Origin of the sequence: Peribacillus sp. V2I11 (assembly GCF_030817135.1) — a bacterium.
GTDB lineage: Bacteria > Bacillota > Bacilli > Bacillales > DSM-1321 > Peribacillus > Peribacillus simplex.
The window spans coordinates 851,554-909,224 of sequence record NZ_JAUSYW010000001.1 but is presented as its reverse complement, the minus strand read 5'-3'; the positions used below and the strand labels follow the sequence as shown (position 1 = coordinate 909,224).

Below are 57,671 nucleotides of genomic sequence, written 5' to 3'. Positions count from 1 at the left end.
ATCGAACGTGAAAACGGAGACGACGTATTCGTACATTTCTCAGCTATCCAAAGCGAAGGATTCAAATCTTTAGACGAAGGTCAAAAAGTAACTTTCGACGTTGAGCAAGGTGCTCGTGGAGCTCAAGCTGCTAACGTTCAAAAAGCTTAATTTTAATATTAAATCGTAACTTATATGAACAGACTTCCCAATGGGGAGTCTGTTTTTTATTATGCTAAAAAATAAAAAGCAAAAAAAAATCCCACTCTGAGCTGAGTAGGGTTTTAGGGACGTGTTATTAAGATTTTTTTAATTCTTCCTCAAAGAAAAAAGTAGTTGGATGTTCTTTTACAGTATAAGAATATCTTTTCATGTTTTTTACATATGCCCATTTATTAATGGTTACTAATTCATTAGTATCCTGAATAGTTACTGTTTCACCAGTATTATACTTATTGCTTTTCAATTTAGCCACCCTCTTTACTAATAGTATAACATATTTGGGAACGAAAGATGTGTCCAAGATTTACAAGGATATATTAGGTTTAAAAAATCAGGCTATGTATACGGCACTGAGCTGATATAAAGAGGAAGTTAAAGGGTGATGGTTTAGCGATTACAGATGGTGAAGGGCCGGAAGGTGGTTTTTTTAGCTGAACAAGGAATGGATATCACTGTTTGGAATTATGCGGAGTCAGGTTTCGGAAGTCTATTCCATTTATCAATTACCGTATGAAAGCGGAGGACCACGGATATGGAGTTTTTGTATTCCCCGGAAGACTTCTTAGTAAGTTTCTAGGGCTGGCGAATCATTCATTTCCTTATGGGGAGGTTGTCCGAAACGAGGGGGAGCTTCATAAAGGGGGATGCCATGTCATTCAGTTTGCTGGACAAAAGCTAAAAGCCTAATGATGATTGATTAACGGTGCATGAAAAAACAGCCACAATGTTCCCTAGTATACAGGAAACACGTGGCTATGAATTAAATGAAGTTTTTCAAGTGACGGACCTTCATGTCAGTTAATTAAAAAGCCCAATCCCCATTACGGAAGACAGGTTCTGAAGTGCCGTCCTGTTTGATGCCGTCGATGTTCATTTTATCTGATCCAATCATGAAATCGACATGTGTAAGGCTTTCATTCAGTCCATTTTCTGCAAGCTCTTCTGGACTCATGTTTTTTCCGCCTTCAATACAGAAAGCATACGAACTGCCGATAGCGAGATGGTTTGACGCGTTTTCATCGAATAATGTATTGAAGAATAAAACATTCGATTGGGAAATTGGTGAGTTGAATGGAACAAGTGCCACTTCACCTAGATAGTGTGAACCATCATCCGTTTCAACCAACTGTTTTAGGATTTCTTCCCCTTCTTCAGCTTTTACTTCAATGATCCGTCCTTCCTTAAAGGTCACGGTAAAATTATTAATGATGTTGCCGCCGTAACTAAGGGGTTTAGTACTGGAAACTGTACCGTTAACACCTGTTTTCAATGGGACCGTAAACACTTCTTCGGTCGGCATGTTAGCCATGAATTCATGACCCTGTACGTTAACGCTTCCTGCCCCGACCCAAAGATGTTTGTCAGGTAACTCAATTGTCAGGTCTGTTCCAGGAGCCGTGTAATGCAATTTTTGGTAATGCTTGTCATTTAAATAATCAACCTTTTCATGCAGGGTATCATCGTGTTTTTTCCAGGCCTCTACAGGATCCTTCACATCAACACGAACTGCTTTGAAAATGGCTTCCCATAGCATATCAACGCGTTTTCCTTCTGCCTCTTCAGGGAATACTTTATCGGCCCAGGCTTTTGAAGGGACGGCGACTATGGACCAGCTAACTTTATCGGATTGCATATACTGACGCCACTTTTTCAGTGCAGTCCCGGATGCTTTTTGGAAGTTGGCAATCCTTTCAGGCTTTACACCTTTCAATAAGTCTGGGCTGGAGGAGATGACGGATAGATAAGCAGCTCCGTTTTCCGCCAGTTCGATCGTTTCTTCTGCACGCCACTTTGGATACTCGTGGAACACCTCATCGGGAGCGAGTTCATATTTAGTGCGTGAAACGATATCGTCATTCCAATTAACAATGACATTGCGCGCACCGTTTTCATATGCTTTCTTTACAATGAGACGCACAAGGTCAGCACCCTCTAATGTTGTGTTTACGACCAGCGTTTGATCTTGTTGGATGTTTACGCCGACTTTTACGGCAAGTTCTGCATATTTTTCTAAATTCGTTTGAAAATCACTCATCATTTCAAAACTCCTTTTCCATTTTCTACATTTATAATTGTACTTATTGTCATATAAAAAAGAAACTTTTTACATCGTTTGTGAAAACTTATAGTTAATTAAACGAAGGAGTTCTTTATAACTGGCAAGGAGCCAATATCAATTCGGGTCAGTTTAGTTTCATTCACTTTAGTACCAACCCCGGCATTATCGTATGAGCATATAACCTCCCCAGCCAGCTCAAGCAGCAGCCGGTTTGCCTATCTTGCATTCTATCAACATTATAGAAGGAAAGACTATTGAAAAGGTTTGAATAGTTGCATAATTTAATTATTTGGCACAGTGAATCAATGGACTGAAAGAAAGAGGGCCTCTTTGAGACCCTCTTCTTGATAGTCAAAAACTCACTTGCCCAAATTAATCCAAACGCTTTTCACTTCAGAATAGTTGTCCAGTGCATAAGATCCCATTTCACGTCCGATTCCGGATTGTTTGTAACCGCCGAACGGGGAAGCTGCGTCGAACGCGTTATAACAGTTCACCCACACTGTACCGGCGCGGAGTTTTCCTGCAACATAATGGGCATTGGCTATATCGCTTGTCCATAAGCCGGCAGCCAACCCATATTCACTTGCATTTGCACGGTTAATGACTTCATCTAAATCCTCGAATGGCATTGCAGCTATGACTGGCCCGAAAATCTCTTCTTTAGCAATCGTCATATCCTCTTCAACCCCGGCGAATATAGTAGGAGAAACAAAGTAGCCTTGTTCACCGGGTTTATTTCCGCCGACAAGAACTTCCGCACCCTCGTTTTTCCCTTTTTCAATATAGCCCATTACCCGATTTTGCTGCTCCTGGGAAACAAGCGGTCCAATTTGAGTACTTGGATCTAATCCTGCCCCTTGTTTGATGTTTTTTGCATGGCTGGCCATATCGGCAACAACATTATCATAATGTTTCTTTTGAATATAAACCCTGGATCCGGCACAGCATACCTGTCCTTGGTTAAACATGACCCCATTCAAAGCTCCAGGGATGGCTTTTGAGAAATCCGCATCAGGCAGGATGATGTTTGGCGATTTCCCTCCTAGTTCCAATGTGACCCGTTTCAATGAATATGAAGCGGAACGCATGATCAATTTTCCAACTTCGGTCGAACCGGTAAATGCAATTTTATTTACTTGCGGATGGTCGACAAGTGCTTGTCCGGCGGTTTCACCAAAACCGGGAACGATATTGACGACTCCATCAGGAAAACCGGCTTCAGCCAATAAATCAGCCAGGTAAAGAGCGGAAAGCGGCGTTTGCTCAGCAGGCTTTAATATGACCGTACAACCTGTAGCAAGTGCCGCTCCCAGTTTCCACATCGCCATGAGAAGCGGAAAGTTCCATGGGATGATTTGGCCGACAACACCAACAGCCTCGTGTTTGGTGTAGTTAAAGTAATTTCCGCTTACCGGAATGGTCTGTCCAACAATCTTGGTGGACCAGCCAGCAAAATATCTCATATGTTCTATGGCTAAAGGAATGTCGGCATTAGTAGTTTCACTGATTGGTTTACCATTATCCAACGTTTCCAATTGAGCAAGTTCCGTTTTATTTTCTTCCATTAAATCGGCAAGTTTATACATAAGCCTACTGCGTGCAGCTGCGCTCATTCTTGACCAAGGCCCCTCATCGAATGCTTTGCGTGCAGCTTTGACGGCTAAGTCGATATCTTCTTTATCAGCTTCATAAACATCGGCAAGTTTTTGTCCTGTAGCAGGATTAGGAGTGGAGAAGGTTTTTTTTGAAGCACTTTCTACAAACTGACCATTAATATAGAGCTTTTTTGGTCCTGTTAAAAATTTTTGCAGCTTTCCACTTACTTCTAACGTTAGATTTGTCATAATTACCCTCCTGAATTAAATGATTATCTTGGGCAAAACATGATGACTTATTGTTAACGCTATGATTTATGCCAATTTTTATGATAAATGAAAAAAAGGGAATATTCAATCTATATCATTCGACAGAATAACCAAGATTTCTTCATCATTTTAAAAATGAGGTATTTTTTGTCATGACATGTGTAATTACTATAGCGAAAATGAAAGTTAATAGTTAAAATGAATAAGGATAAAATAACAAGAAGGTCTAAAGTTCTTCAGGAGGAATATATGGGAAAAAATGCGAAAATGATATCGCAGCGTAAGTTACTTGGTGTTGCGGGTCTTGGATGGATGTTCGATGCACTTGATGTCGGTATGCTTTCTTTCATCATTGTTGCATTAAAACAGGAATGGAACTTAACCAGTGAGCAGGTTGGCTGGATTGGGAGCATAAACTCAATAGGAATGGCTGTTGGAGCCGTTTTCTTTGGTGCGATGGCCGACAGGGTAGGACGAAAGAATGTCTTTATCATTACATTATTATTGTTTTCAATTGCAAGTGGCCTGTCTGCAGCAGTCAGTACACTCAGCTTGTTCTTGATACTGCGATTTTTGATTGGAATGGGACTTGGAGGAGAACTTCCGGTTGCATCGACATTGGTCTCTGAAAGTGTTGAAGCGAGTAAAAGGGGAAGGGTCGTCGTCCTTCTTGAAAGTTTTTGGGCGGTTGGCTGGATTTTGGCAGCACTCATATCCTATTTCATCATTCCGGCTTATGGATGGCGGGTTGCATTGTTATTGAGCGCAGTTCCAGCTTTATATGCGCTGTATCTGCGCTTGAAACTGCCGGATTCACCGAAGTATACGGAACTTGAAAAGAAGCAGAGACCATCTGTATTAAGCAATATGAAAAGTGTCTGGAAAAAGGAATACTCCCGTCAGACCCTTGTATTGTGGATTCTATGGTTTTGCGTGGTCTTTTCTTATTATGGGATGTTTTTATGGCTGCCAAGTGTGATGGTCCTAAAAGGCTTCAGCATGATTCAAAGCTTTGAATATGTTTTGATCATGACGCTTGCGCAGCTTCCGGGCTATTTTTCAGCTGCATGGCTGATAGAGAAGATGGGACGTAAATTCGTTTTGATCACATACTTAATTGGAACGGCCGTCAGTGCCTTTTTCTTTGGCTCGGCAGAGGGGTTAGCACTGCTGATAGTTTCCGGGATGTTCCTATCTTTCTTCAACCTAGGGGCATGGGGTGCACTTTATGCGTATACACCTGAGCAGTATCCAACTGCAGTCCGTGGTACAGGTGCTGGGTTAGCTGCAGGGATCGGGAGGATTGGCGGTGTCCTGGGACCGTTGCTTGTAGGGTATTTAGTTGCCGCAGACACCCCGATTTCATCGATTTTCACCCTATTTACAATTGCTATTCTAGTGGGGGCAGTTGCCGTAGCTTTTGGGAAGGAAACAAAGAATACCGTTTTGAAATAAACAAAAGGAAGGGGACTGTATTCAGTCCCCTTCCTTTTGTTTATTTAAAGTCTTTTATTATTTTTAAAAGGGATTCGGAGGCAGTCTTCGGACTATCTGCATTCATGATGGCCGATACGACTGCGGTACCGGATAGCCCGCTATTAGAAAGAGCGGAAATGTTATCGGCAGTGATACCCCCGATGGCTACGGCGGGAATTGATACGCTTCGGCAAATTTCCTCCAGATCCCCAATTGCCATATGAGTTGCATCTTGTTTGGTCTTGGTAGGGAAAACGGAACCGACTCCGATATAGTCTGCTCCATTTCGTTCGGCTTCAAGAGCTTCTTCAAGAGTGGAGACAGATACACCGATAATCATATCTTCAGGAACCATTTGTTTGACGACGGGCAGTGGAAGGTCATCTTGCCCAATATGAATTCCGTCCGCTGCAACCGCAAGTGCTATATCCACCCGGTCATTGATGATAAGGGGAATGGACAGCTCGTTCAATAACTGTTTTAATGCAGAAGCTTTTTTATAAAAGGAGAGTGAGGAATTATTTTTCTCTCTAAGTTGTACGATCGAGACTCCTCCTGAAACAGATTCTACAATGATTTTGGTCAATTTTTCCAATGCTATGGACTCTTCCGTAACTAAATACAGGCTTAAATCAATTTGGGACTTCTTCATTTATTTTCACCTCATGCATCCAGATTTCCTTATCCATTCTTGATATTGCATCGATTAATCGCACACGAAACGTTCCTGTTCCTTCATCTTTTTGAAGGTTTGCAGCAGCTAGTTCCCCTGAAATGCTCATGGTTGAGATACCGGCAATTGCCGCAGAATAGAAATCGTCAGTGACTCCGGAAAAAGTACCGATAAGAGCAGTGGACATGCAACCGGTACCTGTAACATTAGTTAATAGGTGGTTCCCATTGTCGATGATGGACGTATGTTTTCCATCGCTGACCGCATCCTTAGCTCCGCTGACCACGACGATACTATTCAATTTATTTGCCGCTCGTGCAGCCAGCTCTGCATTGCTAATCGCAGATTCCCCCGAATCCACCCCGCGTGTAACGGTATCCCCACCCATCAATGAAAGGATCTCACTCGCATTTCCGCGAATGATTTGGAAAGTAACCTTACTTAGGAGATCTTTGACCTGCTCTGTACGATAGGAGGTGGCACCAACTCCCACCGGGTCCAAAATGACCGGGATATCCAGGGCATTTGCCTTCTTACCGGCAATCTTCATTGCTTCCAAGGCTTTATCATCGATCGTACCGAAATTCAGTACCAATGCATCTGCTAATTTGACCATATCCGCCACTTCTCTTGGGCTCGATGTCATTACTGGTGAACCACCGATGGCAAGGGTGGCATTTGCACAGTCGTTGACTGTAACAAAGTTGGTGATTTGGTGAACGAGTGGTTTTCTTTCTTTTACTTTCACGAATAAATCGGCTGCAGAAACCTTCATTTTAAGTCACTCCGTTCTTTTTTTGAAAATGCATGAAAATGATGGACAGGTCCATGACCTTTACCAATTGAAAAGCTATTTCGTATCGCTTCAGAAATATAGGTCTTGGCCTGTTCGATCGATACCTGCAATGGCAGTCCATTTGCCAGGTTTGATGTAATGGCGGATGATAGGGTACAGCCCGTACCATGAGTGTTTTTTGTATGAATACGCTCTCCCTTGATCCATTGGAAGTCAGTCCCGTCATAAAAAAGATCATTTGGATTTCCTGTTGCATGGCCTCCTTTAAGTAAAACGGCTTTGGGACCCATTTCTTGTATCGAAATGCATGCCCTGTAGAAATCTTGTTCCGTCCGAATCGACAAGCCAGTAAGTACTTCCGCTTCCGGTACATTTGGGGTTACAAGTGTTGCTAGCGGAAGCAAATCCATTTTTAAGGCAGAGACAGCTTTTTCGTCGAGCAAATGGTGGCCGCTTTTGGAAATCATGACAGGGTCAAGGATAACGATGGCAGGCATGAAGGTTTTAAGGGACGCAGCGACAGTTTCCACTATTTCTTTTGATCCAAGCATGCCTATTTTTACTGCATCGACCGGAATATCTTCAAAGATAGCAGCAATTTGATCTGATATGATAGCTGTTTCAATTGGCTGTACTGAACGGACTTCCATTGTATTTTGTGCGGTTACGGCTGTGATGGCAGACATCCCAAAGACCCCATGTGCAGAAAATGTTTTTAAATCCGCTTGTATTCCAGCACCGCCCCCTGAATCAGAGCCTGCGATGGTTAATGCTGTTTTCATAAAAAAACCCCTTCATATAATTATTTTTTAGAAGTATTTTAAGTAATATGAAAGCTAAAATCGCACCTGCGAATGAACTGAGCATAAAAGCCGGTAAAAAACCAAAAAGAGCAGCTTTTTCTCCCAATAGGAGGATGGCAAGTGGATAACAGGCTAGGGAACCGAGAATGCCGGTCCCAATCACTTCCCCAAAACAAGCGAATTTTAAGCTTTGTGTTTTTCGATAAAGGATGGCAGCTAAAAGTGCCCCGATCATGCTGCCGGGAAAGGCGAAAATTGAACCGGTACCAGACATGTTTCTAATGATGGAAACTAAAAAAGCTTGTGTCACAGCATAAGCAGGCCCCAATAGGACGGCCGTCAGGACATTTGCCAAATGCTGAATAGGAAAGACCTTTGCAAATCCTGTTGGGATGAAAATAAATGAACTGGTCAGCGTCGTTATAGCCGTGATCATGGCAGTCAACGTCAGTTTCTTGATAGGATTCATCATCATGTCAACATCCTACAGCGGCCAATCCTGCTCATTTTGAACCATATCCCAGAATAAATATTCATATCGGGAAGTAACCAAAAAGTGCTTTTCTAATCTAAGAAGCTCCTTTTCTGGCATGCCTTCCGTCAACTCTTCCAACAAAGCGATCAGCCACTTGTGTGCTTCCCCGAATTCAGGAGATGAATAGGACCTTATCCAATCTGCATAGCGATTGTTTTCCAACGCTGCTCCATTTTGTTCTTTTAATAGCAAACCGATTTCATAATAATCCCAAGCGCAGGGCAGGAGACAGGCGATCAAATCTGCCAAGGTCCCATGCTGAGCTGCATTTAGCATGTAACCTGTATAGGCTAGAGTGGTTGGAGTGGGCTCTGTATCTTCCAATTCCTTGGAACTGATTCCGAATTCGGAAGCATAATGCCGATGAATATCCATTTCCACTTGAAGGGTTTCATTTAAAATACTTGCAAACTTTGCCATGGTTTCGATGTCATGAGCTTTGATGACACCTAAAGCAAAGAGCTTGGAATAATCCATGAGATAGATATAGTCCTGCTTCAGGTAATAGGCAAATTTCTCTTCAGGAAGCGTGCCGTTTCCAATTGCCTGGACAAAGGGATGAGAATGGTTCCTTTTCCAAATCTCTTTTGCCCGCGCATGTAGTCTATCACTGAATGTTTCTAATTTAATATTCTCCATTGTTCATCCTCCTTTAGAATGGATCCCCTTGTTAATAAAAAACCCCGTTCCTGAATACGGAACGGGGTAGATGGATATAGCCTGTAAATGGACGATATCATCCACTTCCCTCCGCCGGTATAAGCCGGTTCAGGTTCAAAGGGTCCGGAACTAATTCCATCTCAGTCTTAAAAAAAAACTCCCCTAGTGGTGTGAATTGTATGTAATTACTGACATCATATCAGAAAGACAAGAAAATGCAACCGGTAATTGAAAGAGAGATCACTTTGTGTCCAGGAAAAAAGGGAGAACCAGGTAATTGACTTTTGATGATTATTAAGATAAAATCATGTCTACATCATTTATATATCGAATTCTTATCCAGAGAGGTGGAGGGACTTGGCCCAAAGAAACCTCGGCAGCGGACCCGTTATGGGAACTGTGCTAAATCCAACAAGCATATGCTTGGGAGATAAGAAGAGCCGTACGGACACTGTCAGCCTCTTCTTGAATTAGAAGGGGCTTTTATTTTTGGGAAATAACGTTTAGTGACATAATAGAAAAGGTATATATAATTTGGTGAAAATCAAACAAGTTGATAAAGTTTAGCTAACTAGAAGCTGGCTCAAGGATGACTAGGAAAGGAGCCATTTACATGGCAGAATTATTTAAGAGGATTGAACAGAGGAAGGCAATGCTTATTGAAGAGTTATTGGCCAATGGAGTATACAAAACCTCTGATGAAAGGCACCTTTATGATGCCCCATTAAAAGTACTTGAAGATGAATATAAAATTGTTATAAATAGACATAATAACGAGTCACCTTCTGAATGGATGACATAGTAAGCGATGGACTATATTTTGGGTTCTTGTATTAGGGATATGATGTAAGCATTCGCAGTCTACACTAGTGGGTGCTTTTTTTGCGTTTAATAGAAAGTGACACAAAATATACATAATATAAGAATAAATAGGTGTTTTGTCACATTTACCCTATAAAATAACACATTTAATTTCTGGAAAATAGTTGATTTTAACTAGTAGTTTCATTATGATGAAAGTGTAAAAATATTGAATAAATGGGGGGTGCTATAATGCTTTGCCGCAAGGTAACTATAGAAAAAGTAGAAGAGAAGAGACAAGAGATGCTCAAATTGGCCGCGATTTACGGCTTAACAAGTCTGCTGACTGTTCAAGCCAGTCAAGAATTGGATACGCTATTAAATGCGTTAACAAGTAAAAGAGATTCTGAATATTTTTCCCTCCAGAAAGCATATAGGTATTTTTAAATTAGTCAATTTGACCTCGATTAATCTAAAAAAAGCTACTGCTCAAGGCAATAGCTCTAAAGAATTATTTTAAATATCGACACGTTTACCAAGAATGATCAAATCCCGCTCAATGCCATCCAGCTCGGCAACCTGGGGTAAATGAGCCCATTCTTCAAACCCGAATTTGGAAAAAAGCTTAAGGCTTGGTGTATTGTGGGCGAAAATGAAACCCAATAGAGTCTTAACACCTAATTTTGGACTCATTTCAATTGCCTTTTGAATCGAAATTTGTCCGATTCCTTTTCCCCGGAAATAATCATCAATATAAATGCTGATTTCGGCAGTGGAATTATATGCCGGTCGGCCATAGAAGGATTGAAAGCTCATCCATCCTGCAGTATTCCCTTCTATAGTAATGATATATAGCGGTCGGCTTTCCGAATGATGTTCCTCAAACCATTTAACCCTCGATTGGACGGATACAGGTTCCGTATCTGCCGTGACCATTCTTGAAGCAATTGTCGAATTATATATTTCAACAATTCTGGGTAGATCAGATAGTTCTGCCACTCTAAACTCTATGTGCTCTTCCATGATTTAAACTCCTAACTATCATTTATTCAATCACGAGAATGAAGGGTTATCCCGTTTTTTGTTAAGGGACGGTGAATGACACCCAATCCATTGAAAGTTTTATATTATCATACACTCCTTACTCTTTATCTGACAATTCTTTTTTGTATGTTAAGACTGCGGATTTTTTGGGTATGTAAGATTAAATACTTCTAGTAAAAAGACAAGAGGGGAACTAAATGAAAAAATTGGCAGGGTTATTGATTGCTGTACTAGTTATATGTTTTGCTGCATATGAATTTCAGGCCTCGGAGTCGGAAGATGTGCAAAGGGTGATGGCTTTTGGAGATTCGTTAACCTATGGAAAAGGGGATAAGGACGGTGAAGGATATATAGAAGGCCTGGAGGATGAATTGAATAATCCGGAATCGGAACAAAAAGTGAGTTTTTGGAATTACGGAATAAAAGGCCAGGAAACGGATGGGGTGATGAAACAGCTTGATGATTACCGCATTAAAACGAAACTTGATGAAGCCGATACTTTCATCGTTTATATTGGAACGAATGACTTGATCAATAGTAACGGAGGGGACTTGGAGAAAATAAGTGTCCGAAAAATCAATGAGGGTAAACGGGAGTATATCAGCCATCTGAATATGATTACATCAACACTGTTGGAGGCAAACGGTAAAGCTGATATTCTGGTAGTGGGACTATATAACCCAATTAAAGGTAATCAAAAACTTGAAAAGCACATTCGCAATTATAACCAGTCAATAAAGGGAATAGCGGATAAAGATAAAAGGATGTTATTCATTCCTACGAATGATCTTTTTGAAGATAAAAAGAAAACAGAGTATTTCAGTGATAAGTTACATCCGAATGAAAAAGGGTATCAGCTCATTGCGAATCGGGTTTTGGAAAGTTATGATTTCAAATGAAAGCAAAAATGCACAGGAAAGCTTTCTGTGCATTTTTGCCTGTTAAGTCGCTAGGAATTTAATATGGCTTTTAGTTGAGGGAACTGCAAGTCATGGAGCTGCTTGTATCTGCCGTCGTTTTGCAATAATTGTTCATGTGTTCCTTTTTCATGAACCTGCCCTTTTTCCAGAACGATAATTTGATCGGCATCATGAATGGTTGATATACGATGTGCAATGACTATAGAAGTGCGGTTTATCAATAAACGTGACAATGCTTCCTGGATCAAATGTTCGGATTCTGTATCCAAGGCCGCCGTTGCTTCATCGAGAATGATGATTTGCGGATTTTTCAAAAGTGCCCTGGCAATGGCAATACGCTGTTTTTGTCCACCTGAAAGCTTGACTCCGCGCTCTCCGATTTGTGAATCATAACCATCAGGAAAGGCACTGATAAAGTCATGCGCATTTGCCGCTTTGGCTGATTGGATGATTTCATCATCTGTAGCATCAAGTTTGCCATATACGATGTTATCACGGATTGAACCGTTGAATAAAATGATATCCTGGGAAACAATTCCTATTTGTCCCCGTAATGATTTCAGTGACACATCTTTGATATCATGACCATCCATTTTAATTTTTTCCATCTTGCGGATCATAAAATCGAATCAAAAGGCTCGTGATGGTCGATTTTCCTGCGCCAGAGGAGCCGACCAGAGCGGTTACTTGACCAGCTTTCATGGTCAGGTTTAGATTGCTGATTACAGGAACACTCTCATCATAAGCAAAATCAACACATTGAAAATCAATTTGCTTTTTTATGGAGGGGAGTTCAATGGCATTTCCCTTGTCACCTATTTCAGGTTGTGTTTCCAATATTTCAGTTATCCTTTCAAAGGCGGCGGATGATTGCTGGACAATGCTGATGACCCGGCTAAAATTGCGAACGGGACTCTGAAGTAACCTCAAATAGGCGAGGAAGGCCACGATTAATCCTATTGTGAATTCACCTTCCATCACTTGCCAAGCCCCGAACACAATGACTGCTACAAGACCGATATTGTTCAATAAATCAATAATCGGACCGAACATGGAACGTAGCCGAACAGACTTAATGTTGGCAGCCATATTTTCCTGATTACGCTCCGCAAACCGCCTTGATTCGAATTCTTCATTTGTAAAAGATTGAATGAGCCGCATTCCCGAAATGGAATCCTGTAACTGGTTGCTGACATCTCCGGCTGAACTTTGCACAGACCTAAATGACATCCTGATGCGTTTCCCAAATACCCTTGTGATATAGAACATGAAAGGGAATGTAAAAAGGAGGACAATGGTCAGCTTCCAGTTAATGAAAAGCATATATACCGCCACGGCAATGAAAGTCACCGTGTCAGTCAAGACTTGAAGCATGCTCGAAGAGATGAGCTGCTGCAGTAAATTGACATCATTGGTCAACCGGGACATTAAGTCACCAGTACGGTTTTTATCAAAGAATTTCATATCCAGTGTTTGAATATGGTCATACATGCTATTCCGTATATCCATAATAGCTGTTTGACCGACCTTGGAAACGATATAGCTGTTAAAGCAGTTCAGTAAAGCCAATAAGATGGTAGCAAAAAGAATTCCTGCGCCAATCCAGATTAACGAGTCATATCTTTTTTCGGGAATGATTTTATCAATCGTAAACTGCGTCAACTGGGGGATGGAGAACTCAAGCAATGAAATGAAAAGTATGATACATAAAACCAAAGTGCAAAACTTCCATTTGGATGGGACCCGATTGAACATTTGTTTGAGCATCAACCATATGCTTCCTTTTGAGGGTATTGCATGCATGGCATTGCGGCCTTTGTGGCTGAATGGAATATGTCCTCCACTCATAGCGATCACTCCTATTTAGGTCCTTGATGAATTTTGAAAGTCATTTGAATTAGGTGAATTTTACCTTAATGACTATCATAGAGCTTTTCAAAAAATAGACAACTTTTAATCGGTTCGTTTCTGTCAAAAAGTATTATTATTTTACACTTTCCTATAGGACATGGAATAATTATAGGAGATTAGGGAGGCTTATAAGAGGAGATTCTAAAAATGAATGAAAATGAAAAAATCAGGGAAGAACTTTTACATGCGGTCAACGGACTATCGGATGAACAGCTGAATGCCCATCCTGAAACAGGACGATGGAGCATCATTCAGGTATTGGATCATTTATATTTAATGGAGAGGGCCATAACAAAGAGCATTTCCGATAAATTGAAAAGCGACGATAGGATTCCTGCTGCGGATAAACCGATCGAGCTTACTTTAAATCGTGAAGTGAAGGTCCAGGCCCCGCCATTTGTCATTCCGTCAGAATCATACCAAACTTTGAGTGAAGTTAAGGATAAGTTGTCTGAATCCCGAAAAGCTTTTGTACAGGTCGTTGACCATGCAAAGGAAATTGATCTCGAACAAAAGTCTTTTCCACACCCTTTATTTAAAGATTTAAGCTTGAAGCAATGGATCCCGTTCGTGGGACTACATGAAAAACGGCATTTATTGCAAATTGAAGAATTGAAAAAAAAGTTATAATAGAAGAAAAACTCATCCGTCTTTGGTTGAGTTTTTCACTTTCAGACAGTTATTCGTAAAGGAAGGGTTTTTCAGTGAAAGCCACTTGGGTAAGGACATGTTTGCTATTGGTTTTTCTCGGATTGTTGCTTGGGCTCTTGTTCAAATATATACTTCCGCCAGATCTGGATGAAATCGAACTGACTGACGAGCTCAATCCGATCGTCGCCGAAAAAAAAGACGAGCTCATTCAACAGGCTAATGACAAAGGCATCCCGGTGATCATTACGGCAGGGTTCCGGTCTTTAGCTGAGCAAAATGAACTCTATGAAAAGGGCCGAACAGGCTCGGGGAACATCGTAACGAATGCAAGAGGTGGCGAGTCGCTGCATAATTTCGGTTTGGCGATAGATTTTGCCCTCCTTAACAAACAAGGCGAGGCCATTTGGGATATGCGTTATGACGGCAACGATAATGGAAAGTCGGATTGGATGGAAGTCGTGACCATCGCTAAAGGGTTAGGTTTTGATTGGGGAGGGGATTGGGCAGGGTTCAAGGATTATCCGCATTTACAAATGACATTTGGCTTGAGCCTGCGTGAGCTGCAACAAGGCAAGCGGCCAAAAGGGTAGTGAAAGTGGGTGGCTTCATTATAAATCGCATAATTTTGACTAAAAGCAGGAAAATAAGCATGTGAATTGCTTTACAGGTAAGAATTCGATAAAGTGAACTAGTGAGAAATCAGACATAAAGGAGTGCAGTCACCATGGAAGAAATAAAACATTGCCGGGACTCTTTGGTCATAAAAACAAGCCTTGTCCTCCCCCCGGATACAAATAATATTGGTACGATGTTCGGAGGCAAATTAATGGCATACATTGATGATGTAGCGGCTATATCAGCCATGCGTCATGCGCGAAGCAACGTCGTTACTGCATCAACTGATTCTGTCGATTTCCTGCACCCTATTCACGAAGGAAATGCAGTTTGCCTTGAAAGCTTCGTGACTTATACGGGCAGAACATCAATGGAAATCATCGTAAAGGTGATTGCAGAGGACTTAGTTACAGGAGATCGGAATTTATGCGTCATTTCCTTCTTGACATTTGTTGCCATTAATGAAGAAGGTAAACCAATTCCGGTTCCGCGTTTGGTTCCGGAAACAGAGATGGAAATGAATTTAAATGAATCAGCAAAACAACGGGCCCAAATAAGGAAAAAAAGAAGGGAAGATACACAGTTCATTGCAAGTACTTTCGGTGTGAAACTGCCATGGACAGATCAATCAAAGCCAGGATTATATAAATAAGATACGCATCCCTTCTGCTGTTCTTAATAATGATGAAGACCAAATTCATTGTGATTTGGTCTTTTATTCATCGCCAGGGGTTTTCGGAAAAAAACAGTACTCTCATGTATTGGGTTCTTTCAGCGATGATATTATCCATATGGGAAAGAAACGTGAAAAGACGCTTGGATAAGTCCAAGCGTCTTTCTTGTTAAGTTTGATCAAATACGCCTTTTAGTCATCGCTTGCTAAAATACCAAAGAAGCGCATGATGTTAATGAATAGGTTAATGAAATCAAGATATAGATTCAAGGCCATTAGCGGTACTTCTTCGGCTGTTACCCCGTAATGCTTCATTCGATTGAAATCATATAAAATATAACCACTGAAAACTAAAATCCCAATAAATGAAAAGACCAGCATGGCTGTAGAGCTTAATGGAGAGAAAATGTTGAAAATGCTAATGACGACTAAAGCTAATAAGGCAGCAAATAACATTCCTCTCAAGAAAGAAAGGTCTCTTTTGGTGGTTGTGGCATAAACCGCCAGTCCTCCAAATACGACTGTCGTCGTAACACCTGCCAGGATCACCACATTTGCCCCTGCAGCGGCCAGGTAGTGTGCAATGATCGGATAGGTCGTAATTCCAGAAATCAACGTGAAACTATACAAAAATGTGTAACCGATGGCTTTTTTCCTCCGCAATATGAATGCCCCAATCAACATGGCGATCTCTAGTATCGCTAAAGGAAGAAACAAGGATGGCGGAACAAGAGTGCCGAGAGCCATCCCTAAAACGGAAACAGCAAGTGATAAAGCGAACGTCCGCATGACGGACGGCATATATGTTTGTACAGTTTGTGAATACATTCAATCACCTCATCATTTATTTTCTACCGTTTTCTACGAATCTGTTTTAAAAAGGTTTCATTGCATTTAATGAAAATTAGGTGTTTTTTTTAAAGTATTGAAATATATATGAAGTAATTACCTTTTTTATGATATTCTTACAAATATACTAACTTTTCTGAAATATTAAAATAATTAACTTCGAACCATTCTGCAGTACGTAAAACGACAGGATCAATAAATAGGTATGAACTTTAAAATAGTTATCTTGAAATAATAAAATTAAAATTGTTGGTTCTTTACAATTAATCGGACTTCAAAACTTTACTGTATAACAGTTATAAAGGAAACGATTTTTCATTGCAGAAAATTATTCCTAAAGTTATAAAATATGAAAAAAATGTGATTATTTTCTATAAAAACTATTGTATAATTGTAAAAAAATGATTAAAATTTTAAATGATTATCAGAAGATTAATTATTTTCCCGATAAAATTGTTTAGGGGGAGCAAGGATGAAGAAAGCTATTTTACAAATAGAAAACCTAACTACCTCATTTCGGATCGGTAACAAATATCATGCAGCAGTGGATGATGTTTCGTTCACGGTGAATGAAAATGAAATTGTAGCAGTTGTTGGAGAATCAGGTTGTGGAAAGAGTGCATTGGCCTTATCTATCATGCAATTACATAATAAGCAGAGAACGAAATCCCAAGGCAACATCAAATATAAAAGGTCAAAATCTACTAAAGTTGAATGATGTGCAAATGAATAAAGTCCGTGGTAAGGAATTGGGTATGATATTCCAGGAACCTTTAACGGCTTTGAACCCGCTCATGACCATCGGAAAACAGATCGAGGAGAATCTTGATTACCATACTGAACTCTCCAGTGCTGAAAAAAAGAACAGGACGATCGAACTTTTGACACAAGTGGGAATTCCATACCCTGAACGGACGTACAAGCAATATCCGCATGAGCTATCGGGCGGAATGCGGCAAAGGGCAATGATCTCGATTGCCATTGCTTGCAATCCTGCACTGGTCATTGCCGATGAACCCACGACGGCACTGGATGTTACGATTCAAGCGCAAATACTTGATCTGCTGAAAGATATCCAAAGCAGGACAAAAATGGGGATCATCTTAATTACACATGATCTGAGCGTCGTAGCAGAGGTCGCTGACAGGATCGTTGTCATGTATGCAGGTCAGGTAGTGGAAACGGGAAGTGTTAAAGAGATATTCAACAATCCGCTGCATCCATATACCAGGTCGTTATTGAATTCGATTCCTTCGGCTGCAAATGAGAAAAATCGTTTGCATGTTATCGAGGGAATCGTTCCATCGATAGCGAAAATGGATCGGATAGGATGCCGCTTCCAAGATAGGATCCCTTGGATACCTAAACATGCGCATGAAGAGACACCCCGACTTCACGAAGTGGGCAACGATCATTTTGTGCGCTGTACCTGCTATAAAGAATTTTATTTTCAAGCTGAAGGAGATGCATCGGCCCATGACATTACTCAAATTAGATAATCTGAAAGTGCATTTTCCAATAAGGGGCGGTTTTTTTAGAAGGGTGGTCGATCACGTAAAGGCCGTGGACGGTGTTTCCTTTGAGTTGCAGCAAGGGGAAACATATGGTTTGGTCGGGGAATCCGGAAGCGGCAAGTCCACGACAGGCAAGGCAGTGGTAAAACTGAATGAGGTGACATCCGGACAAATCCTGTTTGAAGGAAGGGATTTGGCATCTTTAAGTAGAAAAGAAATTAAGCCATTCAGAAAAGATATCCAAATGATTTTCCAAGACCCGTATTCATCATTGAATCCCAAGAAGAGGGTACTGGACATCATTGCCGAACCGCTGAGGAACTTCGAACGGTTATCCCCTTCACAGGAAAAGAAAATCGTACAGGACTTCTTGGACAAAGTCGGACTGAGTCCGGAATCGATTCACAAGTATCCTCATGAATTTTCAGGGGGGCAGCGCCAGCGGATTGGGATTGCCCGATCATTGACATTGAAACCAAAACTGATCATTGCGGATGAACCGGTGTCAGCACTGGATGTTTCCGTTCAGGCACAGGTATTGAATTTTCTTCAGGATCTTCAACAGGAGTTCAATTTGACTTATTTATTTGTCGGGCATGATTTAGGGGTAATCCGGCATATGTGTGACCGGATGGGTGTTATGTATCGCGGTAGATTGGTAGAGGAAGGTAAAAGCGAGGAAATCTATGAAAATCCCCAACATATATACACGAAGCGCCTGATTGCCGCCATTCCGGATTTAGAGCCGGAAGTTCGCGAAGATAAAGTGCAGCTTAGAAAAAAACTCACCTCAGAATATGAGTCTACCTACTCAAAATATTTCGATGAGAATGGACGTGCTTACGATTTGAAGCCAATCTCGCCGACACATAGGGTCGCATTACAATAAGGAGGTGGAAGGAATATGTGGAAGTTTATCCTAAGACGATTATTAGTAATGATTCCGCAGCTCTTTTTATTGAGCATCATCGTTTTCATGATGGCAAAAGCAATGCCGGGAGATGCACTGTCAGGCCAGGAAATCAATCCTAGGGCCAATCCAGCCGAGCTTGATAGGATCAGGGAGGAACTGGGTTTGAATGACCCTTGGTACCAACAATATATAAGGTGGGCATCCAATGCAGTACAGGGGGATTTCGGTATTTCCTATACACATAAGACGCCCGTTATGGATGTGATCGAAGACAGGCTTTGGAACACGGTGTTCCTGGCGTTGGTCACGCTGATCTTTACATATATGCTTGCTATTCCCTTAGGCATACTTAGCGGAAGGTATAACGATACCTGGGTGGATAAAACCGTTACGGGTTATAGCTATGTAGGGTTTGGCACGCCGATTTTCATTTTTGCTTTAATCATGTTATTCGTTTTCGGATTTGCCCTGGATTGGTTCCCGTCTGGGGGCAGTGTCGATTCAAAAGTGGATGAAGGAACATTCGCCTATGTTGTAAGCAAGATCAATCATTTGATTTTACCAGCTTTAAGTACAGCTTTAATTGCAACAACAAGTACGATCCAATATTTGCGAAATGAAATCATCGATAATAAAATCAAGGATTTCGTAAGGACAGCGCGTTCGAAGGGAGTTCCTGAATCAAAAGTATATTCACGGCATATCCTGAGAAATTCCTTTTTACCGATAGCAGCATTCTTAGGTTATGAAATTACTGGATTGGTCGGCGGTGCGGTCATAATCGAGACCATTTTCAGTTATCCGGGACTTGGGCAGCTTTTCCTTAGTTCAGTCAGTCTGCGGGATTTCAGCGTTGTCACGGCCATCGTCATGATGACGGGATTTGCCACTCTGCTTGGCACTCTTCTTTCGGACATCATACTTAGTGCGGTCGATCCGCGCATACGGATAGAATAGGAGCGGGGTGAGTCGTATGGAAATGAAAGTGGAAACCGGAAAGAATATACAAGTTAACGATGTGAGCCCTTCAGGAATCAAGATCATCTGGCAGGAAATCAAAAAGGATAAACTTGCCATGGGCTCATTGATTTTATTAGCAGCCATATTGCTTTTTGTTTACGGTGCGTCGTTCTTCATGGACGCCAAGGAAATAGCCAAGGTCGATTTTCTCTCCATTTATATGGAACCATCTTCAGACTATTGGCTTGGAACCGATTATGGCGGCCGGGATGTATTCGGACAACTGATAATAGGTACGAGAAATTCATTTACGATCAGTTTATTCATTACCTTATTCACGGCTATCATCGGTTTATCATTAGGGCTTCTGGCTGGCTACTTTGGCGGGGCAACCGATAATGTGATCATGCGCGTTATCGATTTCGTGATTGCCCTTCCGCAATTGATGTTCATCATCGTTGTAGTCACGATTGTACCGATCTTCAATGTATATGTTTTCATTTTAATCATGACGATGTTTTTATGGACAGGAAAGGCACGGCTGATTCGTTCAAAGGCTTTGTCTGAGCGTGAGCTGGATTATATCCATGCCTCACAGACACTCGGGACGCCACATTGGAAAATCATCCTGTTTCAGCTTCTGCCCAATGTCAGTTCATTGATCATCGTTAACTTCATTTTGAACCTTGCTGGCAATATTGGCCTAGAATCCAGTTTGACTTTCTTAGGGTTCGGTCTTCCGGAGAGCACACCGAGTTTAGGGACGCTCATCAGTTATGCTCGTAATCCAGATGTTCTGGAAAACAAGTGGTGGATATGGGTACCCGCATCACTCATGATTTTAGTGTTGATGCTGAGTATAAATTTCGTTGGTCAAGCGTTAAAACGCGCCGCCGATGCAAGACAAAGAAGAGGATAAAAAAGGGGAGTGTATGATATGAAAGTCAAAAGCTACAGTAAGGTATTAAGTGCATTGGCCATTTCGTCTCTACTGCTTGCTGCATGTTCGAATGATACGGAGAAATCGTCAACGAAAGAGAAAAAAGGGAAAGATGTCGAACAGGTCGATACCTCTAAATTCCCGACAAAGACGACCAATCAAGGAGAGCCGATTGAAGGCGGCCATCTGACATATGGTTTGGTATCAGATACCCCGTTTGAAGGGATATTAAACAAAGTTTTCTATCAAGGCGAACCCGATAACCAAGTTATCACATTCTTTGATGAGGATTTATTGGATACAGACGAAAACTATGTATATACGAATGAAGGTGCCGCTTCCTATGAGATTTCAGACGACCATAAAACGGTCACGCTGACGATTAAGGATAATGTAAATTGGCATGATGGAAAACCTGTGACTGGTGCCGATTTGGAATATGCATATCTTGTCATGGGAAGCAAAGATTACAAAGGTGTCCGCTATGATGAACAAATGGCTTTAATCGAGGGTATGGAAGAGTATCATGAAGGGAAAGCGGATAAGATTTCAGGCATTAAAGCCGACGGCAAGAAAATCGTTTTCACATTCAAAAAAGCGAATCCTTCCGTCACGACCGGATTATGGACATACCCGCTTCATAAAGAATACTTAAAAGATGTTCCAATTGCAGATTTGGAATCTTCGGATAAAATCCGTAAAAACCCGATTGGTTTTGGACCATTCAAAGTGAAGAAAATCGTTCAAGGGGAAGCGGTCGAATTCGAAGCGAATAAAGATTATTATCGCGGTGAACCTAAATTGGACAGTGTCACATTAAAAGTCGTGAATCCTTCTGTTGTCGTCAAGTCACTTGAAAATGGTGACCTCGATGTAGCGGAGGTCCTGGCGGAGCAATATGAGCAAGCCAAGGAATTGGATAATGTCGAATTATTGGGGAAAGTTGAATTGGCTTATACCTATATTGGTTTCAACTTCGGTCATTATGATAAGGAAAAAGAAGAAAATGTTATGGATGAAAATCCTAAATTCGGTGACAAACGCCTTCGTCAGGCGATGGCATATGCCATCAATAATGAAGAGGTTGGCGAAAAGATGTTCAAGGGCCTTCGCTTCCCTGCCAACTCGGTCATTACCCCGAACTTTAAATATAACAATAAAGACCTAAAACCATATGAATATAATCCTGAAAAAGCTAAGGAACTTTTGGATGAAGCAGGATTTGTAGATACGAATAATGATGGCCTTCGCGAAGATGCAGACGGAAAAGAGTTCAAAATCAACTTTGCTTCCATGAGCGGTTCCGATGTTTCTGAGCCACTAGCAAGATATTATATCCAGCAATGGGAACAAGTAGGGTTGGACGTCGAATTGCAGGATGGAAGGCTGCATGAGTTCAATTCATTCTACGACCTGCTGAAAAAGGATAATGATAAAGTTGATATTTATCAAGCTGCATGGGGGGTAGCTTCCGATCCAGATCCATCAGGAATATGGTCCAGATCTGCAGAATTTAACTATACCCGCTGGGTGAGTGAAAAAAATGATGAGCTTCTTGCTAAAGGGATTTCAGAGGAAGCCTTCGATGATCAATATCGAATCGATACGTATAATGAGTGGCAAGAATTGATCCATGAAGAGGTTCCGGTCATTCCGACATTATTCCGTTATCAATTGGCTGGAGTGAATGAACGCGTTACAGGTTATGATTATCTCGCAGGCCGCCAATATCAGTGGCATAATGTCGGGGTAACCAAATAATTGATGACTATCGGCTGCCTTTATGGGCGGTCGATTTTTTTTTGCGTTTCAATGAAGTGGATAAAGGTTATATAGATAATAGTAAGTAATTGGAAGGGTGATATTGATGGAAGTGAGAAATCCTAATGAAACAAAGAGAGAGTTAGAAATATTGTTTACTGAATCGGTTGGCCGTTTACTAAAACCTATTGAAGAGGAAATCATTGCAGACATCGTAGCCTATCCAGACGAAAAGAGAATTGCCTTCTTGGAATATATGAAGGAAATGTCCAACAAACAAAGACAGTTGAAGCAAGTTGAACTTTCATCATGAAGGAGGTTTTTTTATGAGGAACGAAGATATGAGCAGATACAAAGTATGGCGCGATAAGTGGAAAAGAAAAGTGAATATGGAGAATTTAGCGTTATATGGCATTTCAACATTAGTTATGGCCATTTTGCCTGTCCTGGCCCATATGAGTTAAATCGATTAAAGGACCGTCTTTTGGCGGTCTTTTAATATGTTAAAAGTTGCCATGAAAAGATATAATGAACAAAGAGGAAAGGAGAGGTATGCATGAGTGTGATCGAAGAAAAAGAAATCGTATCTTACATAAAAGATTTAGTATCAATACCCAGCCCCTCCGGCTATACAGAGCAAGCCATTAAATACGCGGCCGAGTTCATGGAGCAGAGGAAGGTTCCTTACAAGATCACGAATAAAGGGGCATTGCTTGCTTCACTAAAAGGCGAAGATGATGGCAAACATCGTTTGCTGACTGCCCATGTGGATACCCTGGGAGCCATGGTAAAGGAAATCAAGGCGAATGGCCGCCTTAAATTGACGATGATCGGCGGTTTTCGCTGGAACTCAGTGGAAGGGGAGTATTGTAAAATCCATACGGCTGATGGGACCATTATCACCGGCACCATTTTAATCAATCAGACCTCTGTCCACGTATATAAAAATGCAGGGGATGCCAAGCGTGATGATGAAACAATTGAGGTCCGGATAGATGCAGTCGTGAAAACTAAAGCGGAAACGGAAGCCATTGGCATTTCTGTTGGAGATTTTGTCTCCTTTGAACCGAGAGTGGAAATGACGGATACAGGTTTTTTGAAATCAAGGCATTTGGATGATAAAGCTAGCGTTGGCATCCTCCTTCATATCATTGACCTCATTTCCGCGGGAAAGATAAAATTGGCATATACGACCCATTTCCTGATTTCAAACAATGAAGAAATTGGCTATGGCGGTAATTCCAATATCCCTGAGAAAACAGTCGAATATCTAGCTGTCGATATGGGTGCGATCGGTGATGGACAATCGACGGATGAATTCAGCGTTTCCATTTGCGCAAAAGACTCCTCGGGTCCTTATCATTATAAATTACGTCAGCATCTAGTCTCACTTGCCCAAGCAAATGCTGTCGACTACCGCGTCGATATTTATCCATATTATGGATCGGACGCTTCCGCAGCGATCCGGGCAGGGTATGATGTCGTACATGGTCTGATCGGACCGGGGATCGATGCTTCACATGCCTTCGAGCGGACACATGTATCTTCATTAAAGCATACAGCCAATCTGATTTTGCATTATATCCAATCAGAGTTGGTATAATCGTAAAAAAAGCCCGCATTCGTATCCTATGAGCGCGGGCTTTTAACTGGTTTTTTAGCGATATTATATTATAGTCGTGAGTTTTTAGCATAATACTCGTTAATATCGGTCAAAATACTCGTGAGTTTTGGCGTTTTACTCTTGATTTGGTCGTAATACTCGTGAGTATTGGCGTTTTACTCTTGATTGGTCGTAATACTCGTGAGTATTGGCGTTTTACTCTTGATTTGGTCGTAATACTCGTGAGTATTGGCGTTTTACTCTTGATTGGTCGTAATACTCGTGAGTATTGGTGTTTTACTCTTGATTTGGTCGTAATACTCGTGAGTATTGGTGTTTTACTTGTGAGTTTGGTCAAAATACTCGTGAATTTCGGTCAAATACTCGTAAATTTGGTCCATTTACTCGTGAATGACAAATTATGATTTATAATGATAATTCTTGTGGAGGTTCACCATTGTTGTTCATCAACCGGATGCTTTCCGGCTTAATCTGAAGGATTAAATAATTTGGATCTTTCGGACCTTCGAACCAATCTTCAAATGATTCATTCCATAATTTATCTTTCAATTCCTGCGAATCGTTTATTTTCGAGGTACCTGAGATTTCCAGGTAAGAATCGCCTATTCCTTCATTCTCATAGCCGATCAGGATATGAACATTAGGATTCTTTTCAATTTCATCAATTTTTTCCGTCTTTCCGCTCGTTGGTGTGTATAAAGTTAATTCATCGTTAAAAAATGTCATATAGCGTGAATGTGGTTTGTTGTTTTCAACTGAAGATAAAACTCCTATTTTATGATCACGGATAATGTTCAATACTTTTTCTTTTATTTGGTTTTGGCTCATTTTTATACACTCCTTTTATTTTTTTCTCTATTACTTTTCCTCTTTTTTCATTAAGTTAAACAAAATTCTGCAGTTTGCCATTTTTATGAATGAAGACTGAAAGAAGTTGCCATACTAGTCATTACGTGTTTTGCAATTTCATGATGTTAATCCATTTGTAAAGGTGAGTATGATGAATGAATTGTGGTGAATTACTTATCATTGGCGGGGCAGAGGATAAGTGCCTTGAAGGTGAAGTATTAAATAAATTTGTTGAGCTTGCAACCCATAGCGATGGCGGAATAGGAATATTGCCTACAGCGAGTGAAATTCCAGAGGAAGTGAGTACAGAGTATATCAAGGTTTTCAGGGATTTAGGCGTGGACAGGGTGGAAGTGATCAAGCTGGATTCAAGGCAGGATGCAGACGATCCGGCAATTTGTGAACAGCTGCCATCTTTTTCAGCTATCTTCATTTCAGGGGGAAATCAAAGCCGATTGTCTGAACTGATTGGAAAAACCAAATTCCACGATGCCCTTTCTAAAGCCTGGCATAAAGGAATGGTGATAGCAGGGACAAGTGCTGGCGCTTCCATATTAGGTAAGCATATGATCGTTGCTGCTGACACGATGCTGAATGACAATAAGTTAAAGGTCGAAATTGGGGTAGGTTTCGGCTTCCTTGACGGCCTGATAATCGATCAACATTTTTCCCAACGTGGCCGCTTTGACCGTCTGTTAAGTGCGATAGCAGGGAATAAAGAGATTATGGGTATTGGCATTGATGAAAATACAGCAATTTTAGTTAAAGACGGACTTTTTGAAGTAGTTGGCCAACATCAAGTATTGGTTCTTGATGGCAGCACCAGTGATTATATCAATATCACATCTTCTGAAAATGGCAGTGAAGAGTTGACTCTTTCGGGATTTAACCTTCATGCACTAACCAGAGGATACCGTTTTGACCTGCTTACCAGGAAATTGTTGATGAAAAAGGGGATCCAACAATGATGATCAATCGAGTCCGTTATTTAAAAGGGCCTAATTATTTTGCTTATACACCTACAATTTGCATTGAATTGGATATAGGGGAATTGGAACAGAAACCATCTGATTCAATACCTGGATTCAATGAAAAATTGTTAAAGGCGCTTCCGAACTTGGGAAGCCATACATGTTCAAAAGGGTATCGAGGCGGTTTCGCCGAAAGGCTGAGAAAAGGAACATGGATGGGACATATATTGGAGCATATGACGATTGAGCTTCAAAACTTGGCCGGAATCGAAGCCATTCGTGGAAAAACGGTAATGATGGAAAAGAAGGGTTTTTATTATGTTACCTTTGACTATCAGGAGCCTCACTCAGGTCTTCAAGCTTTTTTAGCAGCAAAAGATATCGTGGAAGCCATCCTGAATGGTGAAAAACTTATAAATGTACAATCCTATGTAAAACAAATAGAGCAGTTATATTATAAAAATAAACTGGGGCCAAGTACCGAAGCCATTTTTAAGGCAGCACAAGCGAAAGGCATCCCTGTCGAGCGAATGGGTGATGAAAGCTTACTACGTTTAGGAACAGGTACAAGGCAGAAGTATGTCCAGGCGACAATTTCTAGCCAGACTTCGAATATTGCCGTTGAGAATTCATGTGACAAATCATTGACCAAATCAATTTTAAGAGGGTGTGGTCTCCCTGTACCTGAAGGGGAAGTTGCCCATTCCATTGAAGATATCTTTGCCTCGGCGGACAGAATGGGTTTTCCACTGGTCATAAAACCGTATAATGGGAGACAGGGACAGGGTGTCATCACCCATATCAAAAATAAGGATGAACTATTCAATGTAATCAATTGTTTGGAGTCGCATGTGGAGAAGTACATTGTCGAAAGGCATATTGAAGGACATGATTATCGGTTACTGATAGTCAACGGGGAACTTATCGCCGCTAGTTTGAGGCTTCCTCCCTATGTTATTGGCAACGGTAAGGAATCGATACGCAGTTTGATAGAAAAGGAAAATAGTAATGATTTGCGGGGAGAAGGTCATGAAAAGCCGATGTCAAAAATCCCACTTACACATACCGTCACGTGTTACTTGGAAAAATCGAATCGGACGCTCGATACCATTCCGAATCAAGGGGAATTGGTTCAAGTTGTCGGCAATGCAAATCTTTCGACTGGTGGAAAGGCAATAGATGTAACGGATCAGGTTCATCCCACCATTAAGAATATGGCTGTTGCTGCCGCGAAAGCGATCGGTTTGGATATAGCGGGAATAGATTTTATCTGTGAGGATATTTCAAAACCAATCGAACATTCAAAGACTGCGATTATTGAAGTGAATGCTGCACCGGGAATTCGAATGCATCATTATCCGAGTGAAGGGAAAAAAAGGGATGTGGGCAAGGCCATTGTCGATTATTTATTTCCCACCCGGGAAGAGGCGGCTATACCGATCATCGCAGTGACCGGTACAAATGGAAAAACGACAACCGCCCGATTGGTTCATTATTTTCTTACTAATGAAAAAACAAAGGTGGGTATGACAAATTCTGATGGAGTATATATAGGCAATGAGGTATTGGATCAAGGTGACTGCAGTGGCCCGGTCAGTGCAAGAATGGTATTGGCCCATCCTGAAGTTGATGTAGCCGTATTGGAAACGGCCCGGGGCGGGATTCTGCGTGAAGGTCTGGCTTTTCGTAAATGTGATGTGGGGATCATTACCAATGTAAGTGAGGATCACCTCGGCCGTGATGGAATCGATACGTTGGATGATCTCATAAAATTAAAGAGGCTGGTAGCCGAAGTCGTAATGAAAACAGGCTATTGTGTGCTGAATGCAGATGATCCGAATGTAGCTGCCATGAACGGTTATACAGATGGGGAAGTCATTTATACCTCTATTGATGCCACCCAGCCTCACGTGAAGGCTGCGATAAATGGGGGATGTAAAGTTTGGTACGTCAATGAACAAGGCGTGATTTGTCATTCATCTGATGGTGTCATCCATCAATTTATGGATTGCACCATGATTCCAATAACGATTTCCGGCAAGGCACGTCATAATATCGCCAATTTACTTCAGGCGTTAGCCGCAGCCGAAACACAAGGCATTTCCATGGAAGAACTAAGAAGGAAGGCTGCCACATTTATGCCTGATACAAATTTGTCCAAAGGACGTTTCAATTTAAAAAAGTTGAAAGAGCGCACGATCATCATCGACTATGCCCATAATGAAGCAGGATTGAAGGCCATATTCGAAACGGTCAGTGCCTATAACAAAAATCGTCTTATCACTGTTTTGGCAGGACCGGGGGACCGAATTGATGAAGAGCTTATCAGGCTCTCCAAGGTGGCGGCCATGAATTCTGATCTGTTCATCATTAAAGAAGACGATGATTTGCGGGGAAGGGAGCCGTTCGAAGTAGCCGGACTGCTTCAGGAAGCTGCCGTAGAAGCTGGGTTACAAAAAGATCGGACATTCATCGAACCTAATGAATTGGACGCATTCGTAAAAGCCTGGGAAACATCACAACCGGGTGACCTATTATTGTTCTTTTACACGGATTTCGAATATGTAGAGAGGTTTTTCGAAAAAGTTTCAACAAATCCATTGCCGAAGAAATAAAAGAACGTGCATTCCGCCCTGAAAATCCCTTCATTGTCCATCAAGGCAAGCAATTACGCGCGAAAATTCAGTGAAGTGGAAAGTGACTGTAAGAAAAAAAGCTAATCCAAGTGGATTAGCTTTTTTTCATAACCGTTTCATTTGCAGCCGGGACAGCTGCATGGTCTTTTTTATATATTCGCTGAAGCACGATGGACTGAACAATCATGAATATACCTCCGATTGACCAATACAGCGGCAATGCAGCAGGAGCAGAGAAAGAAATGAATAAAATCATTGCTGGTGAGAGCAGGCTCATCATCTTCATTTGTTTCTGCTGTTCTTCCGGCATTTGTCTCATGGAAATGATCGATTGGAAGTAATAGATGACACCAGCGATAATTGCCATGGCAATATTCGGCTGGCCAAGGCTGTACCAAAGGAAACTATGGGTCGCAATTTCATGGGAACCTTGAATCGCATAATAAAAGCCCATTAGTATCGGCATTTGAATTAAAAGCGGCAGACAGCCCATGTTTAGCGGATTGACTCCATGTTTTTGGTAAAGCTGCATCATTTCCTGTTGAAGGGCCTTTTGTTTAGCCGGATCTTTCGTCTCTTTGATTTTCTGCTGGATTGCAGACATTTCCGGTTTCAGCCCATTCATCTTCGTTTTCATGCTAAGCTGTGTTTTATATTGCTTGGCAGTCAGCGGAAGCAAGACAAGACGAATCAAAAATGTCATCATGATGATGCTTAATCCATAGTTACCATTAAATAAATCAGCATTAAATTCTAGCATTTTTGTCATGGGGTTAACCAATGCAGTATGAAATGGACCACTCGTTGCTGCTGAGCATCCTGTCAAAAGGGTCGTTGCCAGAAATAGCACGGTAAGTAGAAACATGTTTTTCTTCTTCAATATAATTTCCTCCTCGAATTGTTAGTGGTTAAACAACGAGAAGGAGGCTTGGCTCATCGGAATCATCTGGTGAATCCTTTTGCCGGATAAATGTGAAAAAGCGCTGTGCACCGCGCCAGTCAAAAATGCTGCCTGTCTGAACAGGGGATTTACTTTTATCTGTATGAACAGAAGCTTGATATTTGTCGTTCAAGAGCGATTGCTTTTTATTTAAGAAGTAAAACGCAGCCAGTGGAAAGACAAAGGTAAATAAGTAACCTGCCCATACCGCATGGCGAACGGTCTGATAATCGAATTCTAATAATAATTCCCACATAGGAATCCCTCGTTTTTTCTAAGATAAGAAAATTTGGCCTCCAAAAATGATTTAGGGCCTGAAATGACTTTTGATCTTATTGAGTTTAAATCATTAAGAACACTATATCAAATTCTAGTACAAGAAAGCTAAAAAATATAGGGGTATTTTCAAAAAATAAACAGGGAATATTTTCTGATGCATTAATTTGACGTTAAAGGTCAATTAGAATCCGGATTCGAGTAATTAAGAGCGTAGATTGCACAAATGGTCACTCGTCTACATAAGGATAAAAGAAAGTTCAATTATGAGGTGAAAAGGTATGAAACCACACGATTCATTCAATCAAAAGAACCGCAATAATAATGGTACTGAAAATAATTTATATCAACATGCATATCACCCAAACATGAAAAATGATTTCCCGGCAGCGCCATATCCATTTGAAAATCAGCAAATGGATGAAAGAACTCCTCCTGGACCACCTGGTCCATCCTTCTGAGGGGGCCAGCGGCCGCATTGGGGAGGCCCACCTCATATAGCTCCGCCTTTATTTACTCCACATCTTCAAGGTGGAATGTTTAAGGCTTATGACGCTGATTCAATGAAAGGGTGTTTATACCAGCTTAAAAATGGCCGATCATTTTGATTTTCCCCCACATATGTCGGCTATAATTCAGTGGCTGGGTATCGATGGAGACGAAGTCAACAGCGCTGGGCCCATTATGGAACGGACGCGCATCAGATACAATCATTTCAATGTTATTAAAAAAACAATCCGCATTTGCGGATTGTTCAGTTTGTCGACAAAAGGGGGAGTTCGGAATGCCATCACCCCGAACCATGATTTTAAAAGAAAACTTGGTTACCCTTCATGTTTTTTCACTTATCATTCAAAGTTTCAATCCAAAAAATAATCAGGAAAGTCAGAAATGATACCATCTAACTGCATCTTTTTAAACATGCGTATTTGTTTTTTATTGTTGACGGTCCATGTATATACTTTCATCCCGTGCTTTTGGATTCGCATTTGCAGCTTCGTACTCAAAATCGTTTGCTTTGGATTCAAAAATGATGCAAACTCAGCAATCTCTTTTAATTTTTGGTCATTAATCCGCCGTTTTATCAAAACGCCCACTGGTATGTCCGGCATTAATTGATGAAACCTTTTCATGGATTCCATATCGAACGAATGAACCATAATCCTATTTTTACTTGTTGAATATTCTTGGAATTTTCCTAATTCTTCTGCAAGTTTCAGTTCAATGCCGGGATAAGCAGATGGATGTTTTAATTCGATTAAAATTCCAATTTCAGACCCGAAATTCTCCAATACCTCACTTAGTAAAGGAATCCTTTCGTTTTTATAGCGAGAATGATACCAGCTTCCTGCATCCAGTTCCTTTAATTCGGCAGCCGTGTAATCACGGATGTTCCCTTTGCCGTTTGTGGTTCGATCCAGAGTGGGATCATGATGAACCACAAGTACATCATCTTTACTAAGATGGATATCCATTTCCAGGAAATCTGCTCCCAATTCAATTGCTTTATCATAAGAGGCCATTGTATTCTCGGGGCAATATCCAGAAGCACCGCGATGTCCAATTTTAAGGGGGGAATGCTGCACTATGAAGCTTTCGGGGAAATCACCCTTTGATCTTTTAGCGCAGATAGCGAACAGGACAAGTATGGTTACCACGATAATAAGAAAAAATGCAATCATCTTTCACACTCCTATTAGGGACATTGATTAAACTTCTTAAATAAGAATATAAAGAAGTTAGCAGGACAGCCTCATTTCATAATTTTACATGTTAGGCAGGAAAAAATCATGTTTTACACAATGTTATAATCCCGACTTAAAGGATTTATTGGAAAGGTATGGAATACATATAACTTAAGTATCAATAAGGAGGTAAAGCAGATGGAATTGCAGGTGAAACCGAAGTCTAAAAAATGGAAGGGGAATTTTGGTTTTTATTTTTCCCTGCCCATTCTCTCTTGGGCGGTTTACGATTTTGCCAATACGATTTTTTCTTCTAATATCAATACGATTTTCTTTCCATTCTTCCTCCAGGAGCAAATTGGGGAAAATGCCGTTCTTGATCAGATTGCCAGTACCTTCATCTCTTACGCAAATGCGATTGCCAGTTTGTTTCTTGTTTTGTTTTCCCCGCTGTTCGGTGTCATGATCGATCGAACGGGAAAAATGAAAAAATACATTATTATTTTCACACTCATTTCTGTTGTTTGTACCTTTTTAATGGGGGTATTTGGAGGGGCGCCGTTCGATGGAAAGCTTCTGGGCATTCCAATTTCCTTAGCGATCGTCATTCTTTTATTTGTGATAGCAAAGTTTTTCTATCATTCGAGTCTTGTTTTCTATGATTCGATGATGAGTGATTTAGGCACGAAACAGCAATTGCCGCTTATATCAGGATTTGGCGTGGCGGTAGGCTACCTTGGAACGTTAGTGGGCCTGTCAATCTATCCATTCATAAGTAAAGGGAGTTCACATGAAGCCTTTATTCCCACGGCCATTTTATTTCTGGTTTTTTCCCTTCCCTTATTCTTTTTTTTAAAAGAGTCTCCAAAACAGCAAAAAGCGAAACAACCTTTTTTATCCGGTTATAAGGAAATTAAATCAACATTTAAAGAGATGCAATCCTATCGATCGGTTTTTACATTCATGATTGCTTATTTCTTTTTAAATGATGCAATTGCGACTACTATCGGCATGATGGCCGTATATGCCAAGACTGTTGTTGGATTTTCCTCAAGCGGATTCATTTTGCTTTACTTGGTATCGACAGTATCGAGTATAGCCGGATCGTTTCTGTTTGGATACATCACGCAGTCAAAGGGACCGCGGCTAGCTGTGACATATGTGGGAGTTTTGCTCTTGGTCGCTTTATTAATAGCGGTCTTCGCACAAACTGCTCTTTGGTTCTGGGTTGCAGGGAGTATGTTTGGCATTTCGCTAGGTTCGATGTGGGTGACATCAAGGACATATATCATTGAATTGACCCCGGATGAGAAGAGAGGGCAATTTTTTGGACTATTTGCATTCTCTGGTAAAGTCTCTTCAATAATAGGTCCGCTATTATATGGAACGATAACGTTGGTATTCCATGACCTCGGTACATTGGCGAGCCGGATGGCATTAGGGTCGTTGATCATCATGGCGGTAATAGGTCTGGGCTTTCTTTTGAAATTGAAGGGATTGGAAGAAGTGAAATAAGAAAAAGGGAATGGAGCCGGCCTTAATGCCGTATCCATTCCCTTGCATAAACTTTATACCAAAATCAAGGTGACATCGAGGTTCCCGCGAGTTGCTTTTGAATAGGGGCAGGTTATGTGTGCTTTTTTGGCGAAGTCTTCGGCTTCTTCCCTGCTTAGGTCGGGAATCGAAACATCCAACCTTACAGCCAATTTAAAACCGCCGTCTTCTTCATCTTTACCGATCGTTACATTTGCCGTCACGGAAGTATCGACCTTTTTCTTTTCTTTTTGCAGAACAAGATTCAAGGCACTGTCAAAACATGCCGCGTAACCGGCTGCGAATAACTGTTCAGGGTTTGTAGCGCGCTCACCGGAACCACCTAATTCCTTCGGTGACCTCACATCGAAATCCAGAATCCCGTCCTCTGATTTAACATGTCCCTCACGACCACCGTGTACGGTAACTGTAGCTGTATATAATGGTTTCAATGAAAACAACTCCTTTGTTTATTCTTACTATCTTTAGTTCCCTTCTGTAAGTCTTGTTAAACAAAATGAAAGCGAGTTTATGGAGAGTATTGTTTGAAAATGGTTTTAAATCGGTTTTAAATTGGAAGATATTGTTTTATAATGTACTGTATTAGGAGATGTAATACACCCATTTGCAAGGAGGGTTTATGATGTTTGAGTTGGATGTTCAAAGTGGAAAGCCGATATATGAGCAATTGATGGATAAGTTAAAGGAACTAATGATCAATGAAGTTTTACAGGAACATAATCAGCTCCCATCCATACGAATATTGGCTCAGGAATTGACCATCAATCCAAATACGATCCAGAAAGCGTACAAGCAACTTGAATCGGACGGGTTTATATATACATTACCAGGCAAAGGGAATTTCGTAGCACCTCCTAAATCCTTAAAAAATTCATTGAAAGAAGAAGAGATCAGAAACGAGCTTTCAAAGGGACTCGCTGAAGCTCTGTATATCGGAATCGATAAACATGAAATTTATAGAATAATAAAGGAAATCAGACCATTGGCAAAGGGGGGAGATTCATGATTCAAATAAAACAGGTGAGTAAATTATATGAAGGAAAAGAAGCAATCAAAAATGTCACCCTGGTCATACAAAAAGGCTCCATATTCGGGTTATTAGGTTCAAATGGGGCGGGGAAAACGACTCTATTAAAAATGCTTTCAGGCAATCTGATACAGGATGCAGGTGAAGTTCTTATTGATGGATCATATGTGTTTGAAAACCATGAAGTGAAAAATCGTTGTTTTTTCCTCCCTGATACGCCTTATTTCCTGGCTAACTATACGATCATTCAAATGGCAGGTTTTTATAGCCATATTTATAGTGAATGGAATCAAGAACGTTTCTATCAATTACAGGAAGTATTCCAGATACCCGTCCAAAATAAAATACATAAACTATCGAAGGGGATGCAGAGACAGGTTGCTTTTTGGCTTGCACTCTCGACGATGCCGGAAGTTCTCATCTTGGATGAACCGTTTGATGGATTAGATCCGGTCATGCGTAAAAATGTGAGACAGTTGTTGATTCAGGATGTATCGGAAAGGGATATGACGATTTTACTATCATCCCATAATCTCCGTGAAATTGAAGATTTAGCCGATCATGTAGGGATTTTGCATAGAGGTGAGCTTGTTATCCAAAAGGATTTAAATGACTTAAAAGCGGATGTACACAAAGTGCAAATTGCCTTTAAACATAAAATTCCCCACGGTTTATACCGCGGAATCCAAATTTTAAACAAAGAAAGACGCGGCAGCGTTATCGTTTGCATCGTTAAAGGAAAAGAATCCATTATTAAATCGCACTTTAATCAGTTTCAGCCAGAAATATTAGATATGCTCCCCCTTACTCTAGAGGAGATATTCATATATGAAATGGGGGATATCGGTTATGTCATCCAGAATAACCTGGTTTAATAGAGAACTGATTATCTATATTTTCAGAAGCACTGGCTGGATTGGTTTCCTGTATCTCGTCGGCCTCATATTTGCACTGCCTCTGGAAATGTTAGCGATTATCTTGAATGAGAACAATGAATATGTGGAATTCGAAAACCTTTTTTCCTGTCAGCAGATGATACAGTTTGTCTTGGTCATCGTTATTCCAGTATTACTTGCCATTTTTCTTTTTCGGTTTTTACAAATGAAACAAGCCTCAGACTTTATTCATAGTTTACCGATTACTAGACGCATCATCTACGTTCATATGATTGGGGCGGGAATTGGCTTCATGGGTTTGCCGATTTTACTTACAGGTTCAATATTGATATTATTCCACTCGGCAATTGATATAGAAAGGCTATATGCCATGACGGATATATGTTCTTGGATGGGGAATACATTTATTTTGGAAGCTTTGATCTTTTCTGTTGCCGTTTTAATTGGAATGGTGACGGGATTATCAGCCTTTCAAGGGTTGCTGACCTATATTTTTCTTGCTTTGCCGGTGGGGCTGTTTGTTTTGTTTGCAGCCAATGTGAAGTTTTTGATAGCAGGATTTTCTGCAGATTATTATTTAAGTGCCAATATGAATGGCATCTCCCCCTTATTAGCAGCAACGGAGATGGAAAAAATCACTTTTTTCTCTATTAATACATTAATATATAGTATATTAACCTTTCTTTTTCTGATCAGCTCTCTTTTACTCTATGAGAGGAGAAAGCTGGAGCATGTATCTCAGGCATTTGTTTACCCGAAGATTAAGCCATTATTTAAATTCGGCCTGACATTATGCATGATGCTGTTTACAGGTCTTTATTTTAGCGAAACGACAGGCGAACCCGGGTGGATTTTCTTCGGATATACCGTCGGTTCATTGCTTGGATATTATTTAGGGGAAATTGTCTTACAAAAGACTTGGCGAATACGGGTCAACCTGAAAGGTTATGTAGCATTTATAGCGGCTATCATTGTACTGGCACTCATTATAAAAATAGATCCCCTTCAGTATAAGGCCAAGCTTCCTGATGAAAAGATGATTAGCCAAATTTATATTGGCAATTCTCCTTTACTTTTTGAAGATGATGGTGTGTCGGATAATGCTTCCAATTATCTTAAAGAGAAGGAAAATATTGAAGCGATCAGGTTATTGCATCAGGAAATTATCGATAAGGGTAAAAAGGTTTCCATTGGTGATTTGAATGATGGACAATCCGTATTTCTGATGTATGAACTCAAGAATGGAAAACGCTTAGCAAGAGAGTATCATTTGCAAAATTACGACTCATACATGCCGCTATTGGCGAAAATTTATGAGTCGAATGAATATAAAAAAATGGTTAATGAGTTATTGAATGTTCCCGCTGAAGACGTTTCTAAAATTAAGATAACGGCGATCGGACAAGTGGACAAGTCAATAACGATCACGGACGGTCAACAGCTGGAAGCTGCCGTGCATGCATTGTCCGAGGATCTGAATAATCAATCGTTCGCCGAAATGACATCTTCTTTTGGTGATTATGCCTCCATCGACATTCTTTTGAATAATAACAAAACCATTTATATGAATTGGGACTCTTCATATACTCAGTTTTCAAAATGGATGGAAAGTACCGGACAATCGGAAAAAGCGCGGTTAATGGCTGATGATATCTCTTATATCCTGGTTGCGAAGACCGATACGAAAATTTATCATTCGAATTCTGAAAGTGAACTTGCACAGCAGATTGAACAACAGCCAAATCGATTGAAAATTAAGACCGTTTCGGAAATCGAGACGGCCATTGATAATGCCCAAATCGATTGGGGCGGAGAGTATTCAGCTGCCTTTTATTATAAAGAAAGCAGAGATGTGGACATCAAGTGTTTTTCCGGCGAACATGTTCCTGGTTTCATTTTGGATCATTTTAATGAAAGATAATGTGAATATGCCGTGATGGATCAAATATAAAGGAAAGGATGCCCCCCAATATGAGCGGCATCCTTTTGCATTGCATATTCATTATTTTTTTTATCTATGCTTTAGAGTTTTACGACGTTTTTAGCTTGAGGTCCGCGGTTTCCTTCTTCGATCTCAAATTCAACCTCTTGACCTTCATCAAGGCTTTTGAAACCTTCTCCTTGAATGGCGGAAAAATGAACGAAAACATCATCTTCGTTTGGTACTTCGATGAATCCAAATCCTTTGTCACTATTGAACCATTTTACTTTACCTGTTACTGTCATTCGATGAATCCTCCTAAAAAGTTAAAAAATATTAATGGTGATGATTTTACCTGGATGGAAAAATCAATTCACACATTATCCAGCATCCTCATTCAAGTTAAAATTATCATACGAAGATGCTTGATAATATGTGAATGCATACAGGAAATATTAACCAGCTAACCTCTGGGGTAATTTCCAGTTTTTTAGTATATACCCACCTTTATAAAGGATAAAACAAATGGAAGTAATTTATACATTCCCATTTGGGGAAAATAATATTAGGAAGGTTTTATACGGGGAAGTATAACGGTATTGTCGCTCAGGATTTTCCTGGTTTGAAATTTGATGGTGGTTGCGATGCCCATGAGGGAAAAGCCTTTACAGTTGAAATCAGGAAAACAATTTGGCATTAAAGTTTTTCACGAAAATAATCGGGTATAGGATAAGAAAGAAAGGACTGATGAAAATGAAGAAATTATTAAAAAGGGCCCTCATTTTTGCTGCTCCCATCATATTCAAAGAAGTAAAAAAACGCTGGAAAAACAAGCGGAATCAAAAGGCGATTAAAACTGCAAGGAAAGTAAGTTAAACCATGGATTATTGAACGGTAACCATATGGATTAAGATGAGGGGCGCTGATTAAGCGTCTTTTGTTTTGCCATCTGAACAAATCCCCTTATCGTGATTCATTCACCTCTACATCTTTCCTTCATATCGTGTTAAAATAGAAAGGTTGATTGAAATGAATGCAGAGTAGCCAAGGCTTAAGCCTTATGATATATTTCTTCTTACATATATTGTGTATGATCAGGATTTATGCATACAAAGAAAGGTTGCCATTCCAATGTAAAAAATACAGTAAACCCCCTATAAATTTTTTTATTGATGACTCCAATAATGAAAGGAACATTTTATGACTACATTAAAAGACGAGGTTCAATCCCGACGGACCTTCGCAATCATCTCTCACCCGGATGCCGGGAAAACGACTTTGACGGAAAAATTATTGCTGTTTGGTGGCGCGATCCGCGATGCCGGAACAGTTAAGGCTAGAAAAACAGGGAAGTATGCAACCAGTGACTGGATGGAGATTGAAAAGCAACGGGGAATTTCCGTTACATCTTCAGTCATGCAATTCGATTATGATGATTTCCGTGTCAATATTCTCGATACACCAGGCCACCAAGATTTCAGTGAAGACACATATCGTACACTGATGGCTGTTGATAGCGCCGTGATGATCATCGACTCGGCAAAAGGTATCGAGGATCAGACGGTTAAATTATTCAAAGTATGCCGGATGAGGGGTATCCCGATTTTCACTTTTATCAATAAGATGGACCGGCAAGGTAAAATGCCGCTAGAATTGCTTGCCGAACTCGAAGAGGTATTAGGTATAGAAACATATCCAATGAATTGGCCGATTGGGATGGGAAAAGACTTCGTGGGCATTTATGACAGGTTCAATAATCGGATTGAACAGTTCAAAACTGAAGGGGAAGAACGTTTCCTTCCGTTGAATGATGAAGGTGAACTCGAAGTGGATCATAAACTTAAGGATTCCCAGCTATATGAGCAAACTTTGGAAGAAATCATGCTGTTGACGGAAGCAGGTAACCAATTCTCTGAAGAAAACATTGCGAATGGAAAACTTAGTCCCGTATTTTTCGGTAGTGCTTTAACGACATTCGGTGTTCAGACGTTTTTGGATGCATATCTTAAATTTGCACCAGCTCCACAAGCACGGATGACAACGTCAGGTGAAATGGATCCCGTCAGTAATGATTTTTCTGGTTTCATTTTCAAGATCCAGGCGAATATGAACCCAAAACACCGTGACCGGATCGCTTTCCTTCGCATTTGCTCCGGTAAATTCGAGCGTGGAATGAGCGTCAACTTGAGCAGGACAGGAAAACCGATCAACCTTTCTTCTTCTACCCAATTCATGGCTGATGATCGGAACACCGTAAATGAAGCGGTAAGCGGAGATATCATCGGTTTATATGATACCGGTAACTACCAAATTGGCGATACGATCACAACAAGCAAAGACATGTTTCAATTTGAAAGGCTGCCTCAGTTTACTCCGGAACTATTCATGAGGGTAACAGCTAAGAACGTCATGAAACAGAAACATTTCCATAAAGGAATTAATCAACTTGTACAAGAAGGGGCAATTCAGCTCTTCAAAACGGTTCGGATGGAAGAATATCTGCTTGGTGCGGTTGGGCAACTTCAATTCGAAGTATTCGAGCATCGAATGAGGAACGAGTACAACGTTGAAGTCGTGATGGAGCGCATGGGCAGCAAGATCACACGCTGGGCTGAGGATGAAAAGCTTGATGAAAATCTTCATAGCTCAAGAAGCATCCTTGTTAAAGACCGGTTTGATAAATATGCATTCTTATTTGAAAATGAGTTTGCACTTCGGTGGTTCCAAGATAAAAATCCTGATGTGGAATTATATAATCCAATGGATTTAAAATAATGTAGAAGCCCGTGTTATATACACGGGCTTTCAGTTTGTAGACAAAAGGGGTTCGGAATTAAAAAATTCTGAACCCCTTTTGAAATTCCCTTTGAATTTTCGCCTAAAGTTAAGAGATTGGGGCTCTACGAGCCCACTATGTTAGGCCATTTTTGGACCTCGCCATGTCCAATTGGCCATCTTCTTTAAATTAATGGCAGCGAAAGTAAGCATCGCCTGCATCGACAATTTTTTAAGTCCCCTTAAAGTAGTCCAACGCATACCATGCTTTTCTTTTGCATCTGCGAATACACGCTCAATCGTTTCTTTACGTTTTGCATATATAGGTTTTACATCTTGATGATGACGCAGATGATCTGCTTCTTCCACATGTGTTTGCCAGATATGCCGTGTCACCACTTTTTGACAGTCTTTGCTTTCTGTACACCGAGATAAAAATGAGCATGTTGTACAAATTTGTTTTGGCGATTTGTACTCGCGATAGCCCTCTTTATTTGTTGTTGAGTACTTTAAAGTTTCGCCCGAAGGGCAAAGGTAACAATCAAAATGTTCATCGTATACATAGTCCTGTTTGCGGAAAAATCCTTCTTTGGTGCGAGGACGTGTATAAGGTAAAGCCGGTATGATTTCTTTGTTAAATAGGTAGCTTGTAATCGCTGGTGTTTTATAAGCTGCATCTGCGGCAACGGCTTCCGGTTTTCCAACTTTCTCAATCACTTGTTCAACTAGTGGCTCTAAGATCTGACTGTCATGTGTATTTCCAGGTGTTACAATCGTTCCCAATACAAAACCGTTGCGGTCTGCGGCCGCGTGGAATGAATAGGCAAACTGTTTTGTTCGTTCATCTTTCACATAGTAGCCACTCTCAGAATCCGTTGTACTTTCTTTAATCTCTTTGGTCTCTTCTTTATCAAATTTATCTGGTGGAAAAGGCTTTTTTCCATGGTTTTCACGATCTTGATTGATTTCTTCTTGAAGACGTCCTTGATACGCTCGTGTTTCTTTACGAACGATTTTCTTTTCAAATTTCCGTTTATTCGCACTGGCTTTCACATGTGTGGAATCCACGAAAACGTGTTCAGCACTTATTAACTTTTTATTAGCAGCTGTCATTAAAATGCGATAGAAAATCTGTTCAAACAGGTCTGTATCTTTAAAGCGTCGCTCATAATTTTTCCCGAACGTAGAGAAATGAGGTACTTTATCATGGAAACCATAGCCTAAGAACCAACGGTAAGCCATATTGGTTTCAACTTCTTCAATCGTTTTACGCATGGAACGAATACCGAAGGTATATTGAATGAAAGTCAGTTTAACTAAAATAACTGGATCAATACTTGGGCGTCCTACCTCTGAATACATATCTTTCACCAAGTCATAAATGAAAGTGAAGTCAATGGCAGCCTCCATTTTACGAACCAAATGGTTCGGTGGCACCAGTTGATCTCGCTGAATAGAATCATGTTTAGAAAGCATCCTCATCACCTCAAGTTTTAATACTTCTATTTTAAAACAAAAATGACTCCAGGCAAAAGTGTTCTATCTAAAAGGTAAGACAAAGTTGATTGGAACGGAAGGTACGAGACTCCTGCGGGATAAGCGCGTCTAGGGGAGACCCCGCAGGCGAAAGCCGAGGAGGCTCCCCGACCGCCCGCGGAAAGCGAGTGCCTGGAGTGGAAATCAACGTCCAAATTGTACAAGCCATAAAAATAGACAAACTCGATTTTCATCGAGTTTGTCTACAGTCTGGAAGCCCGTGTTATATACACGGGCTTTTTTCATTATCCGGAGATATTTATACATAAAGAAGTGTTACTATAACTTTCGCTTACCTTACGGGTGACCTTACATACAGCGAATGAATAGTGCCGATAGCTTCCTAATTGCCTCAGTAAACTTTTCTCGTGGGAATGTGGGGTGATTTCTTAAGTTACCTTTTTCCGAAAAACAGGATACATAGTCCTGATCGAGAAAAACGGTTTCATTATTTAGTAAAGATCAATGAGACAACTTAGGCATTGCAATTAGCCCGAATAATTATCGAATCACATAAAAGTCATTATGATGGAATGAATTGAACATGAAAAGAAATATCACTGAAAAAATCGAACTCTACTAAAATATTCATTTGACAATCTCCTGAAACTCCTTTATATTTAGCTAGTACTTTAGTGCTTAAAAGCGTTTCAGTAATTGTGAGTAAAAAGGTCCGAACCTTACCTCAGAGAATATACAACATTGAAAGCGGGGAAATACATCATGCGTCTTGAAGATGCAAAGCTAAAACTCTCCTTACCTGAAGCAATTGGGGTTTTGGCCATTCTTTTCTTAATCATTGCAACGGGTATCATATATTATGAACTTGCCCCCCATATTCCAATAATAGCTGCTATCCTATTTCTATTTGTTTATGGAAAGTTCAAGAAGCTTCCATTTTCAATTATGGAGGCGGCTATCGTCAAAGGTGCAGTTTCTGGTATGGGAGCTATCTATATATTCTTTTTCATTGGAATGCTGATTTCGATCTGGATGGCAAGCGGGACGATCCCTACCATAATGTACTATGGGTTTGACTGGATTTCTGGTGAATATTTCTATGCTGTCACATTTCTGGTGTGTTCGCTAATTGGGCTCTGTATCGGGAGTTCACTTACAACATCAGCCACGATCGGAGTCGCTTTCATAGGTATGGCGGCGGCGATGGATTTATCGTTGGCGATTACAGCCGGTGCAATCATATCCGGTGCATTTCTTGGAGATAAAATGTCTCCATTATCCGACTCGACCAACCTTGCTTCGGGAACTGTTGGTGTACCATTATTTGAACATATTAATAATATGCTGTGGACAACGATTCCAGGTTTTTTAATATCACTTATCATCTTTTACTTCCTTTCACCGAATGTCAAACTGTCTCGTGTTGAGGAGATTGAAGCCATGACCAAAGCCTTGGAAATGGAAACGAACATTAGCATATGGAGTTTGATTCCGTTTGTCATCGTTCTAGTCATGGCTTTGAAAAAGGTGTCGGCGATTCCGACATTATCAGCAGGAATCATTTCGGCTGCTGTCATTGCTTTCATACAAACGCCAAGTTTGACGGTTGCAAAACTAGCGGATATCTTATACGGCGGCTTTGTACTTAAGAGTGGAATGGATCAACTTGACTCAATCCTATCGCGGGGCGGCATTGAAAGTATGATGTTCTCCGTTTCGATGGTGTTGTTGGCATTGGCGATGGGCGGACTATTGTTTGAATTAGGAGTCATCCCTTCGATTTTAAACGCTGTCCAGGATTCATTGACGAGTGTAGCGAAAGTGATTTCAGCTACCGTATTTGCAGGAATCAGCGTGAATTTCCTAGTTGGGGAACAGTATTTGTCAGTAATACTGCCTGGGAAAGCCTTTCAGCAGAAATATGAAGATTTAGGCTTGCAGCCAAAAACGCTTGGGAGGGTACTTGAAGATGCGGGAACAGTTGTGAATCCTCTGGTTCCTTGGGGTGTCTGCGGTGTATTCTTGACACAGGTATTGGGTGTTTCAACCCTTGAATATGCCCCATTTGCATTCTTTTGCTTACTTTGTCCTTTGCTTAGTTTGATTGCGGGCTTTACGAAAATAGGTATTCATTATAAATGAAAAAACAGGCGGTCGTTTCGACTGCCTGTTTTTTTTATATGAACTTCCATAACCTTGAGAGAAGGGAAAAACCCCCTGACATGAGCGGCAATGTCAGGGGGGAAAGAAGTTGATCTTTTATTTTGAAGACGCAATCTCATCTTTTGGGATGGACACGACCTTTTCTTTCTGTTCAAGTAAATTCATTCGCATTACGACATTTTGGAATATGCCCATTGAAAGCATGAGTAGCAGTAAGGAAGATCCTCCATAACTGATGAATGGAAGAGTGATCCCTGTAATTGGGATAAGTCCAGTCACTCCGCCAACGTTGATGCCAACTTGAATGCCGATCATGGATGAGATGCCTATCAATAAAAGACTTCCAAAAGGATCTTTGCATTTTGCTGAAAGTACATATCCCCTTAGGACGATAAAACCAAGTGTCAATAGAACGAATCCCACTCCGAATATCCCGAGCTCTTCTGCAATGACAGACATGATGAAATCAGTATGTGATTCAGGCAGGTACCCGTATTTTTGTACACTGTCACCAAGTCCCACTCCAGTAAGGCCACCGGATCCTATTGCGAATAATGAATTCACGAGTTGATACCCGCTTTCTCCTGCCGTTCCAAAAGGATCTGCAAATCCCGTAAAACGAGATATCTTATTTTCAGAGAGAACGGATGAGAAATTTCCTGTAACGAGTACTCCTAATGCAAATATGGCAACGAATATCGCAGTAATCAAAGAGAGTTTGAATATACTCTTAAAAGACATCCCGGATGAAATGATCATGGTACTTGAAATCAGGAAAATGACAGCTGCCGTTCCGTAGTCAGGCTGTATTCCGATTAAAAAACAGATGAATACCAGAAAGAAAATCGGGGGGATGACGGCTTTATCAATACTATTGATACGATCCTGCCTTTTTCCGTAAATGGCGGCCAGATAAATGATCATGGCTAATTTGGAAAATTCTGCAGGTTGGATCGATTTTGACCCTAATTTGAACCAGCTTGTGGCATTTCCTGCTGTATGGCCGAAGATAAATAGCAGCAAAAGGATACCGGCCATTCCAAACATCATAGACATCAAGAACATTTTGTTTTTGTACATCTTATAAGGAAGAATCATCGTGACGATCATTGCCAGGAATGAAATGAGAAAGGCCGTTTTTTGTTTCTCAAAGAAGAAATCCATGGGCTGACCGTATCGAGCGACAGCAGTAATCATGCTCGAACTGTAAATCATGACTAAACCAAACAAACAGAGTAATACGACAGCGATGAAAATAGGGAAGTCGTATGCTTTAATTATTCTTTTCACTTGTGCGCTCACCTCAAATATGTATGCGCGAAAAAATCGCCTTCTTATATAGTAACGGAAAATCGGTTATATAGATAATAATTTTTATTCGTTAATTTGAATTTATCCTTCATTACCCAATATTAAACACTAAAAATCGATAAACTTGTCTGACGGATTTCCTTTTTGCTTATAGCCGAATTCGGATTCATATACTTACCTTCGATAGCAAACGTGAATACTCCTTTTAATAATGAAAACTTTTTACTATATATTCCATTTCGATGGTGCAATTAAGAAGATTACTATTTAAGGCTATTTGTGACAGGGATGGAGTTCAAGAGGTTTCACCAATTGAGTTTTAAAACGTGATGTGATGTAGTGGATACTGTAAACGAATTTGTTAGAGTAACTCACCTTAGGAGGTATACTTATTTTAGCACCAATTATGTGGCAGGAATCGGGCAGGAACCTTATGAAGAGAGGGGACCAGTTGTGAACTTGGTTCCAAACGATTATATTATACAGGCTGCTGCGACTCTGGCATTATATAAAGAGGGTTCAGGGGAAAACCTGGTACGTTTAGTGAAGTTTATGAACGTTTCGCTCGTGAACTGTTTAAGAAAAGTAGTCAGGCGCTCTTATCAATTCGTCCTGCAAGGAATTATTTAAATGGAAAGGGCGTTTTGAAGGCACTGCAGCCCAGAAGTCTTGCTGCATTTCAGGAAAGGTTTTCCTGCTTTTGTCGATCTTTATCTAAAGCATAAAAATGATATGGAGTACCAATAAAAATAAGGTAAAGCAAGGGGAGTAGTTATGGAAGAAATACATGACAAGTTGGAAGTGTTTTCTCCGGCAACAGGTGAGAAGATTGCGGAAATCGTCCCAACGCCATTGAAGTCGATTCCTCATATATATAAGAAATCAAGACATGCGTTCCAATCATGGTCGAATCTTCCCATCAAGGAACGGTTGCACTTTTTAAAACGGCTCCGTTTACTGATGGTTGAAAAAATGGATGAAATAGCTGAAGTCATTTCAAAAGATACGGGAAAAGTGAAAATTGAAGCGCTGGTTGCTGACATCATGCCAACCATTGATGCAATCAAGCATATCGAGAAACATGCATTGACAACCCTTTCCGGACGGAAGGTCACCACTCCACTCATGTTAATTGGTAAAAAATCTTATATCCATTATATGCCCCGTGGAATGATTCTCGTCATTTCACCATGGAATTATCCGCTGCAGCTTTCCATGGTTCCCATTCTTAATGCTCTAGCAGCGGGAAATACGGTCATCGCCAAGCCATCAGAGGTAACTCCTTTAGTTGGAGTGTGCATCGAAAATCTGTTTCTTGAAGCTGGTTTCCCAGAAGGAACTATACAGTTTGCCCATGGAGGGAAAGAATTGGGTGCGGCATTAACTGAGCAAAAACCAGATTATATATTTTTTACAGGATCTGTAAGGACCGGAAAAATGATTGGTGAGGTCGCAGCAAGACACCTGATCCCAACGACTCTGGAACTTGGCGGTAAGGATCCGATGATCGTTCTGCGTGATGCTAACCTGGAACGGGCTGTGAACGGGGCTCTTTGGGGGGCTTTCACAAATAGCGGGCAGGTGTGCATGAGTGTTGAAAGGGTTTATGTGGAACGTCCGGTTTATAAGGAATTCCTAATGCTTCTTAAAGAAAAAACGAAGTCCATGAGGCAGGGGGTGCAATCAGAGGATGATATCGGTTCAATGACTTTCCCGGCACAAGTTGATATTGTGGCTGGACACCTGGAGGATGCACTGAATAAGGGGGCTGTACTTGAAACCGGAACACCTCCGAAAGAGTGGGAAACGGGACAGACCCATTTCATTCCGCCGACAATTCTGTCCAATGTCGATCACTCCATGAAAATCATGACAGAAGAAACGTTCGGACCCGTGTTGCCTGTTTTGCCTTTCGATACGGAGGAAGAAGTGATTGCCCTGGCAAATCAAAGTGAATATGGACTCAATTCCAGCGTTTGGACGATGGATAGGGAAAAAGCAAACAGGATTGCGTCTCAGTTAGTAACCGGGGCGGTGACGATCAATGATGTGCTGATTACTGTTGCTAATCATCATTTACCATTTGGCGGTGCCAAACAAAGTGGGGTTGGCCGTTATCATGGCGAGCATGGATTGAAGATCTTCTGCCATGAAAAAGCGATCATGATCGATAAAGGTAAAAACGATACAGAAATACAATGGTATCCATATGAAGGGAAATACACGAGTTTTTTATCGCTGTTTCAGAACTACTTTTCTGCCAAACCGAACTGGATTCGTTTCGGCAAAGAGTATTTGCGATTGATTAAATTATCCAAAGGGAACCGAAAATGAGATCCATTTATAAAAAAGATTGTTATTTTCATAACGAGCGCGTATACTATTAATATACTTAATAACTGATTTTCCTTTTCAAAGGGGAGTAGCGTTAGGGTTCGCCCTAAAACAAAGTCGTCATTACGTGAATGTTAAACATTCATCGGCTTTGTTGACATGATTTCATGTTCAGCAAGACCTTTGCCTATATGGCAGAGGTCTTTTTATTTTGCCAATGCCAATATGGAGGAAATACTAACTATTGGAGGTTGAATGGATGGAAGCATCAATATTATTGGAATATGGCTGGGTCCTTCTTATCTTGGTTGGATTAGAAGGGATACTTGCTGCGGATAATGCAGTCGTCATGGCTGTCATGGTTAAGCATTTGCCAAAAGAACAACAGCGAAAAGCCTTGTTTTATGGTCTGATGGGAGCTTTTGTTTTCCGCTTTGCAAGTTTATTCCTTATTTCCTTTCTTGTCGACGTGTGGCAAATTCAAGCAATCGGCGCGATTTATTTACTTTTCATTGCTTTTCAGAACATTTACAAAAAATACGCTGGTAAAGGTGAGAAGGAAATCACGAAGCCTAAAAAGCAATCTGGCTTCTGGATGACCGTGGTAAAGGTTGAAGCGGCTGATATTGCTTTCGCAATCGATTCCATGTTGGCTGCCGTCGCACTGGCTGTTACACTTCCTGCAACAGGCTGGATGAAAGTCGGCGGTATTGACGGAGGGCAATTCGCTGTCATGTTTCTCGGCGGTATGATTGGATTGGTCATTATGCGATTTGCAGCAAATGCATTCGTGAAGTTGCTTCATCAGCGTCCTTCACTTGAAACGGCAGCATTTTTGATTGTGGGTTGGGTTGGAGTGAAATTGGCGGTACACACACTCGCACACCCTTCACTGGCTGTCATCGATCATCATTTCCCTGAATCAACTCTTTGGAAATCAATTTTCTGGGTCGTTTTGATTGGAATTGCAGCAGGTGCATGGATCATTTCAAGCAAAAAAGAAAAAAAAGAGAAAGAAGAGAAAAAGATACAGGAAGCTTAAAAAAACAGGCGTGCTGGTCAGAGGGCACTGAAAAAGTCCCTTCCGGGCCAATAGAGGTAGATTTCTCAGTTTATTCTGAAGAAATCTACCTTTTTTGTTTTATAATCAAGGTAATAAATTTATGTGGGTGAGTACGATGATTCAAAAACAAACGTCTATGGTTTTTAGTCCGTATATGGCCATTTATGATGTAGTGGTTCCAAACATGTTACGCAAGATCAATGAACTTATTGACTTTTCTTTTGTGTTGGAAGAATTGAGGGACAACTACTGTCTTCATAACGGTAGGAATGCTGTCGATCCAATACGTATGTTTAAATACTTGCTGCTCAAGACCATTCATGACCTATCAGATGTGGATATAGTTGAGCGTTCCAGGTATGACATGTCCTTTAAATATTTCCTCGGCATGGCTCCAGAAGATCCAGTTATTGACCCTAGCTCCTAACGAAATTTCGAAAGCCCCGTTTAAAAGACATAAACCTTTTGGATATGCTCATTCATAAAACCGTTGAGATTGCGATTGAAAAGGAAATCATTAAAAACAAAACGATTATTGTGGATGCCACCGACACGAAAGCCAGATACAATCATAAGACTCCAAAAGAAATATTGATGGACCAATCTAAAAGATTAAGAAAAGTAATCTATTCGATAGATGAAGAGATGAAAAATAAATTCCCATCCAAAACCACTACTATGTATTGCAGGATGAAATTACTTATTGCCAGAAGCTCATCGAGGTAGTGGAAACAAAAGAGCGTATCACCCAATATCCAAAGGTAAAAGAGCAGTTAAATCTAATAAAGGAAACGGTAGCCGATGATATCGAACAGTTAAGAATCTCCAAAGACCAAGATGCCAAGATTGGCCACAAGAGCGCTGACCCTTCTTTCTTTGGATACAAAACACATTTTGCGATGAGTGAGGAGCGAATCATTACAGCTGCGACTATCACTACAGGTGAAAAAACGGACGGTAAAGAATTAAAGGCATTAATTGAAAAGAGCACGGCAGCCGGTATGGTGATTGAGACCGTGATTGGGGATGCAGCTTACTCAGAGAAGGGAAATATTGAATACAGTGAAGAAAATAACATTAAACTAGTCGCAAAATTGAATCCTTCAGTTACACAGGGATTCCGGAAGAAGGAAGAGGAATTTCAATTTAACAAGGATGCAGGAATGTACGTTTGTAAGGCAGGGCATTTGGCTATCAGGAAAGCTCGCCAGGGCAAAAAAGATGTAGCGACGAATCAAACGGATACCTATTACTTCGATGTAGAAAAGTGTAAGATTTGTCCCTTTAAAGAGGGCTGTTATAAAGAAGGAGCGAAAAGCAAGACCTATTCTGTCAGTATTAAATCCAATGAACATACAGAACAGGCTATATTCCAGGAAAGTGAGTATTTTAAAGAAAAATCAAAAGAACGTTATAAAATTGAAGCGAAAAACAGTGAATTGAAACATAGGCACGGGTATGATGTTGCAAAATCCTCGGGTCTACTTGGCATGGAATTATAAGGAGCAATGGCTATTTTCACCGTTAACTTGAAAAGAATATTGAAATTAATGGCCTAAAAAAGTGACACACAGAAGCAAAAAAAGACGATTTCCATTCAAGTATCGAATGAGAATCGTCTTTTTTTAGTTTGGTTTACCGTACTAGTTAGAAAAACGTGAGTTTTTCAGCAGCTTGCTGGTTACGCCTATTTTTTTTGCTTTTTAATGTATTTATGAAGATGACCCTCAAAAGCGGAGATATGTTTACGAATGATATGTTAAAAGATGTGAATATTAAATTCCGATTATAAAAATGACAATTGTCCCATTGTATTGGACAAAAATCCGGAAAAAGATATTTTACTGTAATTGCACTGTAATAAACGAGAAAAAACTAAGTATTTTATCATGTTGATATATTAAGTGATTTCATTTAAATCGCAAAAATAGTTCTTTTGGTACTGTCTTTTAGACTCCCTCCGCTTAAGATAAGTATGTTGATACGTATTTTATGTTCAACAGGAGCGAGGTGAGCAGATGCTTGGTGTGTTGTTTACAGCATTCAAAAAAAAGCGTTCTTTAGAAGAAACCGTATTGAAAATTCAACAAGGCGATATAAGCCTTCGTAATGATACTATAGAGTCATTCAAACCTTTTATTGCGAAAACAGTGTCATCGGTTTGCAAGCGTTACATATACGAATCAGATGATGAATTCAGTATTGGATTGATTGCTTTTAACGAGGCAATCGATAAATATTCCCCGGAAAAAGGCCGTTCTTTATTGGCATTTGCCGAAACCCTCGTTAAACGAAGGGTTATAGATTATTTAAGAAGCCAGTCCAAACAAAAAGAAGTCCTATTGGATTTATCAATGAATGATGATAATGATCAAAGCCATATATATATTGATAATGAAAATTCCATCAATGAATACGAGAAGCAGAAGGAATCGGAAAGAAGAAAAGAAGAAATTCAGCTTTATATAAGCCATCTACAGGATTTTGGTCTGTCATTTGAGGATTTAGTTGAAAACTCCCCCAAACATGCAGATGCCAGGAAGGGAGCTATTATGATCGCTAGATTGTTAATGGAAGATGACGAACTGAAAGAAATCCTGTTTGCAAAAAAGCGGCTGCCCGTAAAACAGCTTGAGGGGAAAGTGGAAGTAAGCAGAAAAACGATTGAACGGAACAGAAAATACATCATTGCTGTGGCAATCATAATAAACGGAGATTTTTTGTATTTGAATGATTATATAAAAGGGGCTATCGATGGATGAAAAAAGGAGTTATTCTTTCAGTTAATAAGCGATTTGTAACCCTATTGACCCCAGAGGGTGAATTTCTGAAAACCAAAAGGCAGGAACGGGTATATGAAGTGGGTGAGGAAATCACTTTTTCACCTGCTAAACAAAAGTTCACTTTAGCCTTTTCCAATTTTCATTCATCTTTGAAAAAAACTGCCGTGCTAAGCATTGCCTCCACCTTCTTGATTCTCTTTTCGATTCTTCCTTCTTTTTTCTCTAGTCCTGTGTCGGCATATATGACCATAGATGTGAATCCAAGCATTGAATTGGAGCTTGATAATGATTTAGAAGTTCTCAAACTTACCGGTTTAAATGAAGACGGCAAGCTTGTGATTGGTCAGCTGAAGGAATGGGAAGGCAAGGATATAAAGATTGTTACAAATCGAATCGTTAAAACGACGAAGAAACTTGGTTATTTGAAAGGAAATAAACAAATCGTCGTTTCCACAACGTTATTGAAAAAAAATAAAGAACTGGATAAGAATTTAAAAGAAGAGTTAAAAGAAATATCTGAGGATAATGTTTCTAAAACAAGAATGAAAGTGATCCAGGCAACAAAAAACGATCGGAAGCAAGCAAGGGAACAAGGTATATCCACGGGTAAGTATCTTGAAAAGAAGTTGAATGAAGATAAAGAAAAGGTAAAAGTCAATAAGAGGGAGCCTGCTCCAGCGCCAGATGAAAAAGTTGAGGAAAAGGTTGTTATCCCTAAAGAGAAGAGCCTAACGCTGAGTACGGAAAACAAATCGGATGGAGAAAATAAAAAAGAAAATAATGCAATTGAAAAAAAGCAAAAGCCGGCCAATGAAGCCAAACCGACTGAACGGAAAAAACCCGGAACGCAATTCACCAAAATTAAGGACAAAACCGAACGAAAAGATACAATTGGAAAACGGAATGCGATAAATGGATACAAGGAAAAAAGCAATGAGTCAAAAGGAAAATCCGATAGCAATCACAGCAACCAATCAAAGAACAAGCAGAAAAATGAAAAGAATGATAAAAAGTTCGATGTGAAAAAAGTTCCATCAGCCAAAGAAAAGAATAATGATGATCCTATAAAGCACGACAAAAAATAAGCAAAATAAACAAGGTAAGCAAGATTGGGATAAGTCGAAAAGGGGTAAAGGCAATAATGGGAACGGAAATGGACATAATGATTAAAAAGAGTCCAGCATGTGAACTGCACCCCAATTGTTAGACACCATCTAACAATTGGAGGTGCTTTTTTTATGACAAAATATTCATTAGAGTTGAAATTAAAATCTGTCCTTGCTTATTTAGAAGGAATAGACTCATTTAGAACTGTAGCCAATCAATTTAATATCAGTTTGACTCCTTTAAAGCAATGGGTGGCGCATTATAAAGAACATGGGATAGAAGGGCTAATGTCTACCTATACAAATTATGATATTAGCTTTAAGATGGATGTACTAAACTATATGAACGATTTTGGAGTGTCTAGTACCCATGCAGCTGCTGTGTATAACATTGCTTCTCCTTCTACTATTACTAATTGGCTAAAGCAATTGGAGGAGTACGGAGTTGACGCTCTTAAAACGAAGAAAAAGGGGCGTCCATCCATGAAAAAAGAAACGAAGAAAAAACCAGTAGAAGGGTCATTAGAGGCGTTACAGGCTGAAAATGAAAGATTACGTGCAGAGAATGCATATTTAAAAAAGTTGAGAGCCTTAGTTCAAGAAAGCGAAGCGTCCGAACGCAAAAAGCGAAAGTAGTACATGAACTAAGGGAAGATTTTAATTTAAAGCTACTTCTGTCCGTCGCAAATCTCGCAAGGAGTACCTATTATTATTGGATAAACGCCTTCGGGTGTCAGGATAAATACGAAGAAATAAAGCCAGTTATCCAGGAGATATTTCATACGAATAAAGGGAGATACGGGTATCGACGCATTACATTGGAATTACGTAATAGGGGGATTTCAATGAACCATAAAACGGTCCTTCGATTGATGAAGGAGTTGGGACTAAAGTGTCTGGTCCGTATGAAGAAATACCGTTCATACAAAGGCAAGATTGGAAAGGTTGCGCCTAATATCCTCAATCGTAATTTTAAGGCAACAAAGCCAAATCAAAAATGGGTTACGGACGTAACTGAATTTCATTTACACGGTGAGAAGTTGTATTTATCGCCCATTCTAGACTTATTTAATGGAGAGATTATTGCTTACAATATCGAATCACGTCCTGTTTATCCCTTAGTCTCCAAGATGCTTGACCAAGCCTTTATGCGATTGGAATCGAAAGATTCCCCCGTTCTCCATTCAGATCAGGGCTGGCATTACCAGATGAAACAATACTCACATGATTTGAAAAGACATAACATTCTACAAAGCATGTCCCGCAAAGGAAATTGTTTAGACAATGCCGTCATAGAAAACTTCTTTGGCTTACTGAAATCGGAATTACTTTATTTACAGAAGTTCGACAGCATGGAGCATTTCAAAAAAGAACTGGAAGATTATATCCATTATTACAATCACCGACGAATCAAAGTAAAATTAAAAGGCATGAGCCCAGTAGATTACCGGGTTCATGCCCTCAAGGTTGCCTAATTAAATAAAGTGTCTAACTTTTTGGGTTCACTTCACATGCAGCTGGACTCTTAGCCATGGATATTCAATTATGATATAAATTATTGACCTTTAAGTTGAGATTGTGCTTGTTGTACAAGGCGTTTCGTGATTTCTCCGCCAACTGAACCATTGGCACGTGCTGAAGTATCGGAACCTAATTGTACACCGAATTCAGATGCAATTTCATATTTGATTTGTTCTAATGCTTGTTCGATTCCAGGAACAAGAAGATTGTTACTGCTGTTAGCCATTTGAATCTCCCCTTTACTTTTTCAACGGCTTTTGCCGCTGTAATGATAGTATAAGTAGAATACGGAGTTTTACTTATATGAGCGGCATCAAACTTATTGGTAAACCTGCCTTTTTGTTGTAAGTAAGTCATTTTTAAAAGAGAATGGAAAAAAGAATGAAAAAAGGGTAAACTAGATTTTTAATGGTTATGTGATTCGCATAACCATAAAGGAGTAAGAAAGGAAACTCTTTATGCTTGCCATCAAAAAAATATTATCAAAGTTAACACCTGCTCAGCTTATCGTCGGTTATTACTTTTTGGCCGTAAGTATCTCGACCGTACTATTGAGTCTGCCGATTGCTCTTAAGCCAGGCGTAGAATTTGAATTCATGGATGCATTATTCACAGCCGTAAGTGCAGTTAGTGTGACAGGTCTAACAGTTGTTAGTTTGCCCGAAGTGTATAATGAGGTAGGCTATTTCATTCTAATGTTTGTTCTCCAATTTGGCGGTATTGGCATCATGACACTTGGAACGTTTTTCTGGTTGATTTTGGGTAAGAAAATCGGCTTGAAGGAAAGGCAATTGATCATGACAGATCAAAACCAATCGAATCTTTCGGGGCTTGTTAAATTATTGATTCAAATCATTCAGATATTTGTCGTAATTGAAATGATTGGAGCTCTAGTTTTAGGCATTTACTTTCTGAATTATTTTCCAAACTGGAAAGAAGCCTTTTTAAATGGCTTATTTTTAGCCGTAAGTGCCACCACGAATGCTGGTTTTGATATTACCGGTATTTCAATGATTCCATTTAAAGACGATTATTTTGTACAGTTCATCACGATTATCCTGCTTACTCTTGGAGCTATCGGGTTTCCTGTCTTGATTGAGTTGAAAGAGTTTTTATCCAATAGAGCCCGTACTTATAAGTTTCATTTTTCTTTGTTCACGAAGCTGACATCAGTCACTTTCTTGTGCCTTATCATTGGGGGAACTATCCTTATCTTCCTGCTGGAGATGAAAGGGTTTTTTAAAGATAAGGGCTGGCATGAATCTTTTTTTTACTCTCTATTTATGTCATCGAATACGAGAAGTGGTGGCCTTACAACGATGAATGTGAGCGATTTCTCGGAACCGACCCTTTTATTGATGAGCATATTGATGTTTATTGGAGCATCTCCTAGCTCAGTTGGAGGAGGTATCCGGACAACAACCCTGGCAATTATGATTCTCTTTTTATGGAATTTCATGAGGGGAAGGCGTTCCGTTAAAGTGTTCAAGCGGGAGATTCATCCCGATGATATTCGAAAGGCGACAGCAGTTATGATCATGGGATCGCTCCTTTGTATAATCGCGGTCTTCATTTTATCGATTACTGAGAATTTTACTTTGATGCAAATCATTTTTGAAGTATGTTCGGCTTTCGGTTCAGTCGGCCTTTCGATGGGAATTACGCCTGAACTCAGTAATACCGGTAAAATTGTCATTATGATCATTATGTTCATTGGCCGTGTCGGGATAACGTCCCTCCTGTATATCATAGGCCATAAAGAAGTTACGGAAAATTTCCATTATCCAAAGGAACGCGTAATCATTGGGTAAATGATTTAAGTAGGACAGTGACCTTTCCATCGAGGAAAGGTTTTTTGTTTTGTTTGCAGGAATCATGGACAAAATGTTGAAATTTACCTATAAGTGAGTATTCTACCACTTCTATATACAGAAATATGCTTAATTTGACCCCTTACTTCGAATTCATTCGGATGAAGTATAAATCATTTTGGTAAGGAGGTGGCAGAAGTGAAGAAATATACTGGAAGGATCTTTGTCCCTGCCCTTTTCTTCATATTGATATTACCCTATATAGGGTGGCTGGGGCATGAAGAACGAAGGTTTTCCGCCTTTGCAGGAGTATATTTAATCGTAATTTTAACCATTGCCTGGTGTTTGGGTGCCATCTTTGATCATAAACGGAAAACGATTGCTTTATTGCAGGATAGCGAAGGGCGTTATCGCATCATCTCCAATTACTCTAAAGAATTGATCAATAGCTTCAATGAGGTTATTTTCCAAACGGATGAGAAAGGGAAATGGTTGTATTTAAACCCGGCATGGAAATCGATGAGTGGTGCAACCGTGAATGAATCCCTGGGGCTTCACTTTTCTAAATATATGGATAACGTTTCTTATCAAGACGTATTAAAGGCCTTTGCGGACTCCTTTCATCGAGGGAATAAATATTTTCGTGCGGACATTAAACTAAATGCGAAAAAGGGAACAAGCTGGGTTGAAGCATTCGTTAAACTAATTTACGATGACGCTGGGAAATTCATCGGGACGGCGGGCATATTATCTGAAATCAATGAACGTAAACATGCGGAGGAAAAGCTTGTGAGCCTAAACGAACATTTGGCAATCACATCAAGCAAATTATCAACGGCTGCCCAACTTGCGGCAGGGATTGCACATGAGGTCAGGAATCCGATGACAGCTATAATGGGATTCGTGAAGTTGATTAAAGATGGCGGTGCCGAAAAGCAGGAATACTATGATATTATTTTTTCGGAAATAAATCGAATCGAGCAAGTGCTGAATGAACTCTTGCTGCTATCGAAACCTGCTGAGGCGGTTTTTCTTGAGAAGGATATAAAGGAAAGCTGCAACCATGTCGTAACGCTGTTGGAGACAAACGCCGTACTGAACAATATTCAAATACATAAAAATTATGATTCAGAACCTATTTTTATGTATTTTGATGAAAACCAAATCAAGCAAGTACTAATAAACATGATAAAAAATTCCATAGAATCGATGGCGGATGGCGGAAATATTTTTGTGAGCATATATGAAAAAAATGGGGAAGTTTTTTTGAGCATTTTGGATGAAGGGGAGGGTATTCCGGAAAACTCCCTTCGAAAAGTAGGAGAACCATTTTTCACTACAAAAACATCAGGAACAGGATTGGGTCTTTCCGTTTGTTTTAGAATCATCGAAAAGCATGGCGGAAAAGTTTTCATCAAAAGTGAACTGAAAAAAGGTACGAAAATCGTCTGTATATTTCCAACCGTCCACCAAAAGGAATATAGGGAGAATGAAAAGGTCCAGATATAGGGCCTTGAATGACAAGAAAATAAATGACTTAATTATTGAAAAAATCTGAATGTTGTGTATATACTTTAAGAGTAATGACATACTGACCGGTTAGTAAGTTTAAAAGGAGGAATTCAATTTGAACTTTGAACATACTCAGAAGGTGAAAAATCTGGAAAAGAAGTTAACGGAATTCATGGAAAAGCACGTATACCCAAATGAATCATTATACAAAAAGCAGCTCGAAGCACAGAAGAGCCGCTGGAGTGAAATACCCCCGATTTTATCTGAATTGACGGCAAAAGCAAAAGAAGAAGGATTATGGAATTTATTTTTACCTGATAGCGGTTTTGGAGCGGGTTTAACAAATCTAGAATATGCACCGCTTTGTGAAATCATGGGTAGGTCGTCGATAGGACCTGAAATCTTCAACTGTAACGCCCCGGACACTGGTAATATGGAAGTGTTGGTGAGATACGGTTCAGATGAACATAAAGAACGCTGGCTGAAGCCCTTGCTTGCTGGGGAAATCCGTTCATGCTTCTCGATGACAGAACCGGAAGTGGCGTCTTCCGATGCGACCAATATCGAGTGCAGGATAGAAAAGGCGGGTAATGAGTATGTCATAAACGGCAGGAAATGGTGGTCTTCAGGAGCAGGTGATCCCCGATGCAAGATTGCGATTGTCATGGGTAAGACAGATCCTGAGGCGTCCAAGCATGAACAACAGTCAATGATTCTTGTACCGCTGGATACACCGGGTGTCAAAATCGAGAGAATGCTCCCTGTGTTTGGTTATGATCATGCCCCGCATGGC

Annotated in this window: 55 protein-coding genes, 2 pseudogenes and 2 riboswitches (2 of these 59 only partly in view); of the genes and pseudogenes, 36 read left to right on the top strand and 21 right to left on the bottom strand. The window is 40.3% G+C overall.

Annotated features, from left to right (window positions below; translation table 11 throughout):
• On the top strand, positions 1–150 hold the 3' portion of the coding sequence (cspC, locus tag QFZ73_RS04380; RefSeq protein ID WP_010331195.1) for a cold shock protein CspC. It extends 51 nt beyond the left edge of the window; the window shows 150 of its 201 coding nt (coding positions 52–201); the start codon falls outside the window, past its left edge; its stop codon occupies positions 148–150.
• Between the two features lie 127 nt (positions 151–277).
• Here the strand turns inward: cspC and QFZ73_RS04375 are convergent, their stop codons facing one another.
• From QFZ73_RS04375 to QFZ73_RS04360, 3 genes are all read right to left on the bottom strand, one after another.
• Positions 278–445, bottom strand: a complete 168-nt coding sequence (locus tag QFZ73_RS04375; RefSeq protein ID WP_169803969.1) for a hypothetical protein — start codon at positions 443–445, stop codon at positions 278–280.
• Between the two features lie 558 nt (positions 446–1,003).
• Positions 1,004–2,236 (bottom strand): aminopeptidase, encoded by a 1,233-nt coding sequence (locus QFZ73_RS04365; RefSeq protein WP_251431163.1) that lies wholly within the window; start codon positions 2,234–2,236, stop codon positions 1,004–1,006.
• Positions 2,237–2,619: 383 nt separating this feature from the next.
• On the bottom strand, positions 2,620–4,107 hold the full coding sequence (locus tag QFZ73_RS04360; protein WP_307263405.1) for an aldehyde dehydrogenase family protein: 1,488 nt from the start codon (positions 4,105–4,107) through the stop codon (positions 2,620–2,622).
• Between the two features lie 270 nt (positions 4,108–4,377).
• Here QFZ73_RS04360 and QFZ73_RS04355 point away from each other — a divergent pair, with 270 nt between their 5' ends.
• Entirely contained in the window at positions 4,378–5,583 is a 1,206-nt protein-coding gene (locus tag QFZ73_RS04355) for an MFS transporter (protein WP_307263403.1), read from the top strand.
• A gap of 40 nt (positions 5,584–5,623) precedes the next feature.
• Here the strand turns inward: QFZ73_RS04355 and thiE are convergent, their stop codons facing one another.
• Genes thiE through tenA form a run of 5 tightly spaced genes read right to left on the bottom strand, consistent with a single transcriptional unit; the run spans position 5,624 to position 9,050 of the window.
• Positions 5,624–6,256, bottom strand: coding sequence for a thiamine phosphate synthase (thiE, locus tag QFZ73_RS04350; protein WP_251431155.1), 633 nt, complete (start codon positions 6,254–6,256; stop codon positions 5,624–5,626).
• Positions 6,237–7,052 (bottom strand): hydroxyethylthiazole kinase, encoded by an 816-nt coding sequence (thiM, locus tag QFZ73_RS04345; RefSeq protein ID WP_307263399.1) that lies wholly within the window; start codon positions 7,050–7,052, stop codon positions 6,237–6,239. Before thiM ends, thiE begins: the two co-directional genes overlap by 20 nt.
• On the bottom strand, positions 7,049–7,855 hold the full coding sequence (thiD, locus tag QFZ73_RS04340) for a bifunctional hydroxymethylpyrimidine kinase/phosphomethylpyrimidine kinase (RefSeq protein ID WP_307263397.1): 807 nt from the start codon (positions 7,853–7,855) through the stop codon (positions 7,049–7,051). Before thiD ends, thiM begins: the two co-directional genes overlap by 4 nt.
• Positions 7,824–8,345: an energy coupling factor transporter S component ThiW gene (gene thiW, locus QFZ73_RS04335; RefSeq protein WP_251431337.1), complete on the bottom strand. Its 522-nt coding sequence runs from the start codon at positions 8,343–8,345 to the stop codon at positions 7,824–7,826. Before thiW ends, thiD begins: the two co-directional genes overlap by 32 nt.
• Before the next feature lie 15 nt (positions 8,346–8,360).
• Complete coding sequence (gene tenA / locus QFZ73_RS04330) at positions 8,361–9,050, bottom strand: thiaminase II (protein ID WP_307263394.1); 690 nt, start codon at positions 9,048–9,050, stop codon at positions 8,361–8,363.
• Positions 9,051–9,139: 89 nt separating this feature from the next.
• Positions 9,140–9,245: riboswitch (TPP riboswitch) on the bottom strand.
• 158 nt (positions 9,246–9,403) lie between these two features.
• Positions 9,404–9,508: riboswitch (SAM riboswitch) on the top strand.
• A gap of 176 nt (positions 9,509–9,684) precedes the next feature.
• Here tenA and QFZ73_RS04325 point away from each other — a divergent pair.
• Positions 9,685–9,873 (top strand): Fur-regulated basic protein FbpA, encoded by a 189-nt coding sequence (locus QFZ73_RS04325; protein ID WP_251431143.1) that lies wholly within the window; start codon positions 9,685–9,687, stop codon positions 9,871–9,873.
• A 251-nt stretch (positions 9,874–10,124) separates the two neighbouring features.
• Complete coding sequence (locus QFZ73_RS04320) at positions 10,125–10,319, top strand: aspartyl-phosphate phosphatase Spo0E family protein (RefSeq protein WP_251431140.1); 195 nt, start codon at positions 10,125–10,127, stop codon at positions 10,317–10,319.
• A 69-nt stretch (positions 10,320–10,388) separates the two neighbouring features.
• Here the strand turns inward: QFZ73_RS04320 and QFZ73_RS04315 are convergent, their stop codons facing one another.
• Entirely contained in the window at positions 10,389–10,895 is a 507-nt protein-coding gene (locus tag QFZ73_RS04315) for a GNAT family N-acetyltransferase (RefSeq protein ID WP_307263387.1), read from the bottom strand.
• 218 nt (positions 10,896–11,113) lie between these two features.
• Between QFZ73_RS04315 and QFZ73_RS04310 the strand changes: the two genes are divergently transcribed.
• Positions 11,114–11,815, top strand: coding sequence for a GDSL-type esterase/lipase family protein (locus tag QFZ73_RS04310; protein ID WP_307263383.1), 702 nt, complete (start codon positions 11,114–11,116; stop codon positions 11,813–11,815).
• A gap of 50 nt (positions 11,816–11,865) precedes the next feature.
• On the opposite strand, the gene QFZ73_RS04305 is transcribed toward QFZ73_RS04310, so the two are convergent.
• Together QFZ73_RS04305 and QFZ73_RS04300 are read right to left on the bottom strand one after the other, a co-directional pair.
• Entirely contained in the window at positions 11,866–12,444 is a 579-nt protein-coding gene (locus tag QFZ73_RS04305; RefSeq protein ID WP_307263380.1) for an ABC transporter ATP-binding protein, read from the bottom strand.
• Positions 12,431–13,684, bottom strand: coding sequence for an ABC transporter ATP-binding protein (locus tag QFZ73_RS04300; protein WP_307263376.1), 1,254 nt, complete (start codon positions 13,682–13,684; stop codon positions 12,431–12,433). The genes QFZ73_RS04305 and QFZ73_RS04300 overlap by 14 nt, the downstream gene beginning before the upstream one ends.
• A 210-nt stretch (positions 13,685–13,894) precedes the next feature.
• On the opposite strand from QFZ73_RS04300, the gene QFZ73_RS04295 reads away from it, so the two are divergent.
• The 3 genes from QFZ73_RS04295 (at position 13,895) to QFZ73_RS04285 (ending at position 15,665) form a co-directional block, all read left to right on the top strand.
• Complete coding sequence (locus tag QFZ73_RS04295) at positions 13,895–14,377, top strand: DinB family protein (RefSeq protein ID WP_307263373.1); 483 nt, start codon at positions 13,895–13,897, stop codon at positions 14,375–14,377.
• 74 nt (positions 14,378–14,451) lie between these two features.
• Complete coding sequence (locus tag QFZ73_RS04290; RefSeq protein ID WP_307263371.1) at positions 14,452–14,988, top strand: M15 family metallopeptidase; 537 nt, start codon at positions 14,452–14,454, stop codon at positions 14,986–14,988.
• A 134-nt stretch (positions 14,989–15,122) separates the two neighbouring features.
• On the top strand, positions 15,123–15,665 hold the full coding sequence (locus QFZ73_RS04285; RefSeq protein ID WP_063232074.1) for an acyl-CoA thioesterase: 543 nt from the start codon (positions 15,123–15,125) through the stop codon (positions 15,663–15,665).
• A gap of 213 nt (positions 15,666–15,878) precedes the next feature.
• On the opposite strand, the gene QFZ73_RS04280 is transcribed toward QFZ73_RS04285, so the two are convergent.
• On the bottom strand, positions 15,879–16,514 hold the full coding sequence (locus tag QFZ73_RS04280; RefSeq protein ID WP_251431124.1) for a Bax inhibitor-1/YccA family protein: 636 nt from the start codon (positions 16,512–16,514) through the stop codon (positions 15,879–15,881).
• A 493-nt stretch (positions 16,515–17,007) separates the two neighbouring features.
• Here QFZ73_RS04280 and QFZ73_RS04275 point away from each other — a divergent pair.
• The 9 genes and pseudogenes from QFZ73_RS04275 to QFZ73_RS04235 all read left to right on the top strand — a co-directional run bounded on the left by QFZ73_RS04275 (position 17,008) and on the right by QFZ73_RS04235 (position 24,651).
• Positions 17,008–18,034, top strand: a pseudogene (locus QFZ73_RS04275) (ABC transporter ATP-binding protein).
• Positions 18,012–18,938 (top strand): ABC transporter ATP-binding protein, encoded by a 927-nt coding sequence (locus tag QFZ73_RS04270; protein ID WP_307263364.1) that lies wholly within the window; start codon positions 18,012–18,014, stop codon positions 18,936–18,938. The pseudogene QFZ73_RS04275 and the gene QFZ73_RS04270 overlap by 23 nt, the downstream one beginning before the upstream one ends.
• Positions 18,939–18,953: 15 nt before the next feature.
• Positions 18,954–19,919, top strand: a complete 966-nt coding sequence (gene opp4B, locus QFZ73_RS04265) for an oligopeptide ABC transporter permease (protein ID WP_251431115.1) — start codon at positions 18,954–18,956, stop codon at positions 19,917–19,919.
• Positions 19,920–19,941: 22 nt separating this feature from the next.
• Positions 19,942–20,841 (top strand): ABC transporter permease, encoded by a 900-nt coding sequence (locus QFZ73_RS04260; protein WP_373458990.1) that lies wholly within the window; start codon positions 19,942–19,944, stop codon positions 20,839–20,841.
• A gap of 18 nt (positions 20,842–20,859) precedes the next feature.
• Entirely contained in the window at positions 20,860–22,623 is a 1,764-nt protein-coding gene (gene opp4A / locus QFZ73_RS04255) for an oligopeptide ABC transporter substrate-binding protein (protein WP_307263357.1), read from the top strand.
• Positions 22,624–22,729: 106 nt separating this feature from the next.
• Positions 22,730–22,936, top strand: a complete 207-nt coding sequence (locus QFZ73_RS04250; RefSeq protein ID WP_307263353.1) for a hypothetical protein — start codon at positions 22,730–22,732, stop codon at positions 22,934–22,936.
• A 13-nt stretch (positions 22,937–22,949) separates the two neighbouring features.
• Positions 22,950–23,087 (top strand): hypothetical protein, encoded by a 138-nt coding sequence (locus QFZ73_RS04245; protein ID WP_307263349.1) that lies wholly within the window; start codon positions 22,950–22,952, stop codon positions 23,085–23,087.
• Positions 23,088–23,179: 92 nt separating this feature from the next.
• A complete protein-coding gene (locus QFZ73_RS04240) occupies positions 23,180–24,226 on the top strand; it encodes a M42 family metallopeptidase (protein ID WP_307263346.1) in 1,047 nt (348 codons plus the stop codon).
• A 182-nt stretch (positions 24,227–24,408) separates the two neighbouring features.
• On the top strand, positions 24,409–24,651 hold the full coding sequence (locus QFZ73_RS04235; RefSeq protein WP_307263343.1) for a hypothetical protein: 243 nt from the start codon (positions 24,409–24,411) through the stop codon (positions 24,649–24,651).
• A 1-nt stretch (position 24,652) separates the two neighbouring features.
• Here the strand turns inward: QFZ73_RS04235 and QFZ73_RS04230 are convergent, their stop codons facing one another.
• A complete protein-coding gene (locus tag QFZ73_RS04230; protein WP_251431100.1) occupies positions 24,653–25,075 on the bottom strand; it encodes a pyridoxamine 5'-phosphate oxidase family protein in 423 nt (140 codons plus the stop codon).
• Positions 25,076–25,251: 176 nt separating this feature from the next.
• On the opposite strand from QFZ73_RS04230, the gene QFZ73_RS04225 reads away from it, so the two are divergent.
• Both QFZ73_RS04225 and cphA read left to right on the top strand, forming a co-directional pair.
• Positions 25,252–26,064, top strand: a complete 813-nt coding sequence (locus QFZ73_RS04225; protein ID WP_251431098.1) for a cyanophycinase — start codon at positions 25,252–25,254, stop codon at positions 26,062–26,064.
• Positions 26,061–28,682 (top strand): cyanophycin synthetase, encoded by a 2,622-nt coding sequence (gene cphA / locus QFZ73_RS04220; RefSeq protein WP_307263336.1) that lies wholly within the window; start codon positions 26,061–26,063, stop codon positions 28,680–28,682. Before QFZ73_RS04225 ends, cphA begins: the two co-directional genes overlap by 4 nt.
• A gap of 115 nt (positions 28,683–28,797) precedes the next feature.
• On the opposite strand, the gene yidC is transcribed toward cphA, so the two are convergent.
• The gene (gene yidC, locus QFZ73_RS04215) at positions 28,798–29,583 is read right to left on the bottom strand and encodes a membrane protein insertase YidC (RefSeq protein WP_307263333.1); all 786 of its coding nucleotides are present in this window, start codon (positions 29,581–29,583) and stop codon (positions 28,798–28,800) included.
• A gap of 28 nt (positions 29,584–29,611) precedes the next feature.
• Positions 29,612–29,899 (bottom strand): hypothetical protein, encoded by a 288-nt coding sequence (locus QFZ73_RS04210; RefSeq protein ID WP_251431090.1) that lies wholly within the window; start codon positions 29,897–29,899, stop codon positions 29,612–29,614.
• A 301-nt stretch (positions 29,900–30,200) separates the two neighbouring features.
• On the opposite strand from QFZ73_RS04210, the gene QFZ73_RS04205 reads away from it, so the two are divergent.
• Positions 30,201–30,380, top strand: a complete 180-nt coding sequence (locus QFZ73_RS04205) for a hypothetical protein (protein ID WP_251431086.1) — start codon at positions 30,201–30,203, stop codon at positions 30,378–30,380.
• A gap of 399 nt (positions 30,381–30,779) precedes the next feature.
• On the opposite strand, the gene QFZ73_RS04200 is transcribed toward QFZ73_RS04205, so the two are convergent.
• Positions 30,780–31,601 (bottom strand): glycerophosphodiester phosphodiesterase, encoded by an 822-nt coding sequence (locus tag QFZ73_RS04200; protein ID WP_307263327.1) that lies wholly within the window; start codon positions 31,599–31,601, stop codon positions 30,780–30,782.
• Positions 31,602–31,802: 201 nt separating this feature from the next.
• Between QFZ73_RS04200 and QFZ73_RS04195 the strand changes: the two genes are divergently transcribed.
• On the top strand, positions 31,803–33,119 hold the full coding sequence (locus QFZ73_RS04195; protein WP_307263323.1) for an MFS transporter: 1,317 nt from the start codon (positions 31,803–31,805) through the stop codon (positions 33,117–33,119).
• A gap of 53 nt (positions 33,120–33,172) precedes the next feature.
• Here the strand turns inward: QFZ73_RS04195 and QFZ73_RS04190 are convergent, their stop codons facing one another.
• On the bottom strand, positions 33,173–33,589 hold the full coding sequence (locus tag QFZ73_RS04190) for an organic hydroperoxide resistance protein (protein WP_307263320.1): 417 nt from the start codon (positions 33,587–33,589) through the stop codon (positions 33,173–33,175).
• Between the two features lie 191 nt (positions 33,590–33,780).
• On the opposite strand from QFZ73_RS04190, the gene QFZ73_RS04185 reads away from it, so the two are divergent.
• From QFZ73_RS04185 to QFZ73_RS04175, 3 genes are read left to right on the top strand one after another with little or no spacing between them, the layout of a single operon-like run.
• Positions 33,781–34,164, top strand: coding sequence for a GntR family transcriptional regulator (locus tag QFZ73_RS04185; protein WP_307263317.1), 384 nt, complete (start codon positions 33,781–33,783; stop codon positions 34,162–34,164).
• A complete protein-coding gene (locus QFZ73_RS04180) occupies positions 34,161–35,060 on the top strand; it encodes an ABC transporter ATP-binding protein (protein WP_307263314.1) in 900 nt (299 codons plus the stop codon). The genes QFZ73_RS04185 and QFZ73_RS04180 overlap by 4 nt, the downstream gene beginning before the upstream one ends.
• Positions 35,035–37,002: a DUF6449 domain-containing protein gene (locus QFZ73_RS04175; protein WP_307263311.1), complete on the top strand. Its 1,968-nt coding sequence runs from the start codon at positions 35,035–35,037 to the stop codon at positions 37,000–37,002. The genes QFZ73_RS04180 and QFZ73_RS04175 overlap by 26 nt, the downstream gene beginning before the upstream one ends.
• 101 nt (positions 37,003–37,103) lie before the next feature.
• On the opposite strand, the gene QFZ73_RS04170 is transcribed toward QFZ73_RS04175, so the two are convergent.
• A complete protein-coding gene (locus QFZ73_RS04170; protein WP_061462203.1) occupies positions 37,104–37,307 on the bottom strand; it encodes a cold-shock protein in 204 nt (67 codons plus the stop codon).
• Between the two features lie 895 nt (positions 37,308–38,202).
• Here QFZ73_RS04170 and QFZ73_RS04165 point away from each other — a divergent pair.
• On the top strand, positions 38,203–39,777 hold the full coding sequence (locus tag QFZ73_RS04165) for a peptide chain release factor 3 (protein WP_098371199.1): 1,575 nt from the start codon (positions 38,203–38,205) through the stop codon (positions 39,775–39,777).
• Positions 39,778–39,918: 141 nt separating this feature from the next.
• Here QFZ73_RS04165 and QFZ73_RS04160 read toward each other — a convergent pair whose 3' ends face one another.
• Positions 39,919–41,253, bottom strand: a complete 1,335-nt coding sequence (locus tag QFZ73_RS04160; RefSeq protein WP_307263301.1) for an IS1182 family transposase — start codon at positions 41,251–41,253, stop codon at positions 39,919–39,921.
• A gap of 783 nt (positions 41,254–42,036) precedes the next feature.
• Here QFZ73_RS04160 and nhaC point away from each other — a divergent pair.
• Positions 42,037–43,416, top strand: coding sequence for a Na+/H+ antiporter NhaC (nhaC, locus tag QFZ73_RS04155; protein WP_251427416.1), 1,380 nt, complete (start codon positions 42,037–42,039; stop codon positions 43,414–43,416).
• Positions 43,417–43,533: 117 nt separating this feature from the next.
• Here nhaC and QFZ73_RS04150 read toward each other — a convergent pair whose 3' ends face one another.
• Entirely contained in the window at positions 43,534–44,727 is a 1,194-nt protein-coding gene (locus QFZ73_RS04150; RefSeq protein ID WP_251427419.1) for an FtsW/RodA/SpoVE family cell cycle protein, read from the bottom strand.
• Between the two features lie 360 nt (positions 44,728–45,087).
• Here QFZ73_RS04150 and QFZ73_RS04145 point away from each other — a divergent pair, with 360 nt between their 5' ends.
• From QFZ73_RS04145 to QFZ73_RS04115, 7 genes and pseudogenes are all read left to right on the top strand, one after another.
• Complete coding sequence (locus tag QFZ73_RS04145) at positions 45,088–45,378, top strand: hypothetical protein (protein ID WP_307263296.1); 291 nt, start codon at positions 45,088–45,090, stop codon at positions 45,376–45,378.
• Positions 45,379–45,522: 144 nt separating this feature from the next.
• Positions 45,523–47,082: an aldehyde dehydrogenase family protein gene (locus QFZ73_RS04140; protein WP_307263293.1), complete on the top strand. Its 1,560-nt coding sequence runs from the start codon at positions 45,523–45,525 to the stop codon at positions 47,080–47,082.
• Between the two features lie 259 nt (positions 47,083–47,341).
• Positions 47,342–48,124, top strand: coding sequence for a TerC family protein (locus QFZ73_RS04135; protein WP_251427428.1), 783 nt, complete (start codon positions 47,342–47,344; stop codon positions 48,122–48,124).
• Between the two features lie 136 nt (positions 48,125–48,260).
• Positions 48,261–49,647: pseudogene (locus QFZ73_RS04130) on the top strand (IS1182 family transposase).
• 516 nt (positions 49,648–50,163) lie between these two features.
• Positions 50,164–50,907 carry an RNA polymerase sigma factor SigI gene (gene sigI / locus QFZ73_RS04125; protein ID WP_307263289.1) on the top strand — a complete coding sequence of 248 codons (744 nt, stop codon included), beginning with the start codon at positions 50,164–50,166 and terminating at the stop codon, positions 50,905–50,907.
• On the top strand, positions 50,904–52,013 hold the full coding sequence (locus tag QFZ73_RS04120; RefSeq protein ID WP_307263286.1) for an anti-sigma factor domain-containing protein: 1,110 nt from the start codon (positions 50,904–50,906) through the stop codon (positions 52,011–52,013). The genes sigI and QFZ73_RS04120 overlap by 4 nt, the downstream gene beginning before the upstream one ends.
• Positions 52,014–52,166: 153 nt before the next feature.
• Positions 52,167–53,509 (top strand): IS3 family transposase gene (locus tag QFZ73_RS04115; protein WP_307262181.1). Its coding sequence is split into 2 segments (ribosomal slippage): positions 52,167–52,608 and positions 52,608–53,509, totalling 1,344 coding nucleotides; the frame shifts between segments, so codons are not numbered across the junction.
• Between the two features lie 80 nt (positions 53,510–53,589).
• On the opposite strand, the gene QFZ73_RS04110 is transcribed toward QFZ73_RS04115, so the two are convergent.
• Complete coding sequence (locus tag QFZ73_RS04110; RefSeq protein WP_034314196.1) at positions 53,590–53,781, bottom strand: alpha/beta-type small acid-soluble spore protein; 192 nt, start codon at positions 53,779–53,781, stop codon at positions 53,590–53,592.
• 232 nt (positions 53,782–54,013) lie between these two features.
• On the opposite strand from QFZ73_RS04110, the gene QFZ73_RS04105 reads away from it, so the two are divergent.
• From QFZ73_RS04105 to QFZ73_RS04095, 3 genes are all read left to right on the top strand, one after another.
• Complete coding sequence (locus QFZ73_RS04105; protein ID WP_307263279.1) at positions 54,014–55,366, top strand: TrkH family potassium uptake protein; 1,353 nt, start codon at positions 54,014–54,016, stop codon at positions 55,364–55,366.
• Between the two features lie 198 nt (positions 55,367–55,564).
• Positions 55,565–56,875: an ATP-binding protein gene (locus QFZ73_RS04100; RefSeq protein WP_251427439.1), complete on the top strand. Its 1,311-nt coding sequence runs from the start codon at positions 55,565–55,567 to the stop codon at positions 56,873–56,875.
• Between the two features lie 118 nt (positions 56,876–56,993).
• Positions 56,994–57,671, top strand: partial view of an acyl-CoA dehydrogenase family protein gene (locus QFZ73_RS04095; RefSeq protein ID WP_251427442.1) — the 5' portion only. 552 nt of this gene lie beyond the right edge of the window; only the first 678 of its 1,230 coding nucleotides appear in the window; it begins with the start codon at positions 56,994–56,996; the stop codon falls past the right edge of the window.

Bases quoted from the DNA above. Each gene is read 5' to 3' on its own strand.
- QFZ73_RS04365 (WP_251431163.1), bottom strand. From the start codon at position 2,236: ATGAGTGATTTTCAAACGAATTTAGAAAAATATGCAGAACTTGCCGTA.
- QFZ73_RS04360 (WP_307263405.1), bottom strand. From the start codon at position 4,107: ATGACAAATCTAACGTTAGAAGTAAGTGGAAAGCTGCAAAAATTTTTA.
- QFZ73_RS04355 (WP_307263403.1), top strand. From the start codon at position 4,378: ATGGGAAAAAATGCGAAAATGATATCGCAGCGTAAGTTACTTGGTGTT.
- thiE (WP_251431155.1), bottom strand. From the start codon at position 6,256: ATGAAGAAGTCCCAAATTGATTTAAGCCTGTATTTAGTTACGGAAGAG.
- thiM (WP_307263399.1), bottom strand. From the start codon at position 7,052: ATGAAGGTTTCTGCAGCCGATTTATTCGTGAAAGTAAAAGAAAGAAAA.
- thiD (WP_307263397.1), bottom strand. From the start codon at position 7,855: ATGAAAACAGCATTAACCATCGCAGGCTCTGATTCAGGGGGCGGTGCT.
- thiW (WP_251431337.1), bottom strand. From the start codon at position 8,345: ATGAATCCTATCAAGAAACTGACGTTGACTGCCATGATCACGGCTATA.
- tenA (WP_307263394.1), bottom strand. From the start codon at position 9,050: ATGGAGAATATTAAATTAGAAACATTCAGTGATAGACTACATGCGCGG.
- QFZ73_RS04325 (WP_251431143.1), top strand. From the start codon at position 9,685: ATGGCAGAATTATTTAAGAGGATTGAACAGAGGAAGGCAATGCTTATT.
- QFZ73_RS04320 (WP_251431140.1), top strand. From the start codon at position 10,125: ATGCTTTGCCGCAAGGTAACTATAGAAAAAGTAGAAGAGAAGAGACAA.
- QFZ73_RS04315 (WP_307263387.1), bottom strand. From the start codon at position 10,895: ATGGAAGAGCACATAGAGTTTAGAGTGGCAGAACTATCTGATCTACCC.
- QFZ73_RS04310 (WP_307263383.1), top strand. From the start codon at position 11,114: ATGAAAAAATTGGCAGGGTTATTGATTGCTGTACTAGTTATATGTTTT.
- QFZ73_RS04305 (WP_307263380.1), bottom strand. From the start codon at position 12,444: ATGGAAAAAATTAAAATGGATGGTCATGATATCAAAGATGTGTCACTG.
- QFZ73_RS04300 (WP_307263376.1), bottom strand. From the start codon at position 13,684: ATGAGTGGAGGACATATTCCATTCAGCCACAAAGGCCGCAATGCCATG.
- QFZ73_RS04295 (WP_307263373.1), top strand. From the start codon at position 13,895: ATGAATGAAAATGAAAAAATCAGGGAAGAACTTTTACATGCGGTCAAC.
- QFZ73_RS04285 (WP_063232074.1), top strand. From the start codon at position 15,123: ATGGAAGAAATAAAACATTGCCGGGACTCTTTGGTCATAAAAACAAGC.
- QFZ73_RS04280 (WP_251431124.1), bottom strand. From the start codon at position 16,514: ATGTATTCACAAACTGTACAAACATATATGCCGTCCGTCATGCGGACG.
- QFZ73_RS04270 (WP_307263364.1), top strand. From the start codon at position 18,012: ATGACATTACTCAAATTAGATAATCTGAAAGTGCATTTTCCAATAAGG.
- opp4B (WP_251431115.1), top strand. From the start codon at position 18,954: ATGTGGAAGTTTATCCTAAGACGATTATTAGTAATGATTCCGCAGCTC.
- QFZ73_RS04260 (WP_373458990.1), top strand. From the start codon at position 19,942: ATGAAAGTGGAAACCGGAAAGAATATACAAGTTAACGATGTGAGCCCT.
- opp4A (WP_307263357.1), top strand. From the start codon at position 20,860: ATGAAAGTCAAAAGCTACAGTAAGGTATTAAGTGCATTGGCCATTTCG.
- QFZ73_RS04250 (WP_307263353.1), top strand. From the start codon at position 22,730: ATGGAAGTGAGAAATCCTAATGAAACAAAGAGAGAGTTAGAAATATTG.
- QFZ73_RS04245 (WP_307263349.1), top strand. From the start codon at position 22,950: ATGAGGAACGAAGATATGAGCAGATACAAAGTATGGCGCGATAAGTGG.
- QFZ73_RS04240 (WP_307263346.1), top strand. From the start codon at position 23,180: ATGAGTGTGATCGAAGAAAAAGAAATCGTATCTTACATAAAAGATTTA.
- QFZ73_RS04230 (WP_251431100.1), bottom strand. From the start codon at position 25,075: ATGAGCCAAAACCAAATAAAAGAAAAAGTATTGAACATTATCCGTGAT.
- QFZ73_RS04225 (WP_251431098.1), top strand. From the start codon at position 25,252: ATGAATTGTGGTGAATTACTTATCATTGGCGGGGCAGAGGATAAGTGC.
- cphA (WP_307263336.1), top strand. From the start codon at position 26,061: ATGATGATCAATCGAGTCCGTTATTTAAAAGGGCCTAATTATTTTGCT.
- QFZ73_RS04210 (WP_251431090.1), bottom strand. From the start codon at position 29,899: ATGTGGGAATTATTATTAGAATTCGATTATCAGACCGTTCGCCATGCG.
- QFZ73_RS04205 (WP_251431086.1), top strand. From the start codon at position 30,201: ATGAAACCACACGATTCATTCAATCAAAAGAACCGCAATAATAATGGT.
- QFZ73_RS04200 (WP_307263327.1), bottom strand. From the start codon at position 31,601: ATGATTGCATTTTTTCTTATTATCGTGGTAACCATACTTGTCCTGTTC.
- QFZ73_RS04195 (WP_307263323.1), top strand. From the start codon at position 31,803: ATGGAATTGCAGGTGAAACCGAAGTCTAAAAAATGGAAGGGGAATTTT.
- QFZ73_RS04185 (WP_307263317.1), top strand. From the start codon at position 33,781: ATGTTTGAGTTGGATGTTCAAAGTGGAAAGCCGATATATGAGCAATTG.
- QFZ73_RS04180 (WP_307263314.1), top strand. From the start codon at position 34,161: ATGATTCAAATAAAACAGGTGAGTAAATTATATGAAGGAAAAGAAGCA.
- QFZ73_RS04175 (WP_307263311.1), top strand. From the start codon at position 35,035: ATGTCATCCAGAATAACCTGGTTTAATAGAGAACTGATTATCTATATT.
- QFZ73_RS04170 (WP_061462203.1), bottom strand. From the start codon at position 37,307: ATGACAGTAACAGGTAAAGTAAAATGGTTCAATAGTGACAAAGGATTT.
- QFZ73_RS04165 (WP_098371199.1), top strand. From the start codon at position 38,203: ATGACTACATTAAAAGACGAGGTTCAATCCCGACGGACCTTCGCAATC.
- QFZ73_RS04160 (WP_307263301.1), bottom strand. From the start codon at position 41,253: ATGCTTTCTAAACATGATTCTATTCAGCGAGATCAACTGGTGCCACCG.
- nhaC (WP_251427416.1), top strand. From the start codon at position 42,037: ATGCGTCTTGAAGATGCAAAGCTAAAACTCTCCTTACCTGAAGCAATT.
- QFZ73_RS04140 (WP_307263293.1), top strand. From the start codon at position 45,523: ATGGAAGAAATACATGACAAGTTGGAAGTGTTTTCTCCGGCAACAGGT.
- QFZ73_RS04135 (WP_251427428.1), top strand. From the start codon at position 47,342: ATGGAAGCATCAATATTATTGGAATATGGCTGGGTCCTTCTTATCTTG.
- sigI (WP_307263289.1), top strand. From the start codon at position 50,164: ATGCTTGGTGTGTTGTTTACAGCATTCAAAAAAAAGCGTTCTTTAGAA.
- QFZ73_RS04120 (WP_307263286.1), top strand. From the start codon at position 50,904: ATGAAAAAAGGAGTTATTCTTTCAGTTAATAAGCGATTTGTAACCCTA.
- QFZ73_RS04110 (WP_034314196.1), bottom strand. From the start codon at position 53,781: ATGGCTAACAGCAGTAACAATCTTCTTGTTCCTGGAATCGAACAAGCA.
- QFZ73_RS04105 (WP_307263279.1), top strand. From the start codon at position 54,014: ATGCTTGCCATCAAAAAAATATTATCAAAGTTAACACCTGCTCAGCTT.